At 45.3% G+C, this 57671-nt stretch carries 49 protein-coding genes and 1 pseudogene (2 of these 50 running past the window's edge); 9 read left to right on the forward strand and 41 right to left on the reverse strand.

Annotated features, from left to right (window positions below):
- From PIL01S_RS22895 to PIL01S_RS22925, 7 genes are all read right to left on the reverse strand, one after another.
- Positions 1-773, reverse strand: partial view of a serine hydrolase domain-containing protein gene (locus tag PIL01S_RS22895; protein ID WP_127539540.1) — the 5' portion only. Its footprint begins 223 nt before the window's first position; the window shows 773 of its 996 coding nt (coding positions 1-773); it begins with the start codon at positions 771-773; its stop codon lies beyond the left edge, outside the window.
- A 42-nt stretch (positions 774-815) separates the two neighbouring features.
- Complete coding sequence (locus PIL01S_RS22900) at positions 816-1358, reverse strand: AAA family ATPase (protein WP_127539541.1); 543 nt, start codon at positions 1356-1358, stop codon at positions 816-818.
- Positions 1359-1391: 33 nt separating this feature from the next.
- Positions 1392-1814, reverse strand: coding sequence for an NUDIX hydrolase (locus PIL01S_RS22905; RefSeq protein WP_127539542.1), 423 nt, complete (start codon positions 1812-1814; stop codon positions 1392-1394).
- Positions 1815-1880: 66 nt separating this feature from the next.
- Positions 1881-2426, reverse strand: coding sequence for a GNAT family N-acetyltransferase (locus PIL01S_RS22910; RefSeq protein WP_127539543.1), 546 nt, complete (start codon positions 2424-2426; stop codon positions 1881-1883).
- A gap of 80 nt (positions 2427-2506) precedes the next feature.
- Positions 2507-2902, reverse strand: a complete 396-nt coding sequence (locus PIL01S_RS22915) for a contact-dependent growth inhibition system immunity protein (RefSeq protein WP_127539544.1) — start codon at positions 2900-2902, stop codon at positions 2507-2509.
- 30 nt (positions 2903-2932) lie between these two features.
- Entirely contained in the window at positions 2933-3682 is a 750-nt protein-coding gene (locus PIL01S_RS22920; RefSeq protein ID WP_127539545.1) for a class I SAM-dependent methyltransferase, read from the reverse strand.
- Positions 3683-3919: 237 nt separating this feature from the next.
- Positions 3920-4222 (reverse strand): winged helix-turn-helix transcriptional regulator, encoded by a 303-nt coding sequence (locus tag PIL01S_RS22925; protein WP_164764330.1) that lies wholly within the window; start codon positions 4220-4222, stop codon positions 3920-3922.
- Between the two features lie 327 nt (positions 4223-4549).
- Between PIL01S_RS22925 and PIL01S_RS22930 the strand changes: the two genes are divergently transcribed.
- Positions 4550-5131 (forward strand): NAD(P)H oxidoreductase, encoded by a 582-nt coding sequence (locus PIL01S_RS22930; RefSeq protein ID WP_127539546.1) that lies wholly within the window; start codon positions 4550-4552, stop codon positions 5129-5131.
- A 92-nt stretch (positions 5132-5223) separates the two neighbouring features.
- Here the strand turns inward: PIL01S_RS22930 and PIL01S_RS22935 are convergent, their stop codons facing one another.
- The 5 genes from PIL01S_RS22935 to PIL01S_RS22955 form a co-directional block, all read right to left on the reverse strand.
- Positions 5224-5865 (reverse strand): FusB/FusC family EF-G-binding protein, encoded by a 642-nt coding sequence (locus tag PIL01S_RS22935; protein WP_127539547.1) that lies wholly within the window; start codon positions 5863-5865, stop codon positions 5224-5226.
- Positions 5866-6148: 283 nt separating this feature from the next.
- Positions 6149-6634: a stalk domain-containing protein gene (locus tag PIL01S_RS22940; protein ID WP_127539548.1), complete on the reverse strand. Its 486-nt coding sequence runs from the start codon at positions 6632-6634 to the stop codon at positions 6149-6151.
- A gap of 138 nt (positions 6635-6772) precedes the next feature.
- A complete protein-coding gene (locus PIL01S_RS22945) occupies positions 6773-7429 on the reverse strand; it encodes a hypothetical protein (protein ID WP_127539549.1) in 657 nt (218 codons plus the stop codon).
- 177 nt (positions 7430-7606) lie between these two features.
- The gene (locus tag PIL01S_RS22950; protein ID WP_127539550.1) at positions 7607-8479 is read right to left on the reverse strand and encodes a carbohydrate ABC transporter permease; all 873 of its coding nucleotides are present in this window, start codon (positions 8477-8479) and stop codon (positions 7607-7609) included.
- An 18-nt stretch (positions 8480-8497) separates the two neighbouring features.
- Positions 8498-9355: an ABC transporter permease gene (locus PIL01S_RS22955; RefSeq protein ID WP_236146791.1), complete on the reverse strand. Its 858-nt coding sequence runs from the start codon at positions 9353-9355 to the stop codon at positions 8498-8500.
- A 278-nt stretch (positions 9356-9633) separates the two neighbouring features.
- Between PIL01S_RS22955 and PIL01S_RS22960 the strand changes: the two genes are divergently transcribed.
- The 3 genes from PIL01S_RS22960 (at position 9634) to PIL01S_RS22970 (ending at position 15042) form a co-directional block, all read left to right on the forward strand.
- Positions 9634-11427, forward strand: a complete 1794-nt coding sequence (locus PIL01S_RS22960) for a cache domain-containing sensor histidine kinase (RefSeq protein WP_127539551.1) — start codon at positions 9634-9636, stop codon at positions 11425-11427.
- Positions 11428-11646: 219 nt separating this feature from the next.
- A complete protein-coding gene (locus PIL01S_RS22965; protein WP_127539552.1) occupies positions 11647-13254 on the forward strand; it encodes a response regulator transcription factor in 1608 nt (535 codons plus the stop codon).
- Between the two features lie 108 nt (positions 13255-13362).
- Positions 13363-15042 (forward strand): type 2 periplasmic-binding domain-containing protein, encoded by a 1680-nt coding sequence (locus PIL01S_RS22970; RefSeq protein ID WP_127539553.1) that lies wholly within the window; start codon positions 13363-13365, stop codon positions 15040-15042.
- Positions 15043-15189: 147 nt separating this feature from the next.
- Here the strand turns inward: PIL01S_RS22970 and PIL01S_RS22975 are convergent, their stop codons facing one another.
- The 18 genes and pseudogenes from PIL01S_RS22975 to PIL01S_RS23060 all read right to left on the reverse strand — a co-directional run bounded on the left by PIL01S_RS22975 (position 15190) and on the right by PIL01S_RS23060 (position 30856).
- Positions 15190-15642, reverse strand: a complete 453-nt coding sequence (locus PIL01S_RS22975; protein WP_127539554.1) for a hypothetical protein — start codon at positions 15640-15642, stop codon at positions 15190-15192.
- A 212-nt stretch (positions 15643-15854) separates the two neighbouring features.
- On the reverse strand, positions 15855-16574 hold the full coding sequence (locus tag PIL01S_RS22980; protein ID WP_127539555.1) for a metallophosphoesterase family protein: 720 nt from the start codon (positions 16572-16574) through the stop codon (positions 15855-15857).
- Positions 16575-16833: 259 nt separating this feature from the next.
- The gene (locus PIL01S_RS22985) at positions 16834-17280 is read right to left on the reverse strand and encodes a GNAT family N-acetyltransferase (protein WP_164764317.1); all 447 of its coding nucleotides are present in this window, start codon (positions 17278-17280) and stop codon (positions 16834-16836) included.
- A gap of 364 nt (positions 17281-17644) precedes the next feature.
- Positions 17645-18187 (reverse strand): GrpB family protein, encoded by a 543-nt coding sequence (locus PIL01S_RS22990; RefSeq protein ID WP_246058523.1) that lies wholly within the window; start codon positions 18185-18187, stop codon positions 17645-17647.
- A 221-nt stretch (positions 18188-18408) separates the two neighbouring features.
- Positions 18409-19068, reverse strand: coding sequence for a lysozyme inhibitor LprI family protein (locus PIL01S_RS22995; RefSeq protein ID WP_127539557.1), 660 nt, complete (start codon positions 19066-19068; stop codon positions 18409-18411).
- Positions 19069-19443: 375 nt separating this feature from the next.
- Positions 19444-19977: a GNAT family N-acetyltransferase gene (locus tag PIL01S_RS23000; RefSeq protein WP_127539686.1), complete on the reverse strand. Its 534-nt coding sequence runs from the start codon at positions 19975-19977 to the stop codon at positions 19444-19446.
- Positions 19978-20106: 129 nt separating this feature from the next.
- Positions 20107-20481, reverse strand: coding sequence for a pentapeptide repeat-containing protein (locus tag PIL01S_RS23005; protein WP_127539558.1), 375 nt, complete (start codon positions 20479-20481; stop codon positions 20107-20109).
- Between the two features lie 191 nt (positions 20482-20672).
- Positions 20673-21230 carry a DEAD/DEAH box helicase family protein gene (locus tag PIL01S_RS23010; protein WP_127539687.1) on the reverse strand — a complete coding sequence of 186 codons (558 nt, stop codon included), beginning with the start codon at positions 21228-21230 and terminating at the stop codon, positions 20673-20675.
- A gap of 184 nt (positions 21231-21414) precedes the next feature.
- A complete protein-coding gene (locus PIL01S_RS23015; RefSeq protein WP_127539559.1) occupies positions 21415-21858 on the reverse strand; it encodes a GNAT family N-acetyltransferase in 444 nt (147 codons plus the stop codon).
- Between the two features lie 166 nt (positions 21859-22024).
- Positions 22025-22690: a hypothetical protein gene (locus PIL01S_RS23020; protein ID WP_127539560.1), complete on the reverse strand. Its 666-nt coding sequence runs from the start codon at positions 22688-22690 to the stop codon at positions 22025-22027.
- A 225-nt stretch (positions 22691-22915) separates the two neighbouring features.
- The gene (locus tag PIL01S_RS23025) at positions 22916-23341 is read right to left on the reverse strand and encodes a hypothetical protein (RefSeq protein ID WP_127539561.1); all 426 of its coding nucleotides are present in this window, start codon (positions 23339-23341) and stop codon (positions 22916-22918) included.
- Between the two features lie 141 nt (positions 23342-23482).
- Positions 23483-23711 (reverse strand): annotated as a pseudogene (locus PIL01S_RS30190) (tyrosine-type recombinase/integrase); the annotation flags it as partial.
- Between the two features lie 135 nt (positions 23712-23846).
- Positions 23847-25397, reverse strand: a complete 1551-nt coding sequence (locus tag PIL01S_RS23035; protein ID WP_127539562.1) for a hydantoinase/oxoprolinase family protein — start codon at positions 25395-25397, stop codon at positions 23847-23849.
- Positions 25390-26493 (reverse strand): DUF917 domain-containing protein, encoded by a 1104-nt coding sequence (locus tag PIL01S_RS23040; RefSeq protein WP_127539563.1) that lies wholly within the window; start codon positions 26491-26493, stop codon positions 25390-25392. Before PIL01S_RS23040 ends, PIL01S_RS23035 begins: the two co-directional genes overlap by 8 nt.
- Positions 26494-27759, reverse strand: coding sequence for a cytosine permease (locus PIL01S_RS23045; protein WP_127539564.1), 1266 nt, complete (start codon positions 27757-27759; stop codon positions 26494-26496).
- Between the two features lie 131 nt (positions 27760-27890).
- Positions 27891-29420: a PucR family transcriptional regulator gene (locus PIL01S_RS23050; protein ID WP_246058524.1), complete on the reverse strand. Its 1530-nt coding sequence runs from the start codon at positions 29418-29420 to the stop codon at positions 27891-27893.
- Between the two features lie 352 nt (positions 29421-29772).
- A complete protein-coding gene (locus PIL01S_RS23055; RefSeq protein WP_127539566.1) occupies positions 29773-30525 on the reverse strand; it encodes a nucleotidyltransferase domain-containing protein in 753 nt (250 codons plus the stop codon).
- A 16-nt stretch (positions 30526-30541) separates the two neighbouring features.
- The gene (locus PIL01S_RS23060) at positions 30542-30856 is read right to left on the reverse strand and encodes a nuclear transport factor 2 family protein (RefSeq protein WP_127539567.1); all 315 of its coding nucleotides are present in this window, start codon (positions 30854-30856) and stop codon (positions 30542-30544) included.
- 716 nt (positions 30857-31572) lie between these two features.
- On the opposite strand from PIL01S_RS23060, the gene PIL01S_RS23065 reads away from it, so the two are divergent.
- A complete protein-coding gene (locus PIL01S_RS23065) occupies positions 31573-32280 on the forward strand; it encodes a CAP domain-containing protein (protein WP_127539568.1) in 708 nt (235 codons plus the stop codon).
- A gap of 190 nt (positions 32281-32470) precedes the next feature.
- Here PIL01S_RS23065 and PIL01S_RS23070 read toward each other — a convergent pair whose 3' ends face one another.
- From PIL01S_RS23070 to PIL01S_RS23105, 8 genes are all read right to left on the reverse strand, one after another.
- Positions 32471-32764: a hypothetical protein gene (locus tag PIL01S_RS23070; protein ID WP_127539569.1), complete on the reverse strand. Its 294-nt coding sequence runs from the start codon at positions 32762-32764 to the stop codon at positions 32471-32473.
- 134 nt (positions 32765-32898) lie between these two features.
- The gene (locus tag PIL01S_RS23075; RefSeq protein WP_127539570.1) at positions 32899-33693 is read right to left on the reverse strand and encodes a hypothetical protein; all 795 of its coding nucleotides are present in this window, start codon (positions 33691-33693) and stop codon (positions 32899-32901) included.
- A complete protein-coding gene (locus tag PIL01S_RS23080; RefSeq protein ID WP_127539571.1) occupies positions 33651-34709 on the reverse strand; it encodes a serine hydrolase domain-containing protein in 1059 nt (352 codons plus the stop codon). Before PIL01S_RS23080 ends, PIL01S_RS23075 begins: the two co-directional genes overlap by 43 nt.
- 501 nt (positions 34710-35210) lie before the next feature.
- Positions 35211-38819, reverse strand: a complete 3609-nt coding sequence (locus tag PIL01S_RS23085; protein WP_127539572.1) for an S-layer homology domain-containing protein — start codon at positions 38817-38819, stop codon at positions 35211-35213.
- A 745-nt stretch (positions 38820-39564) separates the two neighbouring features.
- Positions 39565-40752, reverse strand: a complete 1188-nt coding sequence (locus tag PIL01S_RS23090) for a glycoside hydrolase family 88 protein (RefSeq protein ID WP_246058525.1) — start codon at positions 40750-40752, stop codon at positions 39565-39567.
- Positions 40753-40818: 66 nt separating this feature from the next.
- Positions 40819-41619 (reverse strand): polysaccharide deacetylase family protein, encoded by an 801-nt coding sequence (locus PIL01S_RS23095; RefSeq protein ID WP_127539573.1) that lies wholly within the window; start codon positions 41617-41619, stop codon positions 40819-40821.
- 11 nt (positions 41620-41630) lie between these two features.
- A complete protein-coding gene (locus PIL01S_RS23100) occupies positions 41631-42773 on the reverse strand; it encodes a serine hydrolase domain-containing protein (RefSeq protein WP_127539574.1) in 1143 nt (380 codons plus the stop codon).
- 25 nt (positions 42774-42798) lie between these two features.
- Positions 42799-44772, reverse strand: coding sequence for a beta-galactosidase trimerization domain-containing protein (locus PIL01S_RS23105; RefSeq protein WP_127539575.1), 1974 nt, complete (start codon positions 44770-44772; stop codon positions 42799-42801).
- 140 nt (positions 44773-44912) lie between these two features.
- Between PIL01S_RS23105 and PIL01S_RS23110 the strand changes: the two genes are divergently transcribed.
- Entirely contained in the window at positions 44913-45800 is an 888-nt protein-coding gene (locus PIL01S_RS23110) for a helix-turn-helix transcriptional regulator (RefSeq protein WP_246058526.1), read from the forward strand.
- 112 nt (positions 45801-45912) lie between these two features.
- Here the strand turns inward: PIL01S_RS23110 and PIL01S_RS23115 are convergent, their stop codons facing one another.
- Positions 45913-46773, reverse strand: coding sequence for a helix-turn-helix domain-containing protein (locus PIL01S_RS23115; protein WP_127539576.1), 861 nt, complete (start codon positions 46771-46773; stop codon positions 45913-45915).
- Between the two features lie 76 nt (positions 46774-46849).
- On the opposite strand from PIL01S_RS23115, the gene PIL01S_RS23120 reads away from it, so the two are divergent.
- The 3 genes from PIL01S_RS23120 (at position 46850) to PIL01S_RS23130 (ending at position 52578) form a co-directional block, all read left to right on the forward strand.
- Entirely contained in the window at positions 46850-47512 is a 663-nt protein-coding gene (locus PIL01S_RS23120; RefSeq protein ID WP_246058527.1) for a hypothetical protein, read from the forward strand.
- 30 nt (positions 47513-47542) lie between these two features.
- Entirely contained in the window at positions 47543-51535 is a 3993-nt protein-coding gene (locus PIL01S_RS23125) for a glycoside hydrolase family 2 protein (RefSeq protein ID WP_127539577.1), read from the forward strand.
- A gap of 71 nt (positions 51536-51606) precedes the next feature.
- Positions 51607-52578: an alginate lyase family protein gene (locus PIL01S_RS23130; RefSeq protein ID WP_127539578.1), complete on the forward strand. Its 972-nt coding sequence runs from the start codon at positions 51607-51609 to the stop codon at positions 52576-52578.
- 51 nt (positions 52579-52629) lie between these two features.
- Here PIL01S_RS23130 and PIL01S_RS23135 read toward each other — a convergent pair whose 3' ends face one another.
- Together PIL01S_RS23135 and PIL01S_RS23140 are read right to left on the reverse strand one after the other, a co-directional pair.
- A complete protein-coding gene (locus tag PIL01S_RS23135; protein WP_127539579.1) occupies positions 52630-57141 on the reverse strand; it encodes an Ig-like domain-containing protein in 4512 nt (1503 codons plus the stop codon).
- Between the two features lie 51 nt (positions 57142-57192).
- On the reverse strand, positions 57193-57671 hold the 3' portion of the coding sequence (locus PIL01S_RS23140; RefSeq protein ID WP_095289326.1) for a carbohydrate ABC transporter permease. 391 nt of this gene lie beyond the right edge of the window; only the last 479 of its 870 coding nucleotides appear in the window; its start codon lies beyond the right edge, outside the window; its stop codon occupies positions 57193-57195.

The raw sequence follows: 57671 nt of genomic DNA on the forward strand, positions 1-57671 counted from the left end.
ACAAACCAAAAGAAACCGTTTCTTGGTAATTGATGTTCCAGATCCGGAGGACTAATGATTGTCGTCGCTTGTTCGAAGACTTCTCTCGGCAGTATTTGCTGCCCATGCATGGCGCCCCTTTTCAAATGCAAATAACCCCAGTATGCCAATTCCTTGGTACTCACAAATAAGTTGGCTTCATCGCCTTGATTATCTTTATATTGTTCATTGAGCCAGACTAACTTTTCATTCGGTTCCTTTCTCCAACCGGTATGACTAAAACCCATGGGCGTAAATACACGTTCTTCAAGTAGTTGAGATAATGGCATATGATATAATTTTTGGATGATCTTAATGAGCAGATTAACTCCAACATTATTGTATTTCCAGTCCGTCCCTGGCAAAAACAATCGATGATGGAGATCACCTAAACCATGGGTGTGCGTTAGCAGATGTCTTATCGTTGTGTTTCCCACTACCACTGTATCCACATCATCCAAATAGTCGGCAACATCATCATCTATGCTGTAAATCTTCCCTTCATATAAGGCAAGACTGATGGCAAGTCCTAAATATGTCTTTCGAACCGATGCCACATGAAATTGAGATTCCTCATCCACTAATCGACTGCCTCTGGAATTACGATGTACTCCTGAGTACCATTCATTCACGATTCGGTCATGATGAATAATGCAGGTTGCAGCTGCTGTAGCAGATAGCTCATTTTTAACCCGTAAAACATAATCATTCAGTTCATTGAATGTTGTATTCTCCGTTTTCTGTAAGTTGAGCAAGGAGACTCACACCACCATTCTTCACTTTTATCTATCCGTTAGCTAGGTATGATTATGATGCTGGTCTATCTTCCTCAATATGATATCTACAACCTCACTAGTCTCTAGATGATCCGTTATCAGGTGTATTCCAAACTTATCATCCTTCAGAGCATGAACAACCTTCGGCGCTTGTTGATACTGCCAGCCTCCAAATTCATCTCCGCGTTTAGCTAACCGCTTGTATATCGTTTCTTCAGTAGCCACAAGCGAAAAATGATATAACTCTTCGTCAATGGCTTTGAATCCGTTATAGATGTGGTTAAAGTTCTCTTCCTTATAAATGGTCATGGGAACGATTAAGTGTTTGTTATATTTCCGCCTTACTTCTACAGCCGTCTTCACGGTTAGAACTCTCCATAGTTCGATATCTTGAAAATCATCCGTACGCTCATTCTCTTCCCGGCATTCTTCCGGAATGAGTTTTCTGATCATATAACCTATTTCTTCTGGGTCGTATATCATACTATTGTTGATCAAGGGTTGGAGCATCTTTGCTGCCGACGTTTTGCCGGAACCGAACGCTCCATTAATCATAACGATCATATGATCACTCCTTTTCCGAGATGGTTTAGATCTTTATTTTCTCCCTTGATCATAATGAGGAATCTCGTTTCCTTCGACTAGACTCCGTATGCCATTCTTATAATAGGGCATTAGTTCATCAGCCTTGTCCATATCCATCCAGGCAATTTCAGATATTTCATAAGGCCTTATAAGTTCTAACCTTCCTCCAATAACCTCAGCTCTAAACGTGAAGAAGATGGCATGCTCCTGCTTTTCCTCAAATATACATTCATTGATGGCAATGATCCCTTGGACTCTTACATCAAGTCCTGTTTCTTCTTTGGCTTCTCTGATGGCTGCTTGATCCAACGTTTCTTCCTTTTCCACCGCGCCACCAGGCAGCGACCAACTGGAATTGCCTTTATTCTTGACCATTAGAATCTTGGATGAGGTATCATCCAGGATTAATACATAGGCTACGTCAACTCGTCTCATTGAGCTATCTCCTTCCGAGATGATTAGATCATTATTCAATTAACAGCTATTTATCCTATTAAAAAACTACTTCGCTCTCCATTCTGCTGCTTTTAGGCCATAAATTACTCTATCCAGAAACCTTCCATTGATATACTCGTAATCTCTTAGTTCTCCTTCACGAGTAAATCCTAATTTTTCTGGAATTGCACGGCTCTTGGCGTTATCTGCGGCTGCTCCTATTTCAATTTTGTTGAATTGAAGTTCGTCAAATGCGTAATCAATAAGTAGTTTAATGGACTTCGTAATAAATCCTTTCCCCTCATATTCTTGACCTAACCAATACCCAATCTCCGTTTTCTTATTCTCTTGATCCAAATATAAATAGCCAATAGAACCCACTAGGCGATCCTCACTCCATATCCCTAACCAGTAACCTTCATCCTTGGCGTATCTCATACGTGTTCCTTCTATAAAGGCCTTTGAATCCTCCATCTCTACAGTCATACTGGGAAACTTCAACCACTTTCCAATATGCTCTCTGTTTCTATCGATTAGATGAAATAATTCAGCTGCATCTTTGGTCTCCAGTAGCGATAAGTATAAGAAATCATCTATTTTAATTTTGAACATGATTGCTTCTCCTTCAATTTAAAGTGCGGTGCCGATGCGTGAAATTAATGTGATGAGATTTAGCATGTTTCAACATACAACTACCAGCCACTCTTTCTGTAATTGTTAATATGTTTATCAACGATTTCTCTGGCATTCTCATAATGCTCTATTACTTCACTTAATTCGATTTTTAATTCAATGTTACTTTCCCAATATTTTCTATCCACTTTAAGTACGGAGCATAATAAATCACCAACATATAAATCTCCTGATTCCAACGGATTTTCCGCTAACCGCTCCAGGGCTAGAGGCAAAAGGCAATCCAAGCTGATTTCTTGTAATATTAAAAGCCTCAAATCTTCATTATTGAACTCACAGAGTGGTTTCTTTCTTAATGCATGTGCATGAATCACTAATCCAGATTTGAAATCAGGTTCCCCCCAAATCCTTTCTTCCAGTTCGTCAAGGGTCTTCGTATAATCTATGCGCCTCATTCTTTCTCACTCCGTTAACTTAATCAACTCTTAAAGTTTTCTGGCTTTTATAACAAAAGTTACGGGAAATACCTTCGCTCTATTTGCGAGATGATTCTTACTTCCATCATGCCTTTGCAATATCTCATTGTCGGTTTCTTCAATCATTTGCTCGATCACAAATCTTGCTCTGGCCAATGCATTAGTATAGGTAGAACATTTACGATCCGATAAGGTGAGATCACCTTGAACAAAATCTGGCGATACCGAATACCAGGACTCATCGAAGTAAGACTTGTTAAATATAAATCGATTATTTTCTTCAACAATACATTTATGTATGGGGTAAGACCAACTGAATATGAATATGCCGTCTTTTTTTAAATAAGAAGCAACTCGGGAGAACGAGCCTTCAAGATCGGTTGTCCAGCCTATGGCATAAATCGAATAGATAAAATCAAAATATTGGACAGGTATGCCGCACTCCTCTTCCATAGGGGAACAGATTAATGTTGCAGAAAGGCCGTTTGCCGACAAATGCTGCTTCGCCTTTTCAATCTGATTCTCTGAGATATCCATTCCCCATAACTCAGCTGCCTTGCGATCCCCATGGTATTTCAAGGATTGACCATTTACACACCCGATCTCTAACACCTTCTTTCCTGAAACATCGCCAAATAGTTGCCATTTATCTTCTGAGGTGAATGCGCCATACAAGGGAAGTACAATGGCTTCTAAAAAGTCATTTCCTTGAGTATTCCAATACAAGCTGTTTGTCTCATAAACACTATGCTTGTTAATCCAGTGACCTCCTCTAATATCATGATACCTGGTAGTTCATTGACTATTAGTTGTGCACGAGTTTGTCCATAACATAGCAAATCATTGGAAGTAAACAGATAAAATTAGAAATAGTAATGACTACGCTTACAAATTTCAGGAACTGCACAACGAATGCAACTTCTCGATTCAAATAAGTGTGCAGCTAATCGGTTAAGCAGAACGAGTTCAGCCGTAACTCTTCAACACACCGGAGATTCAAAACTCCTCCAACACTTTGGACTTATCCCCGTACACCTTATCCAGATGCTCTTCCCCCCAGTAACACAAATGGTCCAGAGCCGGTTTTAATCCCCAACCGTAGTCTGTTAACTCATATTCCACTCTAGGGGGAACCTCCGAATAGACTTTTCTTTGCACAATCTCGTCTTTTTCCAAGCCTCTTAGCTGAGTCGTCAGCATCTTTTGCGTAATTTCAGGTATCAGCTTCCTAAGCTCTGATGAACGTTTCCTCCCTGTCATCAGATGGTAAATAATAAGAGGCTTCCATTTTCCGCCCATTACTTCCAAGGCCGCCTCGACACCTACTTTATACTTTTTGGGAGCGCCAGCTTTATGGTCTTCTGTCAACTTACATCTCTCCTTCATCAGACTGTATCCAAAGACTACATCCAAGGAAAACATAGCTGTTTCCTTCTTTTCCATGTATTATTTGAGCCCTCAATAAGGCACAATTTCAGGGTACTTTCATGTTCCTATAGCACTCTAATCTTCCTATAGAACTTCAAAGTGCGTTCTTCCAGAATATATCCATCCCTGTTTATAATAGCATCAGCCATGAAGTGTGGCTACCAAACAAGCGCTTGTAGAAAGGTAGTGAAATATAACATGAACGTATTAGTTGTTGTATCGCATCCGCGGAAAGATTCCCTTACATTTCAGGCCGCCAATCGTTTTGTGCAAGGTCTTACTGAGGCTGGTCACGAAGTTGAGATATTGGACTTACATGAAATTGGCTTCGATCCTATTCTCCAAGGCATGGATGAACCAGATTACACCCAACCGAATCAAATGTTTTCCCCTGAGGTTAAAACAGAGATGGAGCGATTGAAGAAGCATGATGCTGTGGCTTTTGTGTTTCCTCTCTGGTGGTGGCATCTGCCAGCCATGCTGAAAGGGTATGTGGATCGTGTCATGAACAACGGGTTTGCCTACGGTTCGAATAAGCTTCACCATCATAAGATTTGGTGGATTGCGCTTTCGGGCGTGACGGAAGACCAGATGAAGAAACGAAACTACGATGAATCGATCACGAACCTGCTCAACGTGGGTATTGCAGATTACTGCGGCGTCCCTAACTCCAGCGTTGAATTTCTGTACGAGACGTTGGATGCCAATCCCGAGCATTATGAGAACCTGCTTAACCAGGCACATCAGTTGGGACTGAATTATGATAAGGACATACGCTAACCATACGCAAGTCGGGTAATCGAGACGAGACGCACACGCATAATCAACCCAAAAAAGGTCGCTCCAAAGAGCGACCCTGTCTGTTCTAAGCATTATTTTACTGTCGAAAGAAGAAACTTCTCCAGCATGGTGACGTCAGTGATGCTATGGTTGCAAGCCGTGCTATCCATGCATACGTACTGGCCAATGGAAGCCAAGTTATCCGGCGAATGCCCCTTCGTCTTCACGTTGAAGAATCCGAGCTCCTGATGGCGATTGCAGAACATACAGTACCCTTTTTTGTTCGTAGCCGTAATCCGTCCCTCGATGCCGAGAAACTTCTCTTCGTACGGGTACACAATGAACAGGCGATTGGTCGCAATATCCGTCCATCTCAGATAGGTCGTACGTGCGAAATCGACCGTTTCCAGATCAGGCAGCTTGAGCTTCTTCGCCTTCGGAAACAGCTTCTGAATCTGCTTCGCCGACACTTGCGGGAATGGAATCAGGAATCCTTCCAACCGGTCCAGATAATCCTGCAGCTCATGTGCAGCCTCGTAGGTAGATAACTGCTCCAACAGCTGCTTCTGTTCGGCAGTCAGCTCATCGAAGACTTCTATAGCATTCGTTACGGCCGTATAACGGACGGTTTCCAGGACTTTGCGATCCGCGACTGTACGCAGCGCTTTGAGCAGGAAATTGGCTTGTTTTGTAATCACATTGAATTGATAATTTTGAATAAATGGTGTTTGCATGGCTTTCAGCCCCTTATTTTTATTGGTAAAACAAATAAGGTGCAAAGCCTGCGGGATGAAACATTATGTTGCTTTCAGGGCGATCGATGTTCTTCTCGTCGCGCCCTACACAAAGTCCGCCCCTAATCAGGCTTTGCGTAAGGCCGTTCTAGCGAACGAGCAATCCGGCACTGCCAATATTGCCACGGTATAACCCCCAATGCGATAGATGTACCTGAATTATAACAGGATTGGGATTGTATGGGCAACGGAATTTGTTCCAATTCATCGCAATTTGTATCGCTCACTGCTGATTCTGCGTGGTTATTAGGACCATGTTCTGGCCGTTATTGGATTCCCAATGGATCTCTTTGCCATATGCTTCACTGATGGCTCTTAGCGGTAAATATACTCTCCCCTCCACCATTACGGTTTTAATCTTTAGTTCAATTTCCTTGTCGAACTCGGTAAAATGGCTTTCTCCCACCTTGAAGGTTAACCTTGGCTTTGGGTAATCATCTATGTCTACATATGCAAAAATTACACTTTTAGCTTTGTTATCCCACCATATCCCTTTACCAGGCACAGCGAAATCTAGCACACTACTGATATAGACTGGCGAAACCAGTATATGACCTGCAGAGATGATATAATCAGTCCCCTCTACTAACTGGAATGCCTGTTCGTCAATCTTTACTTCAATCGAGTTTTGATGAGCTTCGGCACTTATTGAATTAGCACTAGTGATAAAAAGAAAAATCGCAATGATGATTAATATTGATTTTTTCATTCTATAATCTCCTCACATTTAGTTAAGTTTCCCTGACTTCCATAATCTTCACGTATTCACGATGCTCAATATGTCAGGTAAGTCTGCCTCCTTCTGCTTCCCCAAATCCTTTCGTGCCGGGTATTCCTTGTTATGTTACTATCTCACTGCACTAGTAAAACTCGCTTTAAAAATTTGATCATACACATTTGTATACAAATCGTAATACTCAAGTGCCTGTTTTCTCTCTTGATAGAAAGACTTCAACTTTTCCTTGTCTCCAGTATCGACATAAGCTATCAACTCATGCACTGCTTTTTTGTATGCTTCTACACTTTTCCAAGCGAGAGAAAAATCAAAAGAACTATAGTCCAATACAGGAGTAAAATTACCCGGATTAATTCCGGCATTCGATTCAGCTTCCTCAATGAACTCATGTAATTTTGAGAAGTCTGCTGGCTCTTCTAATATCACTTTGCCCATAATATTAACTACTTCTTGGTCGATCTTGTTGAATCTAGTTGTAAATACATGATTGAACACATGCATCTCCATTAAATTTCTCGTGTAGAGAAAATAACTATTCACCAGATGGAGTGTTGAGTTTTTATACTCTACTGAAAATCTCGCACCTCGAAGAATGTTGGCCGGGATGTACACACGACCATCAATAATTCTGGCTTCTGCATCTGCTTGAGTCTTTAGCTCTTTTTCATTAAATAATATGTCGATCTTTTTTGGTGCACTTGTAGCTGTAAAAGCAATGGATGCACTTAATAACGTCAAAGCAAGGGTAACAACCATCATTTTCTTCACTTTGTCTCCATCTCCCTATTAACGAATGACTCACGCTCAGAATCATTTCCCATAGTACCATTTTATTCAAATAAAGGTAATATACTTCTTTTTTCACAACAAAAAGAGCCCCCTCCCTGGCCTCAGGCCAGTTCAGCAGCTCCCTTTTCACAACCCTATTCCATCCGCTCCACGCGGCTACTCCTTCACAGCCCCCACCACAATCCCCGTTACAAAGTACCGTTGTAAGAACGGATACACGAGCAGGATCGGCAGCGCGCTGATAAAGATCTGGGACGCCCGAATCGTCCGCTGCGACAGGTTCGCAATCGCTTCCGGATCAAGCTTCGTCATATCGGCCTGCACGATGATCGTCTGCATGAATGTCGCCAGTGGCAGCTTTTCCGAATCACGGATATAGATAATCCCGTCAAAATATGCGTTCCAATGACCAACCATCATAAACAAGGAAACGGTGGCAATGACGGGGACAGAGACAGGCAGGTAGATTTTGATAAACGACTGAAAGTGTCCTGCTCCATCGATAAATGCAGCCTCCTCCAGATCCTTCGGCACCGTGCGGAAGAAATTCAGCAGCAGGATGATATTGAACACCGCCACTAAGCCCGGCAAAATGAGTGCCCACAATGTGTTCATCAGCCCGAGCTTCAGAATCAGGATATAGCCCGGAATGAGGCCTCCGCTGAACAGCATCGTGACAACAAAATACCATAGATAGATGTTACGTGCGCGGAACACACGTGTCTCCTTGGAGAGCGCATAGGCAGCAATCGTATTCACGATGAGTGCAAGCCCTGTTCCCAGCACCGTCCGCTCCACGGACACCCACAGGGAGGACAGGAAATTGGCGTTATCGAACGTCTTGGCATATGCTTCGAGCGTAAATCCAATCGGCCAGAACGTCACCAGACCGGCATTCGCAGGTGCGGACGCGCTAAGCGATACCATCAGCAAGTGATAAAGAGGCAGCAGGCAGAGCACCGAAAGGATGGTCAGGAACACATTGTTGAAGATGCTGAAAATGCGATAGGGTAACGTTTTATGATACATGGCTCGTCATCATCCTTTCTAGAAAATTCGGTATCCGGCGAATCGATAGGCCAGTCGGTAAGAGATCACGATGAGGATCAGACTGATGACCGATTTGAACAGATTCACCGCGGTAGCGAAACTGAACTGCCCACTCAGCAGACCTTCACGATACACGAACGTATCGATAATATCCGCTTGCTGGTAGATTAATGGACTATATAAGTTGAAGATTTGGTCGAAGTTGGCGTTAAGCACATTTCCCAGTGCCAGTGTGGCAATTACGATTCCGATGGGAATCAGCGCCGGGATGGTGATATAGATCGTCTGCTTCCAGCGTCCCGCCCCATCCACTTCAGCCGCTTCGTACAGTGACGGGTTAATGCCGGACAATGCCGCAAGGAAGATAATCGTGTTGAAACCAAACTCTTTCCAGACATCACTCGCGATAATCGTAAACCGGAACCAGTTGCCATCCCCCAGGAAGAAAATCGGCTTGATGCCAAACACCGAGACAAGGAACTGATTAAGAATACCCGTCTGTGCCAGAATGTCGATCAGGATACCGGACAGCGTTACCCAGGACAAGAAGTGTGGCAGATACACGAGTGTCTGAATGGTTCTTTTGAGCGCCATCTTCCGTACCTCATTGAGCAATAGCGCGAAGACAAACGGTATGATCAGATTCATGATGATTTTGGAGCAGGCAAAAAACAGCGTGTTCCACGTAATCTGCAGGAAATAATCATTTTCCCACATGTACCTGAAGTGCTTCAGTCCCACCCATTCCGAACCCGCGAACCCAAGCGCAGGCTTGTAATCCTGAAATGCCATCAAAATCCCGGACATCGGAATATACGAAAAAATAAAAACCATAATGGCCGCCGGCAGCACCATGAAGTGCAGAACCCACGGCTGTTTGTAACGTTTCTTTCTCTTCTGTTCCAGCTTGTTCCCCTCATTCGCCTGCGGGACCCGTTGACCCTCCAATTTAGCCTCCATAGTGCCTTCTCCTGTTCCCAAAAAAAGTTTTTGTGTGTAATGGGGTTCTCTGCTATAAATAGTATCAGGCCATTCTGAGCTCTGACTATATAACATTGTTAGGCCGGATAGGGTTTTGTTAGGAATCTGGTGAAAACCAGCCTTGTTAAACACGAGTATGAAGGAGACTTTTTATGCATATATGGAAGCGCTTTATATTATTTGAAAGAAGGACCCGCTCCCGCTTCAGCTTGTTTGCCAAAATCAACTGCTTAATCGTGTTGTTATTCATCCCCATTATTATCATGTACACCTACTCGAACAATGTCACCTATAACGTGGTCAGCAAAGAACTGCAGATTTCGAATACGAAACAGCTCACGTTTCTAGCCAGTCAGATTGATTCCCGCATTAATCAGATGATGGATTTCAGTCTGATCCTTTCAAGAGATCCCAATGTCCGCGCATTTAACGGTCTGAACATATGGGATGATCGGTATGATCAGATGCAGACCCGCTATGCCATTCAGGAGAAGATGGTGCTCCAATCCGGCGTCACGGATATATGGAACACCCGGTATGCCGTATACTCACAGCAAAATCAGGATGTTATCGCCAACTACAACCGCTCTTCCGGGTATGACGAGGATTACTTGAAACGGAATATGAGCGGGCAATGGACATATGGGGATCAAGGGGCAGAATCGCAGGAGGGTATGCAGTCCTTTTACTGGTTTTACACCGATTCCTTGGCCCAACCGGGCATGTTGACCGGCAGCAATCTTGTCATTGAAGCCAGCTTCAGTTATGAGAATATTCAGAACATGCTCGATACGTACAAGGCAGGTGGGCAGGGAGATCCCTTCCTTTATCACAAGGGCAATGACCCCATTATGAATCGCAGTGCAGACAAGCAGTTATCGGAGGAACTTATTCATTATCTGGATACACACTCCCCGGAAGATACTACACAGGACGTTGTGAAGCTGAACGGGAAAAAGTATCTGGTTAGCGCAGTCAAATCATCTTATCTGGATTGGCATTTGGTTGACGTGGTCCCGCTGTATCAGATCCTACAGCCGATTTCGCTCAGCCGAAATTTGTTCTATCTCTTTATGACGCTGCTGTTTGTCGTGGGCATTTCTGCTTCGATTCTGCTGTACAGAAACATTCAATCTCCAATCAAAAAGCTGATCCAGGGCCTGCGCCGCGTGCAGCGCGGTGACTATTCCGTACGGCTGCACAGCAAGGATCAGAACGAGTTCTCATTCCTGTTTCATCGATTCAATGATATGTCCCATCAGATTCAAGACCTGATCGAGAATGTATTCCATGAGAAAATTAGAGCCAAAGAAGCAACGCTGAAGCAGCTGCAGGCTCAGATCAATCCCCATTTTTTATATAACTGTCTTGGCTACATCATCAACATGGCCCAGATGAAGGACGAGCAGGCCGTTGTTTCCATGGCGCATAATCTGAGTGCATATTATCGGTACACTACCCGCATGGAACGGGAGACGTCCTCGCTTCGGGACGAGATCAAGCTGCTTATCAATTATCTGGATATCCAGAAGCTGCGCAATGGACGAATTGAGTATCATATCGATATCCCTGAGGACATGCTCGCCCAGTCTGTACCGCGCTTAATGCTTCAGCCGATGGTCGAGAATTCCGTTATACACGGCGTGGCGAAGTCCTATTCATCCGGGGAGATTCGCATTACCGGCGAGAGCGTGGATGGTTACGGCAAAATCTATATCGACGACGACGGTCCGGGTTTAAGCTCGGAACAGTACGAAGCGCTGAACCTGAAAATGAAGGAGCCACTCCAGGAGGAAATGGGCTGCGGTCTCTGGAATACGAACCAGCGAATCATGCATCTGTTCGGCAGCCAATCCCACCTTCGATTCTGCCCATCCCCACTTGGCGGATTCCGCACCGAGATCGTCTGGGAGTTGCCGAAGGACGATACAGACCATAAATATTAAATACAAGTTGGAACGATTAAGTTGAACGTAACATTTACACGTTAACGTAGAGGACAGAAAAAACCTGGAGAAGCGGAGCGTTCGCCTTTACACCCAGATTTTCACCTTTGTAAGTTTAATTAAAAAATCTGGGGGTAACAGCGATCGGAAGGTTGTTCTGTCATCGGAGTGGCAAGTGTAAATATTCCTTAGTACAACCAAAAAGGGAGCCTAAAAATTATGCAAATGATGATCGTAGACGACGAAGCACACTGGGTCGATAACCTGTCCATGACCAAGCCCTGGCACACGTTGGGGATCGAACAGGTACATAGAGCGTACTCCGCGCATGAAGCCTTGCAACTGATTGATACCCACCCCATCGATATCGTGATTTCGGACATTCAGATGCCGGAAATGACGGGCATTGAACTAATCGAACGTATCCGGATCCGGGACAAAAAAATAAAATGTATTCTGTTATCGGGTTATTCCGAATTCGATTATGCCAAAAAAGCCATCCAGTACGAGGCCGTGGACTACCTGCTCAAACCACCGACAGACGATGAATTAATGGGCGCCGTGCAGAAGGCCATCGATCAATTGAATAATGAATGGGAACTCGTCAGTTCACTAAGTCGAACCCAGTTTACTTTACGAGAGAACCTGCCACACTTGCGCGGACGACTACTTTTGGAGGCATTGCAGGGACATCGGTTTTCATCCGGCGAATGGGAGCGAAAACTCACCAATTATGATCTGCCCTTTCACGCCGGGGATGCCGCACTCATGCTCGTTCGGTTGGATGAAGAATTCGGACACTATGACAGCCATGATCAGACCCTGATCGAATATGCCATTATCAATATGGCGGAGGAAATTATGGGTGAGTTTATGCACGTGTGGGGTGTGAAGGAGGAGCACGGGTATGTAGTGTTTTTACTGCAGCTGAAGGAACGGAATGACGATATTGGAAAAGAGACCATTCTGGAGAAGCTGTCCATTCAGCTTCAATCCAAAGTAAAACAGTTTCTCAAAGGCTCCCTCTCCATTGTCATGACCGAGTGGTTCACCTTTCCGGATCAGCTCTACGATCGCTTCCGTCAGGCCTCCGCGTATTTCCGGCAGATCGTTGGAGACGAGCGCGAATTCGTGATGCGGGTCAGCGATGTGGAGACGGCTGCGGCCCAAGGTCCACTGGACGTGCTGTACACCCCGCCCACCTTCATCCATCTGCTGGAGAATGGACAATGGGATGCCGCTGAGGAGAAAATACTCGCCGTCTGCGCGGAACTGGACGAGAAATGGTCTGAATCGTGGGAGCATTGCATGGAGGCTGGTTTTCTCATTACCGCTTCGTTCACTAACCTCGCCCACCGGAACAAGCTGACCCTGACGAACCTCATGGGCAGCAATATCGAGTACCTTCAAAGCGGCGAAGCCTTCTCCACCATCGGCAAATTGCGGAAATGGTCACTTGGTGTACTCGCCAAACTCAAGGAAGGCACGTCCAATGAGGTCAAGGATACCCGGTCCGAATATGTGAAGAAGATTCAGGAGTTTACGGATAAAAATCTGCATCTGGATGTGTCTCTGCGTGTGCTCGCCGATCATGTCAATCTGCATCCGACCCATCTGTCCAAGATTTACAAGATCGAAACGGGCGAAGGTATCAGTGAATATATCTCGCGCCTGCGCATGGATCGGGCCTGCCACAAGCTGGTCACGACTACCAAAAAAGTATATGAAATCAGCATGGAGATTGGCTATATGGACCCGGCGTATTTTATCAAAGTGTTCAAGCGTCAGTTCGGTGTTACGCCCCAGGAATATCGAGACCAGCATTAAACAGCATAATAGACTCCTATCGAAACTAACAAACTCATATAGATGCCCTCCCGCCCAACTTGGTACAGTTACACTTGTAAAGATCATACATCGTAGGGGGATTGAACAATGATCAAATTCAAAACATGGTGGTCCTTGCTCATGGTCATCGCACTCATCACCATCACTGCGTGCGGCAGTGGCGATTCAGCCAGTGAGAATGGTACGGACGATACGCCGGCGACAGTCGGGTCAGCCGAAGCAGAAGCTGCTTTTGCCAAAGGAAAATATGATCCGCCCATTGAGTTTAGTTCGGTTCGTATGCCGAAGAAATACGTTCAGGGCGATACCAAAGAAAATAACGTACACGACCGCTGGATGCTCGAAACGCTGGGCATGAAGCATAAGGATTCATGGTATCCGGCCAATGACGATCAATACAGACAAAAGCTGCAGCTGGCCATCGCTTCTGGCGAGAAATTGCCTGATTTCGTATCCGTTCCGACGAACGCGGTACTCACCAATCAGCTGATCGACTCCGGTCAATTCATCGCCATCGATGAACTGTTCGACAAATACGCCAACAAAATCCTGAAGGATCACGCTGCAGCGCATCCCGAGCTGTGGTACCCGTTCACCAAGGATGGCAAGAGATACAACATGCCGATCCTGGAGTACACCGATAACGACGATACCCTGCTCTGGCTCAGAGAAGACTGGATGGAGAAGCTGAACCTGGAAGCACCTAAGACCATCGCGGATCTTGAGAATATCATGGACAAATTCAAAAACGAGAACCCGGACGGCCTGTCTCCGGATAAAGTATTCCCACTGGCGATCTCGCTGAAAAATAACACCAACACCTGGATGGGCTCGCTCGACTGGTTGTTCGGCGCTTACGGCACGATCCAGGAACAATGGAACAAAGATGCAAACGGCAATCTGGAGTACGGCTCCATTAATCCCGGTGCCAAACAAGCCCTTGCGAAGCTGAATGAATGGATGAACAAAGGGTATATCCATACCGACTCCGCGCTGTGGGATGAAGGCAAGTCTGCTGAAAGCTGGACTGCTGGCACGGCTGGCATCCTACCTGGCGCGAACTGGGTTCCCGACTGGCCTGCACCAGACCTGCTCAAAAACGTACCTGGCGCGAAATACAAAGCCTACCCTATTCCGGCTGGTCCAGACGGCAAGATCGGTACGAAGTGGCAGAACTCTGGCGTCAACGCCAGTATCATGATCAACAAGGATGCCAAGCATCCGGAAGCCATTTTCCTATACTACAACTACCTGCTCGATAACCTGGCCAACCCGGCAGCGGGCAGTCCATATGAGTACGGCTTTGCCAAAGGATACGACTGGGATATCGTAGACGGTCAACCGACCAGTGACAAAGAGAAGATCAAAGACTTCTCCAACGAGTTCCCGTTCCTGACTGGTCCGGCCCGTATTCCAGATCTGTATATGAAAACTCTCGTGAAGTTGGCTGACGGTGAGAAACCCGAAACCCCATACGAGAAACAAATGGCCGAGTTCCGCAAACCTGAAAACTGGGCCGCTGCCAAAGTCGTAATGTCGCAAATCGACATTCGCAAACAAAACTACTTCACCGGTGCAGCCACACCAACCATGGTCTCCAAATGGAACCTGCTCCGCCAGTCCGAAATGGAAACCTTCAACAAAATCATCTACGGCAAACTGCCGATCGATGCCTTTGACCAATTCGTCGCCAACTGGAAATCCAACGGCGGAGATCAGATCACGCAAGAAGTGAATGATTGGTTTAAGTCGGTGAGCGCGAAGTAAGATTGGGTTAGAGTTTAGTTAAAAAGTAAACAAACAAAAACAAGCCGAAGCGTGTAATTCTGCCGCTTTGGCTTGTTTTATTCGTTCAAGATTAGGATAGCTACCCTTTGTTTTATGATCTGTGAGTGGATTGTAGAATGAATTTTATTAATATTGTTCGGTCAACTCATACCAAGTCTCGTACCCCTCAATGTTTGTATCTGAGTGGTCACTGGCGTCGGATGTCTTGAAATACCTAGCGTAATACGCATGTTCAATTGTCTTTTTATTTTTATCCGTATTAATATCCAAATAGATATTGGATATTTCCAAGCCCCATTTGACACTACGAGCAATTTCGTTGATGTTATCTACAGTTGAAAATTCATCCAGTTCCGTAAGAATGGACTCCAGTTCCTCTTTACTCGGCTCCTCATTCATATCTATTCTGCAAGAAAGGTTTGGACGAGTAAATGTAAATTGGACTCTTTCGATTGACGGAGAAAGTTCTTTCAAGTTTTTAGTTAATTCTTTGGTTGTATCCGTGTTGATATTGTATGTAGTACTGCAACCTGTTGCAAATAGAAGGAAACAAATTAAGATTACGATCCATTTATTCATTTCGCACCTTCTCGAAGATCTCATACAACGTTCTTGTACTGACGACGCTCAAGCGACTTATGCGACATAGGGAGCGAACACGATGCTCAGGCGATGCGGATGTGCCCGATGAGCTGCTTCCCTGCCAATCGTTTCCCGTGGACCGAGGATCCGTTAGGCTCCGATGTGTGGATATGATTTTAGTATATGTCTCCTGCAATCTAGATTAGCTTTCAACAGTTCTTTACCTGTTCCGTTATATACAATCCTTCTTGGAAAATCAAACAATTCAACTGCATTCCGTATGCACACCCGCCATCAATTCCTATCTTGTCATCACTAAACCAAATATCAGATGTGCCATGGATATCCATGGTTCGTGTATGTCCAAAGATAACTTTTTTGTTTAGATCCTCAAAAGTGTGTCGAATGAATTCATCTTTAATATACATAAAATCATGCTCTGACTGGTTCTTCCAGTCCATAACACTGGGATTCAATCCCGCATGAACATAAATGTGATTATGGTCTTCGTAATATAAAGGTAATTTACTTAAAAAATCGATGTGGTGACCATAAGAAGTCTTCATTGTATCTTTCACTTGATTCAATATCTCATTAGACTTTTCGCTATTTATGTTATTCATATCCCAATAACTTTGAAGGGTTGGTATTCCTCCATGTTCAATAAATTTAGATCTAATCAATTCGCTATCGTTATTTATTAAATCAACCAATCGTTGGTCATGATTACCTCGTAAAGCAATGGCATGATGCATAGTTACTAATTCGATTACTTTATCAACTACTGCTTTACTATTAGGCCCTCTATCTACATAATCCCCGAGCAAAATCAACTGATCATCTTTCGAATTATATTTGATAAGATCCAACATTTGATTTAATTGATCAATACATCCATGAATATCGCTAAGCATAATTGTTCGCTTCATAGAGGCTCCTCCTCTTTGAGTTACTTAAGAATCCCATGAGGTAAACAAGCATGAACTCCTTTAACTCCGTTGACGATTTGATTTATTTTTATGAAATCGCTCCCAAGGTATTGGACTTTACGCTAATTTCGTATAACGTTCCTGTATTCACGACGTCTCACCGATTTAAGGCACCGTCAAACTCCTGCCGGACCGAGGACGAATGCCCGATGCGTAAGTACCGTGTTATGTAACGTAACTCACTTCCTAGAAGCCACCTTCAAAACTTTGTCCATTCGTACTTTATATCATCAAGCTTCTCTTCATTATCATTTCCTCTGCCAATAATTCTAAATCCGTTTCTCTCATAAAATTGCTGCGCTTTTTTGTTGACTTCAAATGTATATAAAAATAGCCTGCCTTCCGAACACTGTTTGGCGTAATCCAGGAGTTTTTTCCCTATTCCTTTCCCTTGAAATTGAGTATGAATGTATAGCTGATTTACCCAGTTCTCGTTACATGCTAGAATGCCTACTACTTGCTCCTCTGAAGTATCAATTGCAATATATATTTTATTATCTTGAACTAAAATGTTATTCAGATAAAATACATGATCTTCAAAAGAATGTATCTCTTTTTGCCCTATCGCTTTTTCCTTGCTTTCTCTCCACATTTTCACAGTTTGTAAAGAATAGGAAGGATCATATTCGATAATTACAAATTCCATGTAAATCAACTCCAGTTTATATTAGTGAATATTTTATTCAAGGATGTCAGTGGCTTCGAAGATATATTTAAAAATCCTCATAATCTCTCCCATGTTCGTTCAATATTGTCCGACGCTATTCTTGTTTCCTTACCCATGTATTTATAGGCAATTTCTAGTATTACCTTTTCGTCCCCAAGCCTCTCTAGAAGTTCACTGTATCTACGAACCAAAGAGGCTTAAAGAAGCGTCATTAACTGAGTGCGACGGACTTAGCCTCGTAGGGTTATGAGCTGAATCCGCTTCTCTGGTTACAAATCAAGGGCCGAATGCCACGTAGCGTAGAAACTTTGTTATCAGATGGCTTCGTCTTCCTGAAATACACTTAAATATCTTGGTATTCGTTCATTATGTTCGTAATAAATTCCGTTTTTCCAGCAGTATAGGCTTGGCGATTGTTTCTGTATTGATTAGCTAGTTGGAACTTTAAATTCGCATACTCAGTTGCTAATAAGGGATGTTTTTTTAGTATATCTCTGAACATTATATGTCTTTTCAATTCTTCACTTTCCCTATTGCATACGTATAGATGATGTTCGTGCTTCTCATTGCCTTCACTAGTGTACGGTACATAAACGTCCTTTCTTGCAAAGGCTTCTCTGTTTTTAATCCCCATATCACCTTCATGAATATATCCCAATTCTTCTAGCTTTTTGATTACCTGCGGCAGGCAGTCCATAGATTCAATTACTACATCTATATCAATAATTGGTTTGGCTGAAAGACTTGGGATTGATGTACTTCCAACGTGTTCAATTCGTAATGCCAGACTATTTAATTTGCTGGAAATTACCGATTCTATTATATTGAACGATCTTGGCCATTCATTATTGTATTCTTCAATAATTACTGGTTTTTGAATCTTCATTGGATGCTCCTTGCGTAATTATTATTTACGAAGATTTCTGATAGTTTTCTTGTATTCACGAAACGACCCAGCTATAGATACTCTTATCTTCGGCTGGGTCGTATGTTGTCTGACTGTTCTTCCATGATTATACATCTAAAAACCAAAGGGTGGTATCCAGCAGCTTGAATACAGAGATATACGCCGTTACTGCCTTCGAAGTATTACCTAAAAACCTTTGATCAAGATTTCAACTTTATTTGGTAAACAAACTCAATTTCACCATCTAGCAAATATCGATATTCAAATAATTGCATTGTTCTTTCTCTAATTCTCTCTCTAATAGCCGTTGTTAGGCTTACTGATCCTCTTGATCCAAGATAACCATTATAAATAAATGTCTCCTCTACAAATTTTGTTTCCCTTAAGTGATACTGTAACCATTCTTTCTGCGATTCAATTAGTGATTCTCTTGGCTCTCTATCCAACTTAGAAAGAAGCGTTTTATATATTTGATTCAACTCTTTATCCCAGATCTCTGTATATTTGCTTTCAAATGCCCCCCATTCCAATGTTGTAATAATCTCTTTAGAATTTTGAAATTCATTAAATTCCACTTCATAATCATGATCTATAGGGTTACGAAGCATTTCATCATAAAATTCTCCTTTCGAATCAAGGTTCCCAATGCTCATGGGTAATATTTTATTGTTAGCAGGACCTGATCGACCTTCCGTTTTTACTTTTGATTCTGTTCCATTACCTGTACCCACTACATCAGGAGGCAGTTCAGAATTCTTTATTGAATTAGTTTCGCTGTTCAAAGTAGTTGGTTGACTACTATTTTGACAAGATGAACACATTATCGTCATAAAAAATAATAAGAGTATCTTACCTTTCATAAGTTATCTCCTTAAATATTATCTTTAATATTTTCAGGTAATGGCGCATAACGTTCTGTATTAACGATTCAGCCAATGCTGAGTATCCGGCGTATGCCAGATCAAGAACGAACGTCAGCTGCGTAAACATTATGTTTTACGAAACAATTCGCATCATTGAACTTCATTCAAAATCTCAATTACTAAAATGGGCCAAGCCTCGGATGCAATGCACCTATTCGGTGTGGGTGTGTCCGGCTGAATTCCTTCCTTGCTGCTGAAACGCTCAACCTAGAGTCCACTTCTAACTTCGGCCGGGCGAGGTGCCAATGCCCCGAATCTATAAACTTGTTGTCATGAGATGTCATGGCCCCCACGGAAATACAATCACTTTTCTTAATTCGTTTTAGTTAATCTTGCTAGTACTCCGTCTATATTATCCCATTCATAAATCAATTCATTAAGGACTTTTCCTCCAATTTTAATTTGAACTGATTTACATAAGTGAGCACCATAATACTCATAAAAATAGCGTGCCTTGTTATCCTCTAGAACATTAACAAATATCTTCTGATACCCCAATACATTGGATCGAAAAAATATACTTTTAAGTAATTCCTTCCCTAACCCAATCCCTTGATATTCTTTGAGTATGTATATTGAGGTCAAATCGCTTGAGTTGGATACCGTATTTGTTTCTCTCTTCCAACAATCTGCAAATCCAATGATTTCCCCTTCTTTATTTTCTGCAATTATCACAAAATTGTCTGTTCTTCCGATATTTTTAATCCATAATTCAGTTCTTTGTTTATATGATAGATTGGTTAAAAATTCTTCTGGAATAATACCCTTGTATGTAGTTCTCCAACTATCCACATGAACTTTGGCAATTCCTTCGGCATCATTAATCGTAGCTTCTCTGATATGCAGCATAATCATCCCCTAATATTTTTAGTAAAACTAATTTGTTATAAAATGCAATCACTGATTTATACTATATAAAGAGATTTCTCATAGATGATGTTGGGCCTTCTTGAATTAATATCACCTTAATCTCTCTTATTTTTTTACCATTTCTTTTAAATCTGCCATTGTATTTTCACTTGAGTATTGAGTGTTTTTCAAAAAAATAATTCCTTCTATATTTGCATTCCTAAACAAACAAGCATCAATACTATTATTAATAAATTCCGAATTAGATAGATCTGTTTCACTAAAAATTGAAGCTTTAATGTTTGAATTAATAAACTTGGCACTTCTAAATGAAGAACCAGTAAAATCTAATGACAATATGCATTCTTCAAATATCACTTCACTAAAATTAAAATTTCGAATTTTTCCGTACTCCGTTATTTCGACTCGTTTAAAATGCTTTTCACCTGAACTAACAAGCTCTTTTAATGTTTTGATTGTCATTTCAGTTTCTATTATCATAAATTACTCCTGTTTAAATTTCACTTTCGCGCTTCGCCAAATCTAATCAAACGTTTTTGTATTCAAGAACTTGCGTAGCAAGTTGTCACACGAATCAACTACTCTGCCAAAGCATCATTGTGACCAAGGTGTTGCTGCAGCTTGAATATATTGTTATAAGATATTGCGCCTTCTTGAATTACTCACAAGTTCTATAAATTAAATTCATCTTTAATTAATCTCGCAACTTCATCTGCACTTAAATTTGTATTATTGATTCTCAAATAGTTCTCTCTAGTAATTTCTCCCTCTTTAGAATTGAGTCTATGTTTTTCCATCGTTTTAATTAAGTCCATTTCAGAATGTTCAATATTTCTTTTTGTTGGTTTTTGATCAAGTCTAAACGCCGTTGTATTTCGTTTTAATCTTTCTTCTATATTTGACTCTAATTCAACAAAATAAATTTCTGCTCCTTTCGTTTCAAAAATGTTACATGTTTGCTTGACGAATTCCCAGTCCTCCTGAAGATCAAACCCCCAAACGTAAGTAAAAATAAGTCCATACTGGTTGCTATTTGCGAATGATTCAAAAAGCTCTCTTCTTACGATACTTGATAACCTCCAAGTTTCACTACCAAAACCAAAAAAGGGATGAAACAGCTCGATCGACATATGATTGTGAAATAATTTTAATTCCGTTATTTTCGTTAATTCGTGACCAACCGTCATCTTCCCAACGGCCTGTGGGCCAAATATCAGTATGAATTTAATAGTAATCCCCCCTATTCTTAATATCTTGCGCAATTTCTAATAACGTTCCTGTATTCATGAACCCCGAAGGGGTTGTCTGCTGAAATGCTTCTCCGAATTCCTTCCCGTAGACCTTGGCTCCATCGGAGCCGCAGCGTGAATATTATGTTATACGACGGGCCTCTTGAGTTACTCACAATTCTCTTTAATTCTCTATTCTCATGTTTGTATAATAGGGTTTAAATCCTGCCCTGTCCCAAAATTGTTTCCCTTCGGGGTTCGTTTCTAGTACATCTATTTCAATTTTCTTTACTTCTCTAAAACGTGTCTTCTTCAATAATTCTATTCCTGCCGTTCCATATCCCATTTTTCGATATTCTCGTCTTATAAAATATTGTCTTATATACACTCGTTTTTCTGTCCTGTTGATTGAATCCTTTTGATATTGGTATAGTGTGTAGCCAATTATTTTCTCTTCTTTCATGATTAAATCGATTTCCCAAGCGTTTTCGAGAAATTCAGACATACGTTTCTCCAGGTCAATTATTCCCATTGGGTTTGAACTCTTCTCATCTTCGATTAACTGCTTATTCATCTCAGCTAAAATTTGAAGATCCTCGTTCCTTGCACTTTGTAATCTAAGAGTCACGTTTCTTTCACCTCGTAGCACTTCATGATTTTCTCTTCATGTGTTACACACTTCGGTCTGTCGTATAACGTTCTCGTATTCACGACGCCGAACCAAGGGGCGAATGCCCCGATGCGTGAACATGGTGTTATGTGATTCCAACGACTTCCTCGAATTACTTATGGGTTTAACGTGAAGCAGTCATATACAAATTATATAAATTAGTACACTGGTCAAAACATTCCAGATATAAAATTCTGATTTCATCATTAGAGCATAACTTTAGATACCTTTCTGAATTTATGATCTCTTTGATGGGTAACATCTCAAGATAATATTCCGGGCTATTCTCCTTCATTAAGATATCTTTATATCTACTAAGTACCTTTACATAAACATTATCAATAAGTCGATATTGACACTTACTGAGCTCCATCAGGAAGAATTTCTGTATTTCTCTCGCCAAAAACGAACCATTATTATAGGGAGGAGTACCGAAAAAGCAATTACTTACAGGAGACCTGTACCAGTACTGACCTTTGTGCCAATGCTTTGTAACAATAAAAGAGTGCCACTTTCGAACTTCTTCATAACGAGATCCCAACACTTGATAGTGGCTTGAATACAGTCGCTCAGTGGATTGTGATAGCAAGTAATTGATTATTTTTTCATTAGTATTTAATTGTGTGACCTTGGTTATCGAACACCAGCAAATATAGTTATTATCTATTTTTCCCAATAGGCATACTTCTTCACCAGGGCTAACATATATCTCAAAATAAAAATCTTTATTGCTAATATCATAATTCGGCTTAACACTATTCTTTGTTGTAATAAGGTTGTATTCAATCATTATAATGACTCCTTTATCAGAGTTTTCGCTGGTTTCACATAACGTTTCTGTGTCCACGACGTCCTACCGACTTAAGGCTCCGTCAGGAGCCGGCCGCGATGCGGTTAGTCGGTGCGGAAGTGTCCGCCTGATTCCACTTCTCTGCCATCCCCTTCGGGCGGACCGAGGAGTTGAAAGGCTCCGATGCGTGGATATGATGTTATAAGATGGCCCCGCCTTCGAAGCTTAAGCTATACCATTTCTCTTTTTCCATCTTTCAATTTGCTTTTGAAACTCCTTTGAACTAAATATACTTTCTAGTTTTTGAATTTGACTATCAATTATTTCATCTGATTTTATTGCACTTATTACTCTACTTTCTAATGCCAGGTAACGTTCCTCTTTATAAATTTTAATTAGTTGATCCATCATTCCATCTGACCAAGTTAAGTTATAAAAATGAAACCAAATGATATGCTCCTTTACACTTGAGGCGATATTGATTTCATCCTTATTTTCAGTAATTGCTTCAATAGTTGATTCATGCAATAAGCTATGTATTTCATGTTGGTCGCTGATGTCCATTAAGTTAATTAGCTTTTCAATTTCTTTATATTTCTTTTGAACTGCAGCCATATCAATCGTTTTAATTATAGTACTGAGATCAGACATTCAGATTCACCTTCAATTATTTATCATGCGGGGATTTCACATAACATCTAATTTATGTACTTCGTAGATACAACAAATTCCTTCCATAATCTGAACTACGTATATGATATCCCCATATTATTACATTTACGAAGAAAAGGTTCAAGAATAAAGGGGGAGTTCGAGTAGCCTTACCCGAAGCCAACCGATCCAGGGACTTTGATTACGCTGGATATTTTTCGTACTACCAAGTTGTTCGCGCAGTCGTATGACCAAGTAGCTCCTTAATGTAGCGAAGGTCTGTCCCGTTTTCTAGCAAATGAGTGGCAAATGAATGCCTTAATAAATGAATACTAACCTTCTTCACAATTCCTGCGCGTTGTCTAGCTTTAGCTCATAAACCAAGCAATCAAATCGTCTCTTCATTTGCTTCGCTGCTCAGGCTTTTCCGCTCATCAACTTGCACCTCATCGATAACAAAAAAGAGCCCCACACAAGTTATATCAACTCATGTGAAGCCCCTCTTCTACTTCATGTTTCCTACGACTTTCACTCGAAGCCTCGTCGCATTTCCCGGATGATAAGCGAGCGGGGTTTCTTCCACTTCCACGAGCTCAACCGTCGCCGGATCGGCGCCAGCAAGTTCCGCCTGTTTCACGGCTTTTTCCCGAGCATCTCTTAATGCTGCCTCACGGGGCTCTGTAGAATAGATGTAAATCTGCTCATATTGTCCGCTGATTTGGGCAATACACGCACCAATGGCATTAGCCACGCCCCCGTTCTCAGGTTTAATCATATGGGATACCCCGCGAATGGTGTCCGGAATCACGACACTGCCTCCGCCTACCAGCACAAGCTCAACATCACCTGAAGATGTCTTCATTTTATCAATGGTCTGTTCAATGATGGCTGCAATTTCATCCTGCACCTGTTTAGCAAAGTCTTCATCCAGATGCGCTACCAGACTCTGATCCCCGACATCTGCAAGACCCAGACGAACGGCAATGTCCGTTGTCGTAAGTGTATTCCCGCCAAAGACAAGCGCCTCTTGTCCGATCCTGTATCCTACGCTGTCCGGACCAACTGTAATTTTGCCATTCTCCGAGCGCACGATGCTTCCGCCGCCCAGTCCCACTGAGATAATATCCGGCATGCGGAAATTCGTGCGGATATCGCCAACCTCGACTGCAACCGACGATTCCCTCGGGAAGCCGTCCTGCAAAACACCGATGTCCGATGTCGTACCGCCCACGTCGAGAACCATCGTATCTTTGATTTTTGCCAAGTAAGAGGCACCACGTATGCTGTTCGTAGGTCCACAGGCAATGGTCAGGATCGGAAACTGTTTAGCGTAATCTACTGACATTAAGGTACCGTCATTTTGGCATAAAAACACCGCTGCATCCGATATACCTTCTTCTTCTAATGCCTGCACAAACCCCTCGGTTGTCGTTTCAATGACCTTGCACAATGCCGCATTGAGGATGGTCGCATTTTCCCGTTCGATTAAACCAACCGAACCAATCAATGAAGAACAGGAAACAGGAAATTCAGGTCCGTACATTTGATGGATGAGATCGCGAACGTGGAACTCCTGGTCATTTTTAAGGGATGAAAATACGCCGATGACCGCTATGGATTCAACACTACCGCGCCACTCTTCCAGAAGAGCTGTGATTTCGCCTTCATCGACTTCTCCAAGCAATTGGCCATCATATTCGTATCCACCCTGTACGAGAGCATATTTACCCGACAGCTTCTGAACCATATCCTCAGGCCAGGACGTGTACGGAGCAACGGAAGCCGTTGCCGGGTACCCCAGACGAATGACACCGACTTGGGCCAGCTTTTTTCGTTCAACAATGGCATTGGTGCATTGGGTTGTGCCTAACATGGCATGTGTGATTTGATTTTTATCAATATTCGCCCCCTGCAGCAGCTGCCGGAGCGAGGTTTCAATCCCTGTGCGAATATCCAGGCTGGTTGGGGATTTCACCGCATGGATCAACTGATGATTCTCGTTCAAAATGATGGCATCTGTGTTGGTGCCGCCTACATCGATCCCGATTCTATACATTCTCAGCCACCGCCTTTTTCACCATTTCCTCAAGTGGTACATAATCGTAATCATAGCCGAAGTATCTTGGACCTGCCGTCTGGATTCCCTTATCCGTTCTCCACTTTTCATGAGCGGGCAATCCAATAACCCGTACGCGTTTACCGTATTTCAGGCTCTCTGTGGTCACAGGCAACAAGGTTTCGTAATCAACCAGACAGATCAAATCGGGCGTCATCGTTACCACCTGACCGTTCTTTTCAGCAATCAGGTTTTCATTTTGAAAATGAACCTTCATCTCCCCGGCTTTAAACGCCTCAATGCCTTCAAGATGCATGCAGCCGAGATTAAATCCGCCCTTGGTTTCACGGATGACATCTACAATTTTTCCTTGGAATAGCTCATAGCCGGATACCCGTTTCAACAATTCCTCAAGCTTGTCCTTGGCATCTCGGTTCTTCGATGTAATGATTGCTCCGATCTGTTCGGACAGAGTTACGATATGATGAACGCCACTTTGCTTCATTTGTGCACCCGTTGCCGGATACAGGCTGACTAAAGAACTGGCCCCCATTTCGACTGTAGCTACCCTGGCGAGCCGTTCTGTCCATTTGTTGTCAATGGTCTCAAAGATGCCAATATTCCCTTTCTCATCCGTTATGGCCATCGGCGTCGCTGGAATGCCGTCCAGGTTAAACGTCACCATCTGAAGCTCCGGGAACGCCCGGCCCATACCGTCACAGTCGATCAGAGGCAGTCCCAGCTGTGCCGCAACAACAATAGGAATCATGGAATTGACGCCCCCCGCTTCCATCGGAAACGTACCCGCAATCTTGTCTTTTCCTAAATAATTCGCTAATTTCTGAAAAACCTTCACAAACTCGTCCCCGCGAGGGAATTTCTCCACTAATACGGAAGGCGCCCCCATCATCGCGGCTGGAATGAAAAAGTCCTCATCCCCAATCTCGTCCACGGAATATAGTTTGACAGGTCCAAACTTCTTAATGGCCGAGAGAGCCATCAATTTTCCGATATAAGGGTCTCCCCCTCCACCCGTTCCCAGAAAGGCTGCTCCAACGGCAATATGTTCAACAGCTGTTTCATCTAAATATCTCATTTATGATTCCTCCAATATAACAGTCTTCCGAGCAAATAAACGATAGCCGATATAATATATGACAAAAGAAATGACAATTCCGGTCAACGGCTGATTTGGTACCTGCGGCAGGCTTGGGAACAAGGATAACACGACAGGCGTACAGGCTATGATCGCACCCACAAGCCATGAGACAACGCCCAGCACGTTCACGCCCTCAACCTCTTGCCAGCGTCTCTTATCCCCTTTGCCAAGCACCCAATACGAAGCAATCATCACGCCTGCCACTGGCGGAATCATAGCCGACAGAATGGACATGATCGGAGTGAAATAGTTAAGTATGCCAACGACAGCGAGTACGGTCCCAAGGGTTCCCGCAATGGCGACAGCCCACTTCTCTTTCTCCTTCGAAACGTTGAACACGTTAATTAAGGCAAAACCACCTGAAATCACATTCACAAGATTCGTTTTCCATGTAGCCAAGATCAAAATCATACCGCCAACAAACGGCGTCATGATGCTCAAAAAGGTGGCTGTGATATCGCTGGCTTGGTAAGCAATCGTCAGGACAGCTCCTGCACCAATCATCAGCAAGCCTGCGGGAACAATCCCGAATAGAGCGGCTTTCAGAACATCAGACCGTTTTCTCGAAAATTGCGAATAATCTCCTGCGATGACTGCTCCCAGCGCAAATGAACCCAGGGTTACGGCCAGTCCGTCGGTAAAATTCATAACGGCCGCTGGCTTATAATTTTGGATGATCTGCAGAGATTCCCCAGTCAATGCTTCGACCAGACCGTACACGCTGATTCCGATCAATAAAGGGACGGCAATATAACTGATTACCCGCAGCACTTTAACGCCGTACATGGCCGAAACGACCATCACGAGACCGCAGATGAGTGATGCCAGCGGTACAGGAATAGTTATACCGATCTCGGCTAGCAGATTGGCCAAAGCTTCCCCGCATACATTCGCCTGAATCCCGAACCAGCCAAGACACGCAATAGCGAGGATAATGGACAAAATCGTACGAGACCCTGTTTTGCCAAAAACCTGACCTGCGACCTGAACCGTCGGCTTTCCCAAATCCGTGCTTTGAATCCCCTGCAAAATCATGAGCAGCACAATAATGGAGTAACCTACTAACGTGACAAGCAATACCTTCGATACTCCCATGCCAGCAATCAGCGCATTCCCTACCAACAAACTCGGGATGCTGATGACTGCGCCAGCCCAGATGATCCCGAGACTGAACCAGGATTGATGCTCTTTAATGGCCTTCATATGATCTCCCCCAATCCTGTTCGTTCGAATATTGTTTTCTTATTGTAAAAGATGAAGGAGGTCAGCGTCTTTTTCAGAAAACAAAAAAAAATCCGATGTTTTTGTCTTATTGGACAAAACATCGGAACTTTTTAGTCATGAATGAGACGGTAGACCATGCAGGCGATATAAACATCGTACGATTCGGAATTGATGGTCACATCATACCCTATGAGCTCGCAAATTTTTTTAATGCGATATTTCACCGTATTTTTGTGGACGAACAACAGCTTGCTGCAATCATCCATATTCCCCTTCGCATCCAGCAGAAAAGTCATCAGGGTTTTCAACGCGTCAGGGTCGTCCATAATTGGCTCCATCACGGACAGGCATTCTTCAGTGATTTCTTCCCCTTGCTTACTGAGGTCTATGGCTCGTTTCATAGAACGAACTTCAGCTGCGGTGTATAGTTTGCGGTGATGATAAATGCGGTGAACCTCTTTAGAGACTCCGTTAACGAGCTGATACATTCGGCGTACGTCCTGTGTGTTACGCATTCTCGGAGAATAAACGATGCTTGATATGTCAGCGATGAGACCCGTCGTTTCGATATATTCCGCTGCGATTTCAAACTCATTGTATTTAGATGAACAATTCCCTAGCAACACGACAACGCAGTGATCGATCGTTTGAATGACCGCGGTTTTATAATATTGCAAGAGATGCGCTTTTAAATCTTCCCTTACCCTTCTTTCCTCCGACAAATCCTGAACGTACACGAGCCACATCATTTGAATCCCGGAAACGTCAATATGGAGCAAACTGGCCAATCGGCGCATTTTTTCGCTTTCATCATTCACGATGGCTTTAACCAAAGCGTACTCGCTGACCTCATTATGCTTGTCTCCCCACAAATTGATGGCCACCTGCACCACTTCGCTGATTTGATCCATCGTCTTCGGAGGCAGCTTCGAATTCTCTTTAATGAGAAACAGGTAAAGGACCTCTCCGTTTTTTTGATGAACACGTTTGTATTCAACAAAGCAGGACGAATCCAGCTCATCTCCTCCCATTCTGCCGTTCAAAATGGAAGGCGCCATGGACCGGATCAGACTCGTCACATCAAGCGATGAATTGCGCGGCCACATGACACGATTGATGATATCCAGGTTGCTGTTTGTCAGAACGATGTTCGCTTTCATCCGGTCCGACAGCAGTTTAAGGGTAATTTCCACGCTCCGCAAATGTTCCGGCAGCAGCGAGACCTTTTCCAGTGATTCATTCACGAAATGCTCATTCACCTTCTGATTGCTTACGATTGCCTCCATGGCTTCATAAATGACTTCATTATACCTAAGCGAGTAATCGTTTCTCGGCATGCAAATGATAATAAAATTCAGCGATTCTGCCAGCTCAAGCACTTCATCGGCGATATCCGGCAATACAATGCCAACATAATACAAAATCAATCCCATTTCACCAAGGTCATGCAAGTATTGAACCGTCTGACATTGCTGCTCCACGCTGTCCTTAATGGAATAAAAAGAGCTGATGACCAGCTCTTCAGCGTACCATTCTTCTTGAACGGTTTGAATAATTTGTGAGAAGAAATTGACATCCGCCACTTCCAACACAGATAAAGAGGACACGGTCTGATGAAGCCTACTTGTTCCAGTGATCACCTGTGCTCCTCTAAATGAAGGAAGCTGCAGTAAATCTTTAACGGTTACCCCAATTCAACCACCACTTTTTTGTTCAATTCATGCTGCTATGTTTCAATCTGTACGTAATCTGTATCTATAATAGATCATTTCATCCAGCAAGAGTTTCTCTTCGTAAAAGCTTGTTAAAACCAGACTATGATGCTCGGCATAACGAAGCAGCCTAAGATAGCTTTCATTATATAATAGTATAACCCTCGTTATGATAAGTAACCAAGTAAGTTTCTTGGCCAACTGTGAAATATATTGCACAGTCCACTAAGATGCTAAGTCGGGTATCGAGCCGTACCGATATCGCAATTCGTAAACCGCTTTATGATTTTCTCATTGCATTTAGAGCAATCTCAAAATAGCTATATACTTCATCTGCAATTCCCAGAAACTCTTCAACAAGTACATTACTATCCAAGTAACAAGCATACAGATACTCAACTAAAGCGGAGTCAATCTCGCAATACTTTATTATGGCATTCTTCATCTCAATAATGTCATCTTGCCATACACCTGTATCTACTATAACCAAAGAGTATAATGCACGAATTAATCTCTTCGAATACCCTTTAATATATCTAGTTTTCATCGTGTCATCACTAGCAGTAGAAAGTGAACGACGTACACGGTCTACTTCTTCCTTGGTCTCTGTATTTAAGTCTAGAATGAACTCTGGAGAAATAATGATCGGTGGTACTTTTTCACCAATGTCATCACCATATACGCAAACACAGATGATCTTAACCCAAAAACCCCACTCATTCGGTTTATTTAATACATCGTCAATTGAGCAAATGATCGTATCAATCTTAGTAACTATTGGATATTCTTTCAAAAGCCTGTCTTTAATATTTGTCAATCTTTCGTAATCAATATCTTTGGGATTTGCACAGACTATAGTAAAGTCCGCATCTGATTTAAAAGGTGTAGCAGTTCCTTTGGGAATTGAGCCACACATATAAACGCTATGAATCTTACCTTTAAATTCGGTAAGGATCTGATCTATATACTTATCAACCAAATCCTTATATTCACTTTGTATTTCAATTTTATTTATAACTTTTTCTAGTATCATATTGACTCCTCCTAAACTAAGAACTTTTTCGGGCTAACGTTCCCGCATTCACGACGCTTGGCGTATGCCAAGTATGTCCGGCAGCCTCTGCTTTATCTCCTGAGAAAATAATGTTCTTTATTACTTGACGCCTTTGAGAAAACACCTGAATTGACTGCTCTGCTAATGTGCGAAATTCCTGAATCCCCTTTGTGTCCGAATTCACTTCACCTTTAGAAACGTTTCGAAAATGAATATTTTCATTCAAAACTCCTATCATTCCATCAATGTTAAACGTGTTATATGCGCTCAGGTATTTTTCAATAAGATCTTTTAAATTTGAGTTCTCCAAGTCGAATCACACTCCTAGATTTTGATATTACATATTTGTCCTGATTTCAGATAACGTTGTTGTATTCACGAATCCGAGAGGGTTAAAGGAGCGTAGCGACTGGTCCGTCAGGACTTGCCTCTCAGTGGTTGTCGCCTGATTCCGCTCTTATCTTAGGCTGGGGCGTTTGTTGACTGAGATTTCTTCCATGATTATACATCTGTCAATCAAGGGGCGATAGCCCCGCAGCTTGAATACTGTGTTAAACGCAGTTTCTGACTTAATCGAATTATCAAATACTAGCTTTCAGTTTGTTTTATATGATGCAGCATATGGTTTATACTCTATAAAATTGTCTATCCCACCAACGGAGGCGTTTAGTTAAGCAGGACTTCGAAAAGTACACTGTATCTCGCGGCAATAATAAATGAGTAAAATTAGTTTGAATAGATTCTCCCAATTATCCATCGAAATACTCCTTTCATCAGGAATGCCAATGAAATAGATAACATTCATCCCGTGATGCATTTATGACCCGATATGGCCTTCTTTATCCATAACCATTCGCAACACGCTTTGCTTTCCTCGAGACACAAAAAAAGACAAGGCGATCTAAATGGTATTGATCATAAAAAAGTACTGGATAAGGAGAGAACCATATTAGGAATAAGTAAATGGCATACAGGAAAACATAAATCCCGGAACTTCATTAACTAACGGATCTAGGAGGTTGGCAAATGGCAAAGTTTTTCATTTTAACAATATTATTATTGGTGGCAGGCTGTTCGTCCCATAACAATATGATGCAAAAACAAGTGACTCCTGAGCAAAAACAAATTTCAATTCATGATCATGCTGCTGCACCAAACTCTGTCCTCACACAGGCATCATCAACAGCTACATCTAGGCAAGAGGGATCTATTACAACAAAAGAAGCCCAAAATGGAATTCCATTGGATTTGTTGGATCTGATTCGAACACCGGATGGAAATACAGTAAACCAGGCACCTGCAGGAAATCTTGAAAATAAGGAGCCAACAGGACAAGTACAGGAAGGTAAAAAAAATACTACGGATAAAACAGATTTTGAGCAGCAGGTTCTGGATCTGGTCAATCAAGAAAGGGCCAAGACGGGATTAAGTTCCTTGAGTAGGAATGAAGAATTGTCAAATGTGGCTATGGTCAAGGCACAGGACATGTACAACCACAGTTACTTTGATCATAATTCGCCAACACATGGATCCCCCTTCGATATGATGAAGGAATTCGGGATCACATATAATACCGCTGGAGAAAACATCGCAAAAGGGCAAACCACCCCTACCCAGGTTATGAAGGAGTGGATGAATAGCCCTGGCCACAAAGCAAATATACTGAATAATAGTTATACTCATATCGGTATTGCTTATTATAACAACACATGGGTCCAGGAATTTACTGGATAGCGCCTTTCATCTCCCAACAATAAAGTATCAAAAACCCGCAATTTATGTCGGGTTTTTGATACTACAGATCCTGCATACGCCACCAGTTGTTTTGTTTCCTCGAACCGAATAAAAGTAAAGATGAGCACAGCCAGTTCAATAAGAAATTGCCACTCCATATAGCTTTACCAAAGCACACACTACTGATCAATCATGGATAACAGTAGACGATTGAACCGGCTGGTACTTCTTCTGGGGAAATTTCTTTCCCCAAACATATACCGATATTCTTTTTGCCGGCTACAGAATGATTAATTTGAATAGAAACGACTCCATACACTTGCTCTTCCCCGTCCATTTTTTTGATGATAATCTGGTCACCGATCATCTCTTTGATTTTTGACGGAAGTTTTTCATCCAACTCTTCATTGGCCCCCATAACGATGGTTCCGAATTCAGGTGTTTCAAAGACTAAACCAACGCCAAACAACATTTTTGCTTCCATTCTTTGACCACCTTATCCCTGATCTATGAATAACTCACCTTTGAAATCTCACACTCTGAGGGTGGCATTACGAAGTCTAACCTTGGCATCTCTCAATTATGCTTAAGTCATCCTTTTATCTCTTCCCGCTTTTTCTAAACATACAAATTCCAACCCACAACAAAAGCAGCCAAGATAAATGCCGAGATGCCAGACATAATGTACATCACCTTTTGCTTTTTGGCGTAACTACTCTTCCGCAGTTTGTAAATGAGCAAACCAAGATACGCCACTGCCAGGACTACATATAGCAGATTAAACCCTAAATTGATGCGTAATGAAGAATAAGCAGGATAACTTGGAAGTCTGGTAAGGATGATAAAAAGATTGAGTAGGAGCAACCCACCTGTGAAATTAATGGCAAAATAATATTTATCGAAATGGGTTGAAAGATTTCCTCGTTTTTTAAGTTTGTAAAGAAGCATCCGGATTATGTAACCGATCAGAGCACCTAAGCTGAAAATGATGGCTAGCGCAACAGGAATAAGCGATATTGTAATCAAATTCACCTTTAGATTCGATACAGGTAAGTAATCCATGTAAGGAGTATAGGAAATTTTCTCAACAACGCCATGATGCTCGACCACATTATAAACACTACTTAACTCCGCTTTTGAAAATTTGCTTATATCAAGCAGCCTAAATAAATCGGTAAATCTAGAGGCGGGCCGTCTTGCAGATTGAAAATATCCCCCTCCCTCAGAAGTAACCGAATTAACGTATGTGCTGTTACCGAAAATCTTGCTAATAAGTCCATAATAATAGACTTCCTCAAACGCAATGTTTGTCATGACCACCATCCCAAATTTGGATTCTGGATCAAAGACAACTTTGCTTGAAAATCCTTTTAAATTCCCCTCGTGAAGCAGTGTAGGTACCCAATATTCCATCTCAGCGAACCCATGCGCAAATCTGGAATCGAAGTCCCGTCATAATACAAACTGGTTGACAACATTTCGTCTAACGTATCTCTCTTGGCAAATAATACACTGTTATCATCAACAGGCATCAGCGCTGCAAGGAATTTCCCTAAATCTTCAGCTGTCCCCATGGCTGCCCCTGTAGGATAGAACGTTACGTACACTCTGTTCTCAGGGATCAGTTTCAAATCTTTCGTGTACCCTTCAATCTCATTCCTTCTCTGCACGAGGTCTGGACGATCCTGCCCCGTTGGATGAACCGTAGTGTCGTTCATATGAAGCGGTTCAAAAATATGTTGATTAACATATTCATAATAAGGTTGGCCACTTACCAATTCCACGATGTAACCGCCTAGACCAACGCCATAGTTCGAATAACCGACGACGCTATTCGGTTTGTATATCTGTTTCGGCTCGTTTTTACGCAGCGTTTCTCCTAAATCATAATCTTCATTGTCGTTGTAATAATACACTTCGGTCGCTGTTTGATCTTCCCAACCCGCATTATGATGCATCAGGTTCATCAGGGTAATCGGTTCATCGTATTTCAGTTTTTTGAAAAATCCCTCTGGCAGATATTCTATGATATCCGTATCCAGATCAAGCTTTCCTTGTTCAACAAGCTGCATCAGACTCGTATAGACCAACAGTTTAGAGATAGAAGCCCATTCAAAAACAGTGGAGGTATCTGCCTTTCGCTGATTCTCAATATTCGCAAAGCCATATGCCTTATTTACTATGAATTCGCCATCTTTGATCGCCACAACAGAAACGGCAGCGGTATACTTCTCATACGACTCAACATAAGAATCAATGGTTTTCTCTAACTCTGTTAAAGGAATCCTGGATGGTGTTGTCTGAATCTGTTCTTCTTCCGCGTTGACAGGTACCGCACATGCGATAATGACGAGTACGAGTGTCAAAACACAAGCGATTACTTTGTTTACCGTGTGAAAACTACGATCTTTTGGGCGATTTTTCTGCATCAGCAACTCTCCTAATATATAAATGTATGTCACATACTCTATTTTTTACGTATACGTTTTCAAATGAGTTCCCACTAATTTAAGTTATTCTCAAATGCAATTAAACTCCATTCAGGAGAGAGCGCAAAGAATTTAACCTTTTAGGTAAACCTAGATCATGGTACAACACAGCACCTGTACGATGAGCAGCAGAGTGCACGCGCACGCGAGAATCTAATGGACGGATCAGGGCCACAACTTTGCCTGCCAGTATCGAAGCCAGTTCTTCGGACAGCAAGCCGTTCGTCGGTGATAATTCGTAATAGTCTGCTTAGCCTCGGTCAGTTCACCGAAAAGGCTCAGGATGGTCTATTTCATTAAAATCACAACTCATATTGTATAACTGTACACATAAAAATGCCCCCACACTGTAGCAGGTTTAGCTATACACCTGTTAACAATGAGAGGGACAAATCTTAGTCTTACATCTGCTCAGTTTAGAAGCTATGAGCTATTTTGTGGTTAACCCAGCAATTGATCTATCGTTGGATTCTTTCTCAGCATGCGCATGATAACCGTTAAGGCTTCCGCCCTCGTGAGATTGGCGTCCGGTTCAAACCGGTTCTGGCTCTTGCCCTCGAGCAACCCCGCCTTTGCAGCCGCTTCAATGATCTCCTTCGCCCAATGCTTGGGTGCTACATCAACGAATGTGGCAGCATCGCCAGATGGAGTATTCTGAAAAATCAGGATTTTCGAGATCATAGCAGCCATCTCGGCTCGTGTAATCTTGTAATCAGCGTGGAAGGTTCCATCAGAGTACCCGTTGATAACTCCATTGGAAGCAAGAATTTCTATAGAGTCTCGCGCCCAGGAGTTCTGAATATCTCGTAACTCAAACGTTCCGCTTCCTGAACGCAGGGCAAATGCTTTAACAAGAAGTGTGCTGAACTCTGCTCTTGTAATAGAAGCATCCGGTTTAAATCTGCCATCTGGGTAGCCCTTAATTATGCCTATCTTGGCAGCGGTTAAAATATCTTTGGAAGCCCAATGGGACGCCGCGTCCTGGAATGTCACAGCGTTACCGGCCAATGCTTCTTGTATAAAAGCTACGAGCCGATCAGTTTCAACAAGAGCGTGAAAATACTTGGTCTCCTGAACTGGGGGCGTTGAAGAGTCTGTTTCAGCCGGAGTGCTCGTATCGATTGAAGTGCTTGTATTGTTTGGACTGCTCGGAGAGGATCCTGACCCCGAAACTGGCGTACCGGTTACTGTTACGTTTATATCAACCGATTGGATTCCATACACAGCACTGACGACAGTACTGCCCGCTGTCTTACCTGTAACCCTGCCGCTGGTAACATTAGCAATTGACGGATTGCGAACAGTCCAGGTTACCAATGAGGTCACATCTCTTTCCGACTGATCTGAAAAAACAGCTGTAATGGCCACGGATGCAGTCTCTCCGCTCAGTACGTTTAACGTATTTGGAGTAGCCCTTAAACTGCTTAATGCCTGCAAGGTAATGCTCTTTGTTGCGATGCTGCTCATTTTGTCACCATCGCTTACGGTAAAGCTGATCGTGCGCGTCGTCATATTCGTAGAAACTTGTGTGTTTTTGTAAGTAACTGCTCGCAATGTGTTCTGCCACTGCACCAACGTTGCGGTTCCACCTGCGGACGTCAGCGTCAGCACGCCATTAAGTGCATCATAATTCGCCGCAATATTACCCATGCTCGCTCCATCATTCATGAAAGCAAGCACATCTTTTTCCGCGTCGAAACGACTCGTAATGCTAACCGTTGCGCTAGCTAAGGTTGTATTATCCAGGTCGGCTACCGTTACACCGCTGTCAATAGCTGTTGGAGTCGAAGCTCCAGAGATGTAATTAGTCGAACCACCACTTGTGGTCACAATTGGTGTCTGATTGATAGCTGTGACCGTTACAGTTCGTGTCGCTGTATTGCTTGAATTGACGCCGTTCGTAAACGTGAAGCTAACCATACGTGTCGCCGTATTTGGCGTGATCGCCGTATCTGTATAAGTAATTGATCTCAAGGCAGCTTGCCACTCCGCCGACGTTGCAGTTCCGCCCGCTGATGTCAGCGTCAACACACCCGTAACTGCATTATAACTGGCCGTAATGTTACCCATAGTTTGCCTGTCATTGGTGAATCCCAGCACATCTTCTCCAACATGAAGATTACCTGTAATGGCCACTGTTGCGCTTGCAAGAGTAGTACTGCTATCTGCTGTTACCGTTATGCCAGAGTCGATAACGACTGGAGTTGAGGGCGCATTATCCCCAGCCACGAATGAAGCCGAACCGCTACTTGTGGTCAGACTCGGAGGCGTCATCACAGCTACTTGTACTGTATGTGTAACAGCAGCGCTGTTCTTCGTTCCGTCGTTTACAGTGTAGTTAATGTTGCGTTGCCCTGGCGTGGCGCTCGTACTCGAGAACGTAATTCCTCGCAACGCACTCTGCCACTGCGCCAGCGTTGCGGTTGCGCCTGATGATGTCAGCGTCAGCACGCCAGTGAAAGCATCATAACTCGCTGTAATATTTCCCATCGTCGCCCCATCATTGGTGTAAGCCAGTACATCTTTTCCCGCGTCGAAATGGCTCGTAATGCTAACCGTTGCGCTGCTCAATGTCGTATTGTCCAGGTCTGCTATCGTCAAACCGTTGTCCATAGTCACCGGAGTCGAAACTCCAGAAATGTAATTAGTCGAACCACCACTCGTGTTCACGATTGGTGTCTGGTCGGTTTCCGTCACCGTTACAGTTCTTGTCGCCGTACTACTTTTATTGACGCCGTCCGTCACCGTGATGCTAACCGTACGTGTCGCCGTATTTGGCGTGACCGCCGTATCTGTATAAGTAATTGATCTCAAAGCAGCTTGCCACTCCGCCAACGTTGTAATGGCGCCTGCTGATGTCAGCGTTAGCACACCAGTAGATGCATTATAACTAGCTGTTATATTCCCCATGGTCAGCCCGTCATTGATGAAATTCAGTACATCCTCTCCAGCATGAAAATTGCCTGTGATCGCCACTGTTGCGCTTGGAAGCGTAATACCGCTATCTCCGGTTAACATTATGCCGGAGTCGATAACGACCGGAGTTGAGGGCGCATTATCCCCAGCCACGAATGAAGCCGAACCGCTGCTTGTAGTCAGACTGAGAGGCACGATCACTGTTACATCCATAGTATGTGTAGCAGCAGCGCTGGTCTTCGTTCCGTCGCTTACAGCGTAGCTGATGTTGCGCTGCCCTGGCGTGGCACTCGTGCTTGAAAACGTAATTCCTCGCAACGCACTCTGCCACTGTGCCAACGATGCGGTTGCGCCTGATGATATCAGCGTCATCACGCCTGTAGATGCATTATAAGTCGCCGTAATGTTTCCCATGGTCGCCCCATCATTAATGTAAGCCAGTACATCTTTTCCCGCGTCGAAGTGGCTCGTGATGCTAACCGTTGCGCTACTCAAGGTTGCATTGTCCAGGTCTGATACCGTCAGACCGCCGTCAATAGCAACCGAAGTCGAAGTTCCAGAGATGTAATGGGTCGAACCACCACTCGTGGTCACCATTGGTGTCTGGTCGGTATCCGTCACCGTCACCGTTCGCGTAGCCGCACTGCTTGTATTAACGCCGTCCGTCACCGTCATGCTAACCGTACGTGTCGCCGTAATTGGCGTGACCGCCGTATTTGTATAAGTAATTGACCTCAAAGCGGCTTGCCACTGCTCCAACGCTGCGGTTCCGCCCGCGGATGTCAACGTCAGCACGCCAGTGGATACATTATAACTAGCTGTAATATTCCCCATGGTCCGCCCGTCATTAATGAAAATCAACACATCTTCTCCAACATGAAGATTGCCTGTAATCGCCACTGTTGCGCTTTCAAGGGTAGTGCTGCTATCCGCGGTTACCGTTATGCCAGAGTCGATAGCAACCGGAGTTGAGGACGAATTATCTCCAGCCACGAATGAAGCCGAACCTCCAGATACAGACAACACAGGACCCGTGGCTGCAAAAGTGGTCGGTGTAATATAATTACCGAGTCCCGTCTGGAAGGTTAATGCAATGGTAAGCAGGACCATCAATTTGCGTATTACGTTCTTCATTGACTATTTCCCCCGTCATTTAGAGTTAATCCTGAATTTGTAACCATTGCTGTAAGGTAAGCATCAGACTATATCTAGACAATGTGTTCTCATATTCGATGGATACTATATCTCCTTTTTTACTTAGATAAAACCCATTTTGCGACATTCTCGTAGAGAATTCCTGTGCTTTACGAACTATTTTTAGGACTTTAAGCATGTTTTTTCGATTTTTCTTTAGTGTAGTATTGATCTAGCTTTTATAACGTCTGCATTGTGAATTTGGACTATATTAAATCGTATGGAATATAATGTTCCGATGACGAAGCTTACTCTTTTTTTATCTGTCCTCGCTAAAAACTAATAAAACAGGCCACTTTTCCCCCTCCAGAGACAAAAGATGACCTGTCTATACGTCTTGTTAGATAATTCACTAGACTCTCTATGGGTGCAACAGGATTCACCCTCAGCCCCTCCAACCATTCCCAAGACCCGTTGCTCTATGGTCAATATCCCATCCTGCATAAGCTGAGTACTCTGCAGGAAAATGACTCGCTTGTACAGCCGATAATCTCTCAACCGAGATATGATAGGTATATAGGCATTATGATCTCTATAAAAAAGTATGGGACAATGCCCTCTCCCACGGCCCTATCAAAAGAACCAAGTTTGAACGAGGGTCATCATCCCAATGTGTCAGTACGGTGTTTTTTCCAAGCCTCTTATCCATGTTTCCCAATGCTTTATATAACCCATTATTCCAGTTTTATTTCCCGCTACGCTCATACCAATAACCAGGAATATCATGTGCAAGACGCATTAACGCTTCCAGGTAAAAGTAGTCGCCCCAGATCATATAATCATCGGGGGATAAGCCTCCATGGATATGATATGAGCCATGCTCAAGAAAGCCCTCTTCCTCATCGTCACCGATTGTAGCATAGTTGTTGATCAGCGATTCCATGCTTGTTGCCAGCATCTGCTCGAAATACAGACGATCTGAATCAGCAGCAGGCAAATGTGAGATGAGTTCCGCCAGTCCGGCAGCGACGATTGCTGAGGCTGAACTGTCCCGGTAAGTATCCGCAGCTACAGGAGCATTGAAGTCCCAATAAGCAACACTGTCCTCGGGCAAATGTTCAAGGAAGTAGCGGGCCATACGTTTGGAAGTCTCCAGAAACACCTTATTTCCAGTATAACGATAGGATAGCGCAAACCCATATACACCCCATGCTTGCCCCCGCGTCCAGGTCGAACCATTGTTGTAGCCCTGATGTGTCGCACCGCCGATGGGAACACCCGACTTCGCATCGAAGAAAAACGTATGATACGAACTATCATCCCCTCTAACGATATAACGCCGTGTTTTCTCCGCTTGGATCTGTGCTATTTCAGCGTACGTTGAATCACCCGTCTGCTCACTTGCCCAGTATAATAACGGCAGATTAAGCAGGCAATCAATAATAATCCTCCCTGCTTCTTGCTCGTTATCTGTTGCTCCCCACGCTTGAATATAACCGCTGCCGTCACTCGTAGTCCGCCAACGTTTCACTAATACATCAGCTGCAGCCAGAGCCAGCTCCCGAGCACGCTCATCTCCAGCTACAATCCACTGGGCTTTGGCCGATAAGCTGTATAAGAATCCGATATCATGGTGATCCAGGGAGACATGCTGCTCAAGCCGCTGACGTAAACTTGCTACGGCCCCTTCTGCTGCCTTCCGGTAGCGTTCATCGTTTGAATATTCATAGCACAACCACAATATCCCCGGCCAGAAGCCATCTGTCCAGTCGTCGTTATCATTCAAAATATAAGTTCCATTCAGACTGACATGGGGAAACCGGGACCCGAACTTATCCATATTGTTTAGCGTTTTCGATAGAATGTCCTCAATGGCTTGTATATAACGTTGTTTTCCTTGTAATTTCGTTGTTTGCATGCCCTCGGTAGACATCGCACTTCAGTCCTCTCTTCATCTATTAGGAGAAATGATCCAGAGAATGACAGCAAAAAAGGATCATCAACCGAGCTCGGTCAATTGGCCTGCCGCAAGCTCTACGACGTCCGTTTCCACGCTTACCCATACACTTTGTGCAGATGGATTATGGACGATCCGGTAATCTGCCGAGAATCGGAGCTGCCGCAATGCATGCATATACGAAACAATTTCAGCATTCGTAGCAAACCAGATGTTTTCGTTTCCGGCAACGAGTTCTCCAAATCGATCGATCAGCTCCCAGTTGTTGTCGTTCTCAAATTCATAGCTGTGCCCCCACACATACAGCAATGCCATCTTGGTATGCCTCTGCTTTAAAGCAAGTAACTGCTGCGCGTACTCCACCATTTGCCGATAATGGCAGGTCGGATGCCATCTCAGGAAGTCTGAAGGCATATTGAATCCGAACTCGTTTGCTGCTGTCCGGGCATACTCTATTCCCAGCGAAGGCAGCAGCGAGACAAGCTGGTCGTTATATGTACCAAAAGGGTAGCTCATCCCCCGCACAGGATAACCAACCAGAGCCTCCAATCCCTTTCGGTCCTCCGTAATTTCCTGAACCATTTGTTCGACCGGGGACTGATCGAGAAAAGGATGGCTGACGGTATGTGCAGATACTTCATGCCCTGTGAACAGGGGACGTATCTCCTCCCTTGTAAGAAATCCTTCTTTTCCGAGCGTACCGCTGTTTAGGTGAAACGTGCCTTTGAGGCCATATTCATTAAACTTCCCGACCAGTCTCCTGTCATGAATCTTCCCATCATCAAAACTCAGAGTGATGGCCTTATGCACCCCACCCGGAAAGCGATCATATCGAATTCTCATGCCAATTCCTCCTAACGTTGGTTCAAGCAAGCGTATACGAGATTTCTCAAGCGTGGATGCACATAGGGCTCTTGATTGTTCAACATATGCTGCGCATACATGACGGTCAGCTGAGAGGACGGGTCTATGATCGCCAGAGCACCGGCTGCGCCGCTCCAGCCAAATTCACCAAGCGGACTGAGCGACCCGCTGGTCTGTTTGGAGCAATGGGTGCGAACACCGAGCCCGTAACCATACCCCGCAAGCTGCGACCACGTGAAATGACTTCGGGTTGCCTCTGTCAAATGATCCGTTCTCATGAGATTCACCGTCTCGGGTGCCAGGATTCGAACGCCTTCGGGACTTGTTCCTTGATGGGTAAGTGCATTCAGAAAGACGGCGTAATCATTCACTGTGGAGTATAACCCGGCACCGCCGCTCTCATATTCCGAACCGATCCGGTAATCGTTCCCCTCCTTGCGAATAGGTGTGCTTAAAGACTCGCTATATTCATACTGTGGAGCCAAGCGGCATTGGTTCTCTTCCGATACATCGAAGCCGGTATCACGCATCCCGAGCGGGCCGGTAATTTCATCCCGAACATAGGCGCCGAACCGTCTTCCGTCCACGGCTTCGACCACAGCGGCAAGAACGTCATGGCTTAAACTGTAGCTCCACCTCGCACCCGGTTCGAACAACAGCGGTTCTTCGGCGATGGCCGCCGCAACTTCGCGGGTTGGCGCTCTGCCGCCTGTGCGTCTTACGACTTCCAGGATCGAAGGGGAACGGATATCATAAGAGAGCCCGGCCGACATGGTAAAGAGATCACGTACCCGGATCGCTCTCTTGGCTTTCTCCAATACCATTTCACCGCTCGGCAAGGTCACTTTCACGGCCATCTCGCCATATTCGGGAAGATAGTCCGACAACGGGTCATTTAACAGGAGCATTCCCTTTTCTACCAGCTGAAGGGCTGCCGTACAGGTCAGAATTTTGGTCAGTGAATACAGCCGAATGATCTGCGTATCGTGGATGGGAATACGTTCTTCCAAGTCAGCATAACCGCTGCTGTAGCGGAAGACCTCTTGATTACGGTGCAAAACCAAAACCTCTGCCCATGGAATACGCCAATCTGTTAGGCGGTCGATAAATACTGATAGCGGTTTGAAGTCCATCGCTTTGCTTCCTTCCTGTCTTCATTCACTCGTAATCGATAACTACCATCTGATGGCATTCAAGCTTTGGAACGGTGTAGCTAACCGAACCTTTCTCCCACTTAAAGGGAATGGACTGAACCTGCGGCGCCAAATACACATTCTTCACTTGATGGGGAGTCCGGATGGACACCTCAACATTATATAGGGGGATGATATCCTCAATCACTTCGATCTGTTTGCCACGGCGGACCGGGGACGCATACAGCAAATGGTGGACCAGCCTTTTCTCTTGCTTTTGATCCTGCAGGGTGGTTACGCCCTGGGCAGGCAGATCGGTGTTTAGCGTTTTATTAGGCAAGAGGCGGTTCAGCGCATACAGGATCGTCTCTTTCAGGATCAGACTTCCTTGGTTCGCATAATCCTCGAACACATTCCAGGCCAGATAGATGCCGCTGGCGCTCTCTACCATGCCCGGTCCGCCATAGACATCGCTGCTTGGCGTATGCTGGTGCGAGCAGAAGGTAAAGACATCGCGGTTAAAATACGGGTCTTTCCTGCTTCCTAGCTCCGTTCCGCCGGCAAGTTCGAGCTTCTGGCCCTCCGTATACATGACAAAGGAAGCTTCCCCCAGGCTCGCAGGCTTGAACAACGGATGAAAAAAGTCCGGACGGTATGGATTCACTCCTGCATATCTCACTCCAAAATCAATGGCAAAGGACGTGCCGTCTTGGTCCAGACCCGACCAGCCTGTGGCGAGAACCTTACCTCCCTGCTGCAAAAAGAAATCCAGCTTATCCTTCAGCTCGTCATTCACCGCCACATAATCCGGTAAAATAAGCACCTGATAATTCGAAAAATCATACTCCGTATCAATCACATCAAATAGGATATTGCCCTCCAGCAGCATGCGTACAGCCCCTGCATCCGAATCGTTCCGACTTGCGTCTTCCTTGGCTTTAGGGTGCACGCCCGCTGCTTCCAAGGACAACAACGCTACATCCGCAACGTTCGCGGCATTCACACACCATGCTTCCTTACTTTCGACTTCACGGTAGGCCACACCGATCAATTCATAGGTTGCCGGATCCATAAGGCCGTCAGGCTGAAGCTGATCCCCAATTGAACATTTTGCACCATTTGCAAGACTGAGAGCGGTTTCATACCGAAGTGCATTTGGATGTTTATATCCGCCGAATTCTCCCCACGCGGTATGAAATTTCCCGGTCATGCCAAGAAATTCGAATCCGAGCGTTTGTACGTACCTGGCCGAAAGAGGAAAATGGTCATAACCCCATCCACCTGTAGGCAGCGACTCCAGTTCCAAATGGGTATTCATTGCAGCCAAATCGCGACGACCACGCTTGATATGTCCGCCATTATGGAAAATGGGCAGACCTGGTTTTATCGATTCCACCGTTTCCTTCACCCTGGCTGTGTAATTGGCATATGTGCTCTCCCATAGGCTCTTCATCGCTTCCTCGTTGCGAGGGTCATCCCCCTTACGTCGTATGGTATCCACACAGTTATGACAGTAACATTTGCGTATACCCACAATATCGAGAAACAATCCGTCTACATCATACCGGAGCATAACCTCCCGAATCTGTTCGATCAGGATATCGAGATAAGGAGAGTTCATGCAAAACTGATGATAGCCTGGCTGCATGAAGCCTTCAGCCCAATTCGTTCGATCATTCATGTCACGGATCAGCCACTCGGGATGACGCCGGGCTAGCTTTTCATCCAAACCTGCCGAAAGATACACTGGTGTTTTTACGTTGATTTCATGAGCTGCCTCGATCTGAGCCGCAAGCAAATCGAAGCTTAAACCCGGATGAATCTCGTTGGCCTCCGAAGAATGATACGCCCAGCCATGGTGGCACTTGGAGAACACGGTAATGGAGTCAACATGCCCCAGCTTCAACATGTCTTGAAACTGCCTTTTGTCAAAACGGTCCCCAATAGAAACAATGGCTTCCGAGGTATGGAAATCCAGATGGACTTGACGGAATCGCATGATTTCGCTTCCTTTCTCGTTCATATATCCCTAATATAGGCCTTCCAGCATTGAACGAATAGGTGTAAAGACGACTTTTTATAGCACAATTCCGACCATTCGCAATTCAGTGCATGATACAATAGGTGCATCATGAAGTAATGGAAAGGGCTGGCCGTATGAATTGTCTGGAGCTAACCATCCCCCCACTTCCGCAATTAGTGACGATTGGTCACTCCATCTGGAATCCGGGACAGCAGCACCTGAGCCGTTCGTTTAACTTGTATGACATGCTCTTTGTAATGAAGGGTACCTTGTACATGACGGAAGATGATGTGCCATTCGAAATCACAGCAGGCTCCTTGCTTGTGCTTGAGCCAAACCGTCTGCATGTCGGGCACCGCCCTTGCGAAGAAGAAACGGAAATATACTGGCTCCACTTGGCCCACCCTGAGCCTGTCCGAACGATGGACAGCGGACATATTCCATGGTCGACCCCCTTCGCGAAAGGCTCCAACCTGGATGTCACTCCGCACCGGCAGGTCATGTACATTCCCAAATTCACAAGCCTGCACACCCCAAGCATTCTTCCCTACCTGCAGCGAATGATGGAGCTTCACCTAAGCTTGTCGCCCGCAACGTCCTTGCCGCTGCAGGGGCAGCTCGCTGGCTTGTTGACCGAACTGCAGTCGGCTATGCGTCTGCAATATGCTCCCCGTTCGAGAATACTGTGTGATCAAACGATAAGCTATCTCGAAGAGCATATTACCCGTCCCTTTGATGCGAAGCATATGGAAGAAACGCTCCATTTCCATGTAGACTATCTCTCCCGCTGCCTGAAGAAATACACAGGGCTGAGTCCACTTCAATACCTGCACGAGCTGCAGATGAATAAAGCTAAATCTCTTTTGGAAAATACGAGCCTTCCCGTATCCGAGATCGGTGTGCTGATCGGGATCGAGAATGCCAATTATTTTATTCGCTTATTCCGAAAAAAGCTGGGAATGACACCCGGTCAATATCGCAGCACCCGCTTGGGCCGCACATGACAAAAACAGCAGGAACGTAATCGTCCCTGCTGTTTTCTTATGAGCTCATATTGTTTTGTTATGAGTTCCTATTGTTTTCCTATGAGTCTCTGTTGTTTTCTTATCAAGACGTTTAGACGTGTTTCTCCCGATATTCCGTAGGCGTACACAGGTAAACCTTCTTGAACTGGCGGGCGTAATAATTCTGGTCCCGGAAGCCGCTCTCTTGAGCCACTTGCAAAATGGACAAATTGGGATTACGCAGAAGCGTACAGGAATAATCCAGCCTCCGCCGGATCACATAGTCCATGGGCGTTGTTTGGAAGTTCCTTGCGAACTCGCGAAGAAACTGCCTTTTGGACAAATACGCCCTTTCCGCTAGCATATCCAGATTGAGCGGCTCCTGAAAGTGTTCCTCCAAGTACGTAATGGACTCGGCGATTCGCAGCGCTTTATTCTGAGGCCACCCGTTGTTCGCCACATAATAACGGGAGAGCACACCCATGAGTGCCGTAAAGTAGGAGCGGATCATCATTCGGTAACCTTCTGGCTTCTGATCATGCTCATCCAGGATGACGTCAAGCAGACCGGTGACCTGCCGCAGCTGTTCATCATTCAGGGTAAGCATTCCTTTGAAGTTCATTTCCTTCCGGTAGAACGGCTCGAAATAAAATAATGCCTGGAAGCCAGCCATCAGCTTCAGTTCCTGCAGCTGAGTCATCTGGTCAGGATGAAACATGACGTTGACGTACTCGATATGATCCACGTCTTTATAGCCGTGAGACACATTGCCATGGATGAAGAACACCTGCCCGGCGGAGATCGGATACTCCCTTCCTTCGATAATGTGCGTTGCGGTACCTCCAAGAATAACAACGAGCTCGGAATAGTCATGCTGGTGGACATCAAAGTCATGAGTTAGAGGGCATTTCTCGATGCGAAAAATAAAATCCGTTTCCAGCCCCAGGTCCAGATAATGGCTTTTTCTATTCATGTCGCTATTATGCTAAAGAAGGTCACTATCGTCAAGGAATCCTGAAGCCAATTACAGTAACATGGGGATAAAAGACATGAAACTGAGGTGGCTTATGTACCGCTATCATTTCCGTGCGCAGTGCCGCGAGAATATGGACCCGAAGCAATTGTTCCGCGAAGCATTACCCGTACTCCAACTTCAAACCCGGATGAAGGAACTCGAGGCCTGTCAACTTAGTCTGTTCCATTTCGGGACACAGCTGTTTCTTTATTATGAAAGTCCGGTCCAATCGGTTGATCCTCATGAACTGTTCGCTCACTGTGAAGACGCTTTGGAAATTTGGCCCGGAATGAGCAGTGCTAGAAGGTGGGTACCGATGATCGATATTTTTCACTATCACAAGCCGGTCAGCGAGAAACAATGGTTAAGACAAAACGCTTCGGCCCGGCCTTATGCCAGAATCGCCCATCTCAAGCCGGATCAGGTCGCCAGTTATGTCTTTTACCATTACCAATACCAGGAGGAGAAGCCGGGGGATGGCGATAAGTACGGTTTGATTGCCCTGCATGAGAATCTGATGTTCTTCTACTCGGAAGATCCAGCAACCATCGAGAAGCCGTCCTATTCAGGCAAGCTCTCCACATCCCATACGCCGCCTGATTGGGCGGGAACGATGGAGCCTCACTTCATACCCTGGGATTCGTCCGATGGGAGCTCCCGGATCTGGCTGGAAATTCCGCTCGTTATACGGGCATAACGAATGTCAAACGAAAGGAGTATTCCTACCATGCGAACTCAATATTGCTTAAACGGTGAGTGGAATTTCATGCCTTTGTATGAGCAGGGCACTGGCTTCGGGCTTCCTGGAGAGCTAGTTTACGAAGAGCAGAAGGTTCAAGTTCCCTCCAGCTGGAGAAGCTCCTACGAAAGGCTGCCGGGAAAGAACTTCGGGATCATTCCTGATTACGAATATGCTCCTTATGATGTATTTCAGTATCCGAAAGAATGGTCCCAAGCGGAAGCGGGAGTTCTTCACCGGTCATTCCGGGTGCCTCCATCCATGAATGAACCAGGAACACGTATCTTCCTCCGTATGGACGGAATCATGCAAAAGGCTGCCGTATATTTGGACCATCAGCTCGTGGCTATATGGGAAGATGGTTACCTGCCGCTTCTCGTGGACATCACCGAATGGGTCAAAAAGGATACAGAGCACGATCTTCATGTGGTCTGCGGCAGCTTTGACAAGGTCGAGATTCCTTCAGGTCAACAAAAAATCACGGGCCTTGCAGGCTCGTGGTTCGGTTCGATTGCCAGAGGGACATGGCAGGACGTATATCTGGAAAGTCGGCCGGAGATCTCGCTTGCCGATGTAACGATCCGAACGTCGGTACGGGAGAATCGGCTGGACGTAGATGCTGAAGTAATCCATCCCTTGGCTTCCTCCTTGAAGACATCCCACAAGGCTATTCTTCATGTGCGCGAGAACAGTGATTCGACATCCTCCCCTATCCTTCAAGCTGAAACTGACGTGTTAGCCGTAAGCGGCCAAGGGGTTTCGAGCCGGCTGACGTTCCGCCTGGATTGGGAGGACGCCAAGTACTGGAATCCGGAGCAGCCTTTCTTGTACAGCTTGGAGCTTGTGCTCCTGGACGGTGAACGGGTTATCGACCGGGTGGTACAGCCATTCGGCTTCCGTGAGATCTGGACAGAGGGTTCGCAGTTTATCCTTAACGGTACGCCCATGAACTTGCGCAGTGACTCCTGGCATTTCCAGGGTGCCATTCAACAAACGCAGGAGTACGTACGCACCTGGTATGGGATGTGCAAGGAGGCAGGAGTTAACTGTGTTCGTCTGCATGCCGCGCCTCATCCGACCTATTATCTGGATATCGCCGATGAGATGGGCATGCTGATTGTGGATGAAACGGCCATTTACGGTTCGAGCAAATCCATGCCTGCAGATCATCCCGATTATATCGCGAACTGCACAGCCCATGTCCGCAGACTGGTAGAGCGTGACCGTAATCATCCATCCATCATCCTGTGGAGCTTGCAGAACGAGATGCGCTGGGTGGACGGCCGCGATATATTCAAGCAGCATATGCCTTCCATGATGAACCTCATTCGTGAGTTAGATCCAACCCGCCCGATCATTGCAGAAGGCGATAACCGTCTGCTTCCCAAAGAACTCACGGAGGTGGAGAGCAGGCACTATAACATAGACGGCACCATCGACGCGTGGGATCGGAAGGTGCCTCTCGTGTTCGGAGAGCATGGCGGCTGGTGGTATGTCTGCCCCCAGAACAGCAGCATGTACGTAGGTTTGACCGCGTATCGAAACACGGATGAATGTATCAAAGGTCTGGCCGAGAAGGAGCGGCTGTTCGTGGAATATGCGAGGCGACAAGGCGTTTCCGGAATCTCTACCTTCAACTTCGCCCATTATTTCATGCGGGCCATGCCGGAGCGCGATGTTGTGCTTCCTCCATCCGCTCCAGATACGCCGGGGCCGAAACCAAAAGTCATTCCCAAATACGCGCTAACGCTCAATAACGGTCTTCTTCCGAAGGAATATCCGCTTTATATGAAGAACCCGTCCTTCCCGATCATGGAGGCCTCTTTCAAGCCAGCTACCATGATACCGGCAGAATACAATCGTTCCTTCTTCGATGATAAGCCGATTTCGAGAAGCTTCGATGTCTATAACGATACGTTCCATTCAAGTAAGACTCGGATTGAATGCGAAGTACGTCAGGAAGGCAGACTCCTTCACCAGGAACTCTTCCTGTTCAACCAAGAACCGGCGATTCATGAGATCGTGACCGTAACCTGGAAACCTGAGCCTGTTAAGGATGTAACAGCTATACACGTTCATGCTTCAATGTTTCACGGCGAAAAGCTCGTTCATGAGCTGAATTTGAAGTACAAACTGTATCCCTCACACTATAAGACCACCCCTGTCTCTATAGGCCGACCTGTGGTCTACATAGGCCGGAGCGAGGATTTCGATTTGATGAACAGCCTTGTCCCGGAATGCAGCCAAATCCGGCTTGAACAGCTTGGTGAGCTTTCCCCCACTCACCTCGTCGTTGCAGGCAGCGGACTGGAGGATGAGGACGGACAACTGGAGATCGCGCTCCAGGATTATGTACGGAGGGGCGGGCGTCTTCTCCTATTGGAGCAGCTGCATCTGTCTCTGGGTCATTTGACGATTTCGCGGCAGGATTTCATCCGAGCCCAAGCGGGCAGTTATGACCATCCCATCCTTCAGGGCTTGGACAATGATGATTTGATGTATTGGCACGAAAAGATCCGTGAGGATGGCCCTCCTCCGATCATCCACGCCGCTTTCGAGAAACCGATCAAGGGCAGCTTCAATATGATCCTGGAATGCAGCGCAGGGGATTTTGGAGATGGCGGGGATCTGTGGTCCCCTCTTCTGGAATACCGGGATGGCAGCGGTCTCTTCATCGCTAATCAACTGCAGCTCATGGAGCACTTCGATACAGTCCCAGCGGCCTGCTGCTTGCTTCGCAACATGCTCGCTTATGCAGGAAACGTCGACACGATATCGATCCGAACGGGTGCATGGGTTGAACCGGGAGAAAAAGCAGAGCATTTCCTGCGGTCCCTTGGCCTTTCCTTCGACGTGCTCGGAAATATCACGAGCAGCCTTCTCGGGACATATCAACTTATTGTCGTGGAGCCAAACCTCCTGTTAGATTCGAATTCCATAGCCCTGTTGAATGAATATGTTTGGCAGGGGGGTAAACTCGTCATCCTTCCCGCTGCTCCAGGTCATGAAGCCTCCCTTTCTGCTCTGTTGAAGCGCCCTGTCTCGATCCTGAAGCATGAAACATACCACTTGGAGGCGAATTACGATAGGCCTGCGGTCCAAGGATTAAGTCCGGTTGACCTGTTCGGTTTCGACAAGGTTTTTCTCTCACCCAGAGAAGTCGTTAATCGTCCCTTGGCCTCTTACCGTCTGGATACGACCGATACAGCAGTACTATGTGCAAGCGTAGAAGGGACTGCGTGGAAGGATTATTTTGTGCATGGGCATACGTCGGAATACAGCAGGCTGGCATTGGTGGAGCTAAACCGGGATCATCAGCGTCCTGCCGGGAGTTTCGTACTGCAAGTGGAACAGGAACAAGGATGTATCATTTTATCTCAACTTCTCCTAGAACCGGATTCCGCCAAGTCCATACGCTTATATAGCCGACTCTTGGCCAATCTGGGGGCTGCCATAGACGACGGTCTTCTTCACAGATCCAAAACAGACGCGCACTGGTCCGTTGAAAAGGTCATGGCCCTGCCTTGCAAGCCTTGGGTCAATTACGAGGCGATGAAGGCCTATTATACGGACCCGGAATTCTCGCTGAACAATCTGGGCGAGGGGCTCTACGGCTGGATGCTCAAGAAAGAACGAAGCTCTTCGGACGGTGCCTTTCTTATCCAGGATCCTGGGGATGAGCGCTGGTTCCTCAGCTGTTTCGTTCATGGTTTGGACCCTTCATGCAATCCGGTCGATGGTATCCTTCGAGGTAAGCTTCAAGTTAACACGAACTGCGAATATGAGATTTATCTGAACGGAAGCCGTGTTCCCGATCCGGAGAAGCATATTGAACTGCGTGCCGGTATTAATCGTCTGATCGCCATCGTGCAAGGATCCGGGGAGGACATCCGGTTCGGTATGGTATTTAGGAACGCAGACGGTTCATACATGAGGCATCTTCAATATCGTCTGACCTTGGATGATGTAGAGCCCAAATAGGTTTACTTTTCGTATCTGATACTGCGATAAAGATATTGAAGAATCATTCCATTTCAGAAGAGGTAGGTTGCATGCATATGAAACATCCAACTGCACTTGAAGTTCTTCTTGATCAAGCAAACGAGAGTCTATCTGCGAACAGTCATGCGATTGCCACTTGGGATATTCCCGGCTTTTACCAGGATACGGAGGGGCACACGCTCGCGAAGCAGCGGATGGAGAAGGACGCCCAGACGGCCTATACGACTGCACTGGCCTACCGGCTGACAGGAACAGCTGCTTATGCAGACAAAGCGAAGGAAATCATCATGGGCTGGGCAGTGGTCAATCGGGAGATTACAGGTGCGGACGGACCATTGGTATCCGCCTATCTGGGGGTTGGACTCATACTTGCGGCGAATGAAATCAAAGAATGCGTGGACTGGAGCAAAGAAGAGCAGAGTATCTTCACCCAATGGATGACCCAGGTGTGTCTGCCGGAGTGGGATCGAATCCCTCTCCGCAACAACTGGTGGAGCTGGAGTTTGTATGCCCAATTAGCGCTGTATCGTTTTATGGATGATAAGCTTCGTTTGGCAGAAGAGGTAACTGCTCTCAAAGAACATCTCGACCACTCCCTCTCCATCGAAGGGTTCATTCCGGAAGAAGCTTCCAGAGGCAAGCATTCCGTGTGGTATCATTATTTCGCTCTCGCTCCGGTAACGGCCGCCGCCAAGCTCGCCCTCGACACGACGGGAGAAGATTTGTTCCGCTGGGTCTCACCGGGCGGTAAAAGCCTCCAGTATGCTGTCGAACAATTCTTTCATTATGTTAACGGGCATCTGAAGGAATGGCCCTATGACGATAATCCAATCTTCCCGGCACAGCTCTCTGCAGGGACATGGCCCCTTGATCTGGTTGAGGCGATGGCGAACATCTATCAGAATCCGGACTTTGAACGTTTTGTCGCCCCTTACCGTCCGATCACGGGCAATATCAATATCAACAGCGGCCTTTATCATTCTTATGCCTGGATCTATCCCGAGCTGCAATTTCAACTTTAGCTATAAGAAAAAGCCTTTCCGGATATGATCGGAAAGGCTTCTTTCTGTGGTCTATTCTGTTGTTATAGCCTGCCCATCCCGAAGCAGGTAGGCTGCTGCTTCCTCCGTAATATGTTTGCCACTCTGGGCTTGAACCTCATGGAGAAACGCTTCCGTATTCCCATTATCCAGCTTCTTGAGCAGGCTATTAGCGATCCCTCCATTATCAATCCAGGACTTCTCCCGAAAGAGTGCTACCAGCGCTTTGAGTGAGCTGACATCTGCATAAGTGGAGAACGTCACAACCGCTTCCTGTTCATTCCCCGCTTCGTCTGTGGCGGTTACTTTGAAGGTGTGAGCTCCCAGGGGCAGCGTATAGAGAAGCACCGCCGCTCCCTGCTCAATCTGCTGATCATCGAGCCTTGCTGTACTCTTCAATTCATCAACCCCCGACACCTCATCGACAGCAGTCCATGACAGATTCAGGGACTCTGCGCTTGTGTAATATCCAGCAAGCGGCTCTGCCACCGAAATGATGGGTGCCGAGGCATCCAGATTAAACTCCAGCGATTTCGCTTCCTCCGCGTTTCCGGACGAATCCAGTGAACGGTATAGAATGGTATAACGGCCATCCTGACTGAAGGTCAGAGAGTCCTGATAGGCCAGCCAGGTATCCCCTCCATCCAGACTATATTCTGATGATGCAGATTCAGAGCCTTCAGAAGAATGCAAGGCAAGGGTTACAAGCTGTGTATACCATCCATTCATGCCGTCCGGTTCTGCCGGACTCATCAACGCCGTGGTCTCAGGAGCAGTTCGATCCGTATCGATCAGGGAAAATTGGATGTCATCGAACCACATTTCGTTGAACCCGCCAACATAGAAACCTACCGTTCCAGATGGATTGTGCTTGGTATCCGACCCTTCAAGTCGAAGTTCCCCGTTAACGTACACGCGGATGTCGGCACCTTCGACCCGGATGCGGATGCTATACTCCGTATCAGGCTTCAGGTCCTCATCAGGTAGATTCGTCGTTTTCAGAGCTGTCCATGCTCCATTATAAAGAATCCATTGTGAAGTGCCAACCGCCAGCTTCTTGTATGCAATTTTCCCGGATGTGCTGGAGACGGAACGATCATATACATATAGAGTTCCCGTATCCGGCATGACAGCCGGCGTCTTCAGCGTGAAGGTAAGGTCATAGTCGGTATATGTCTTCGGATGAAGGGCCGAGGCACCTTTGAGAATTTTATACTTTTTATTGCCATCCACAGTTACAATACTGCGGTTCGGGTCCACCGGCCATCCGTTCGCTCCCGAATCAAAATCCGTAAAGTGCATTACATCAGATACCTGAATGCGTACGGATGCTGATGCTTCCGGGTTGGCGACTGATGTTACGGTGAGTTCAGCCTCGCCTTCCGCCAAAGCAGTTACCAATCCATGTTCATCCACAGCGGCAATTCCCGGTTGGGAGGTATGAAAGATAACCTCCTTATTCTCGGCATCAAGCGGATCAAATTGAACTTGCAGCTGCTTTTGTTCCCCCTTGACCATGTTGGTATGGCTCTCACCAAGCAGCAAACCGGATACTTCCCTGCTTGGAACGGTAAATTTGATGTCATCAAACAGGAGCTCACTGAAACCGCCGGCATAAAACCCTACCTGGCCGGACGCATTGAATGTCGAATCACTTGCTTTTAGCTTCAGTTTGTTATCCACATAAACACTAATCTCCGGACCCTTAACGATGACTTTCATGTTATAGACCGTATCCGGCTGCAGATCAGGAGCAGCCAGAGTATTCTGCTTCACTGCTGCCCAGGCCGCATTATACAAGAGCCAGGCAGATGTTCCATTTGCATACTTCCGGTAACCAATCCTGCCGCCGCTTCCGCCAGGGTTCAACCGGTCAAACACATAGAATGTGGCATCATCTGCAATGATTTTCGGCGTCTTCATCTTAAAAGTCAGCTCATAATGGTTGAACTCGTTCTCATTTAACGTTGTTGCTCCTTTAACGAGCTTATACATATGGTTACCGCCTTCAACCTCAACAATGCTCCGGTTCGGGTCTGTCGGCCAGCTGTTTCTCCCGTTTTCGAAATCGGTATAATCGATAATGCCATCCCCAACTTCAACGGTAACCTGAACCTCATCCGTTAAGGCCGGGTTGTCGGCAGAAACGGCTGTAATCGTTGCATTCCCTATGCTAACACCCTTCAGCTTGCCGCTTGTATCCACCTTAACAATCGAAGGATCGCTCGACGTGTACTGAATAGCGGGGTTCGTTGCGTTCCAGGGAATTACTGCGGAATACAGAGCGTATGACTTCCCGATACCGATGGTTACGCTCTCGTCATACAATTGGATCCGATCCACAGCAATGTGATCCGGAGCCAGATATGGACCGGCTTTTCCCTGGACCCCTATCTCGCTGAAAGGGATGGCCGGAAAGCCAGGGATCTTTTGGAACACTTCCGCATCCGCCTTCAAATTCAAATCCCCATTCGCCAGATTAACGAAGCCGGGATCATGATCCGTAATCCAGTTGTTCGCATACTGGAGCAGGTTGCGCTTGTCACTTGCTCCCTGATTATTCGTGCCGCTTAATTTCCTCGTCGGGTTATAGATCACATTGTTCTGAAACGTGTTAGTATCCGGATAATACCGGTTCTCCGTGAAGAAATCCGCCAGTTCCGGATATTTCTCGATATGCGGTGTGCCTTCAAAATTGTTGTTCTTTTCAAACAATGCCTTCCATTTAGGCATATAATTTTTGGATATTTGCTGATCCGGTTGATCGCCTAGATACATGTCCGAATATTCATAAGGTACCTTTGCATCAATAAAAAGATTGTTCCGGGTCTTGATATGGGCACCGCCGTTATTAAGAATGGCATCGTTACCCATGCCGTTAAATATGTTCTCTTCAATGGTAATGCCCATTGTAAAGTTATCCGGATATACCCCTTGAACCCCTGCCTTGCCTTCCCCGATATTGTGGAAATAATTCCGGCGGATTACCGATCCCCGTTCCTGAGGCGACTCGCCCAGATTCATATAGATGGCACCGAGATCCGAGAAGGTTTTGCAGACGTCATAAATATTGTTGTATTCCACGAGATGGTCATTGCCAAAGATCAGCATTCCCGGATGAGGAGCGTCATGAATTTCGTTGTGTGAAACCTTGTTCCCCGCACCGGTCAGGAAGATGCTCGGATTATAGGCTTTATGGTAATAAGCAAAATCATGGATATGGCTGTTCTCCACGATATTGTTGCCTGGCTCAAGCGTCTTCTTATCTCCACCATTCAGAATCACCCCGGTCCCTCCGATGTGATGAATATGGGAGCTGATCACCGCATGATTCACTCCGTCCACTTTGGCAAAGTCGTTATACAACCAGCGGCTCTGCGTATTAATCAATACGCCCCCATTGGAGAAATTCCGTATTTCGCAGTGCTCCAATCGGACGCTGTCCCCTCCCATAATGACTGCTGCGGACTCCCGGCCATTCTCCAGGATCAGGTCCTCAAAGGTCACATGCGACAAATTGTTCGCGTTAATCATCGGTGTTTTAAGCATTGTAACCATGATCTCAGGATGATCACTTTCAAAGGCAGCCGTAGGCATAAAGTAGAGTTTGCCTTGCTTCCGGTCGATGTAATATTCACCTGGCATATCGATCTCCTCAAGCAGGTTCTGGGCAAAATGGAAGTCCGGGTACCAGTTGGTAAACAGACCGCTCATCTCTCCGTATGCCAAGGTAATCGTCTTGTTGCTTGTATCGATGGATGCAACTTGGTTGTACGACCATTCCCAGCTGTAACCGAATATGCCATCCAACCAGATGTCATCCGCCTCTTCCCAGAGATCCGGTCTTTCGTAATTGTAGGTAAAGGTCCCGCCGCGTGTCTGCAAATCCGGGTCACTGCGGGTAGGTCCGGGATCGGTGATGGTGCCCATCTGGACCGTTCCATTGTTTGGCCAGCGGGCAAGGGTCATGCCTTGACCTTCGACATACAGCTCCATCGGAGGAACCTGACTGACGTCATTGGCTTTGTAATAACCATGCCGGCTCATTACACCGTAATCGGTGATGCCTTGCGCTTTCAGGTCTGCCTGCAGGACTTTCGTTCTGGCATCCGCACTGATGATTCGGTCCAGGACATTCGTGTCCGTTACCGGAGAAAACCAGTTTTTTTGAAGTTCCAGACCGCCGTTTAACCGTACGCTTTCTCCGGGATAAGCCTTGTAGGTTATCCGCTTATTCTCCGTACCGGAGTCCTGCTCCTCCAGAAGAAAACTTTCGCTTCGATTATAGGTACCGCCCCTTAAATAGACCGTCACACCACCTTCACGCAGCCCGGAACCCTTCTTCAATTGCCGGATTGCATCCCTGGCCTTTTCAAGTGTACGGAATGGAGCGGCTTCCGTTCCCGGATTCGAATCGTCACCATCATTTGAAATATAAAAGACAGCACCAGGGTTAACCGCATCTTCCGCATTCGCTCCCGTAACCGGCAGACCCCCCACCAACAAGACCAGGATTAATGCAATAATGATTGGTCTCCTCATCATCTTTGGAAATACCTCCCTTATAAGATCAATCAGATATTATGCGCACGATCACTACCCTTTTACAGACCCAATCATGGTTCCTTTTTCGAAATATCGAAGCAGGAAAGGATACATGACAATCACCGGCAAGGAGCTGACAATGACAGCCGCCATTTTCAAGCTCTCCGGCGCAGGCGGTGTTGCAAGCGTCGCCGTAGTAAACGGGTCCAGTTTGCTCTCGATGAGGATCTGGCGGACAACCTGCTGCAGCACGAATTTGGATGAATCGGTGACGTAAAGCAGGTTATCCATAAACGCATTAATGTGGTAAACCAGATTCCAGAGCCCGATCGTCACAAGTGACGGAATGGACAGCGGGAGCAGGATACGGAACAGAATTCGCAAGTCCCTTGCCCCGTCGATACGAGCTGCTTCGATCAGCGCATCCGGAACGGAGCGAAAAAATGAGATCATTACAAGCACATGAAAAGCATTGGCAGCGGATGGCAGCACATAGACCCAGTGCGTGTTAAGCAGATGCAGTTCTTTGA

Origin of the sequence: Paenibacillus illinoisensis NBRC 15959, from assembly GCF_004000925.1 — a bacterium.
In the GTDB taxonomy this organism is placed as follows: Bacteria; Bacillota; Bacilli; order Paenibacillales; family Paenibacillaceae; genus Paenibacillus; species Paenibacillus illinoisensis.

What these genes read in the sequence shown, in the direction of transcription:
- PIL01S_RS22965 (WP_127539552.1), top strand. Translation starts at nt 11,647, where the DNA reads ATGCAAATGATGATCGTAGACGACGAAGCACACTGGGTCGATAACCTG.
- PIL01S_RS23120 (WP_246058527.1), top strand. Translation starts at nt 46,850, where the DNA reads ATGAAACTGAGGTGGCTTATGTACCGCTATCATTTCCGTGCGCAGTGC.
- PIL01S_RS23005 (WP_127539558.1), bottom strand. Translation starts at nt 20,481, where the DNA reads ATGATAATAGAAACTGAAATGACAATCAAAACATTAAAAGAGCTTGTT.
- PIL01S_RS22930 (WP_127539546.1), top strand. Translation starts at nt 4,550, where the DNA reads ATGAACGTATTAGTTGTTGTATCGCATCCGCGGAAAGATTCCCTTACA.
- PIL01S_RS23115 (WP_127539576.1), bottom strand. Translation starts at nt 46,773, where the DNA reads ATGAATAGAAAAAGCCATTATCTGGACCTGGGGCTGGAAACGGATTTT.
- PIL01S_RS23080 (WP_127539571.1), bottom strand. Translation starts at nt 34,709, where the DNA reads ATGCAGAAAAATCGCCCAAAAGATCGTAGTTTTCACACGGTAAACAAA.
- PIL01S_RS22925 (WP_164764330.1), bottom strand. Translation starts at nt 4,222, where the DNA reads ATGGGCGGAAAATGGAAGCCTCTTATTATTTACCATCTGATGACAGGG.
- PIL01S_RS23095 (WP_127539573.1), bottom strand. Translation starts at nt 41,619, where the DNA reads ATGAGAATTCGATATGATCGCTTTCCGGGTGGGGTGCATAAGGCCATC.
- PIL01S_RS22995 (WP_127539557.1), bottom strand. Translation starts at nt 19,068, where the DNA reads ATGAAAGGTAAGATACTCTTATTATTTTTTATGACGATAATGTGTTCA.
- PIL01S_RS22955 (WP_236146791.1), bottom strand. Translation starts at nt 9,355, where the DNA reads ATGGTGCTGCCGGCGGCCATTATGGTTTTTATTTTTTCGTATATTCCG.
- PIL01S_RS23135 (WP_127539579.1), bottom strand. Translation starts at nt 57,141, where the DNA reads ATGATGAGGAGACCAATCATTATTGCATTAATCCTGGTCTTGTTGGTG.
- PIL01S_RS23090 (WP_246058525.1), bottom strand. Translation starts at nt 40,752, where the DNA reads ATGTCTACCGAGGGCATGCAAACAACGAAATTACAAGGAAAACAACGT.
- PIL01S_RS22915 (WP_127539544.1), bottom strand. Translation starts at nt 2,902, where the DNA reads ATGAGGCGCATAGATTATACGAAGACCCTTGACGAACTGGAAGAAAGG.
- PIL01S_RS22900 (WP_127539541.1), bottom strand. Translation starts at nt 1,358, where the DNA reads ATGATCGTTATGATTAATGGAGCGTTCGGTTCCGGCAAAACGTCGGCA.
- PIL01S_RS23035 (WP_127539562.1), bottom strand. Translation starts at nt 25,397, where the DNA reads ATGTATAGAATCGGGATCGATGTAGGCGGCACCAACACAGATGCCATC.
- PIL01S_RS23085 (WP_127539572.1), bottom strand. Translation starts at nt 38,819, where the DNA reads ATGAAGAACGTAATACGCAAATTGATGGTCCTGCTTACCATTGCATTA.
- PIL01S_RS22910 (WP_127539543.1), bottom strand. Translation starts at nt 2,426, where the DNA reads ATGTTCAAAATTAAAATAGATGATTTCTTATACTTATCGCTACTGGAG.
- PIL01S_RS22940 (WP_127539548.1), bottom strand. Translation starts at nt 6,634, where the DNA reads ATGAAAAAATCAATATTAATCATCATTGCGATTTTTCTTTTTATCACT.
- PIL01S_RS23070 (WP_127539569.1), bottom strand. Translation starts at nt 32,764, where the DNA reads ATGGAAGCAAAAATGTTGTTTGGCGTTGGTTTAGTCTTTGAAACACCT.
- PIL01S_RS22985 (WP_164764317.1), bottom strand. Translation starts at nt 17,280, where the DNA reads ATGGAATTTGTAATTATCGAATATGATCCTTCCTATTCTTTACAAACT.
- PIL01S_RS23075 (WP_127539570.1), bottom strand. Translation starts at nt 33,693, where the DNA reads ATGGAATATTGGGTACCTACACTGCTTCACGAGGGGAATTTAAAAGGA.
- PIL01S_RS23125 (WP_127539577.1), top strand. Translation starts at nt 47,543, where the DNA reads ATGCGAACTCAATATTGCTTAAACGGTGAGTGGAATTTCATGCCTTTG.
- PIL01S_RS23065 (WP_127539568.1), top strand. Translation starts at nt 31,573, where the DNA reads ATGGCAAAGTTTTTCATTTTAACAATATTATTATTGGTGGCAGGCTGT.
- PIL01S_RS22990 (WP_246058523.1), bottom strand. Translation starts at nt 18,187, where the DNA reads ATGAAGATTCAAAAACCAGTAATTATTGAAGAATACAATAATGAATGG.
- PIL01S_RS22980 (WP_127539555.1), bottom strand. Translation starts at nt 16,574, where the DNA reads ATGAAGCGAACAATTATGCTTAGCGATATTCATGGATGTATTGATCAA.
- PIL01S_RS22975 (WP_127539554.1), bottom strand. Translation starts at nt 15,642, where the DNA reads ATGAATAAATGGATCGTAATCTTAATTTGTTTCCTTCTATTTGCAACA.
- PIL01S_RS22950 (WP_127539550.1), bottom strand. Translation starts at nt 8,479, where the DNA reads ATGTATCATAAAACGTTACCCTATCGCATTTTCAGCATCTTCAACAAT.
- PIL01S_RS22905 (WP_127539542.1), bottom strand. Translation starts at nt 1,814, where the DNA reads ATGAGACGAGTTGACGTAGCCTATGTATTAATCCTGGATGATACCTCA.
- PIL01S_RS23025 (WP_127539561.1), bottom strand. Translation starts at nt 23,341, where the DNA reads ATGTCTGATCTCAGTACTATAATTAAAACGATTGATATGGCTGCAGTT.
- PIL01S_RS22960 (WP_127539551.1), top strand. Translation starts at nt 9,634, where the DNA reads ATGCATATATGGAAGCGCTTTATATTATTTGAAAGAAGGACCCGCTCC.
- PIL01S_RS23020 (WP_127539560.1), bottom strand. Translation starts at nt 22,690, where the DNA reads ATGATTGAATACAACCTTATTACAACAAAGAATAGTGTTAAGCCGAAT.
- PIL01S_RS23040 (WP_127539563.1), bottom strand. Translation starts at nt 26,493, where the DNA reads ATGAGATATTTAGATGAAACAGCTGTTGAACATATTGCCGTTGGAGCA.
- PIL01S_RS23105 (WP_127539575.1), bottom strand. Translation starts at nt 44,772, where the DNA reads ATGCGATTCCGTCAAGTCCATCTGGATTTCCATACCTCGGAAGCCATT.
- PIL01S_RS22935 (WP_127539547.1), bottom strand. Translation starts at nt 5,865, where the DNA reads ATGCAAACACCATTTATTCAAAATTATCAATTCAATGTGATTACAAAA.
- PIL01S_RS23045 (WP_127539564.1), bottom strand. Translation starts at nt 27,759, where the DNA reads ATGAAGGCCATTAAAGAGCATCAATCCTGGTTCAGTCTCGGGATCATC.
- PIL01S_RS23130 (WP_127539578.1), top strand. Translation starts at nt 51,607, where the DNA reads ATGCATATGAAACATCCAACTGCACTTGAAGTTCTTCTTGATCAAGCA.
- PIL01S_RS23110 (WP_246058526.1), top strand. Translation starts at nt 44,913, where the DNA reads ATGGAAAGGGCTGGCCGTATGAATTGTCTGGAGCTAACCATCCCCCCA.
- PIL01S_RS22970 (WP_127539553.1), top strand. Translation starts at nt 13,363, where the DNA reads ATGATCAAATTCAAAACATGGTGGTCCTTGCTCATGGTCATCGCACTC.
- PIL01S_RS23055 (WP_127539566.1), bottom strand. Translation starts at nt 30,525, where the DNA reads ATGATACTAGAAAAAGTTATAAATAAAATTGAAATACAAAGTGAATAT.
- PIL01S_RS23100 (WP_127539574.1), bottom strand. Translation starts at nt 42,773, where the DNA reads ATGGACTTCAAACCGCTATCAGTATTTATCGACCGCCTAACAGATTGG.